This is a genomic window from Haloarcula sp. K1 (assembly GCF_001647155.1).
Taxonomy (GTDB): domain Archaea; phylum Halobacteriota; class Halobacteria; order Halobacteriales; family Haloarculaceae; genus Haloarcula; species Haloarcula hispanica.
The window spans coordinates 1-55,743 of sequence record NZ_LRHL01000007.1; the positions used below are offsets into that span (position 1 = coordinate 1).

56 protein-coding genes are annotated in these 55,743 nt (G+C 62.5%); 28 read left to right on the forward strand and 28 right to left on the reverse strand.

Annotated features, from left to right (window positions below; translation table 11 throughout):
* Positions 1 to 607: 607 nt before the first annotated feature.
* Positions 608 to 904 (reverse strand): translation initiation factor eIF-1A, encoded by a 297-nt coding sequence (locus AV929_RS03290; RefSeq protein ID WP_044951882.1) that lies wholly within the window; start codon positions 902 to 904, stop codon positions 608 to 610.
* A 152-nt stretch (positions 905 to 1,056) separates the two neighbouring features.
* The gene (locus AV929_RS03295) at positions 1,057 to 1,293 is read right to left on the reverse strand and encodes a UPF0058 family protein (RefSeq protein WP_004516302.1); all 237 of its coding nucleotides are present in this window, start codon (positions 1,291 to 1,293) and stop codon (positions 1,057 to 1,059) included.
* A gap of 279 nt (positions 1,294 to 1,572) precedes the next feature.
* On the opposite strand from AV929_RS03295, the gene AV929_RS22205 reads away from it, so the two are divergent.
* The gene (locus AV929_RS22205) at positions 1,573 to 1,749 is read left to right on the forward strand and encodes a hypothetical protein (RefSeq protein ID WP_023843307.1); all 177 of its coding nucleotides are present in this window, start codon (positions 1,573 to 1,575) and stop codon (positions 1,747 to 1,749) included.
* A gap of 65 nt (positions 1,750 to 1,814) precedes the next feature.
* Here AV929_RS22205 and AV929_RS03300 read toward each other — a convergent pair whose 3' ends face one another.
* The 9 genes from AV929_RS03300 to AV929_RS03340 form a co-directional block, all read right to left on the reverse strand.
* Entirely contained in the window at positions 1,815 to 2,570 is a 756-nt protein-coding gene (locus AV929_RS03300) for a hypothetical protein (protein WP_064287440.1), read from the reverse strand.
* A complete protein-coding gene (locus AV929_RS03305; protein ID WP_050007435.1) occupies positions 2,567 to 3,031 on the reverse strand; it encodes a hypothetical protein in 465 nt (154 codons plus the stop codon). The genes AV929_RS03300 and AV929_RS03305 overlap by 4 nt, the downstream gene beginning before the upstream one ends.
* Positions 3,031 to 3,918 carry a hypothetical protein gene (locus AV929_RS03310; protein ID WP_064287441.1) on the reverse strand — a complete coding sequence of 296 codons (888 nt, stop codon included), beginning with the start codon at positions 3,916 to 3,918 and terminating at the stop codon, positions 3,031 to 3,033. Before AV929_RS03310 ends, AV929_RS03305 begins: the two co-directional genes overlap by 1 nt.
* Complete coding sequence (locus tag AV929_RS03315; RefSeq protein WP_014040633.1) at positions 3,912 to 4,484, reverse strand: hypothetical protein; 573 nt, start codon at positions 4,482 to 4,484, stop codon at positions 3,912 to 3,914. The genes AV929_RS03310 and AV929_RS03315 overlap by 7 nt, the downstream gene beginning before the upstream one ends.
* A 2-nt stretch (positions 4,485 to 4,486) precedes the next feature.
* Positions 4,487 to 5,008: a hypothetical protein gene (locus tag AV929_RS03320; RefSeq protein ID WP_044951885.1), complete on the reverse strand. Its 522-nt coding sequence runs from the start codon at positions 5,006 to 5,008 to the stop codon at positions 4,487 to 4,489.
* A gap of 58 nt (positions 5,009 to 5,066) precedes the next feature.
* Positions 5,067 to 7,103, reverse strand: coding sequence for a type II secretion system F family protein (locus tag AV929_RS03325; RefSeq protein ID WP_064287442.1), 2,037 nt, complete (start codon positions 7,101 to 7,103; stop codon positions 5,067 to 5,069).
* Positions 7,100 to 9,592, reverse strand: coding sequence for a type II/IV secretion system ATPase subunit (locus tag AV929_RS03330; protein ID WP_008313377.1), 2,493 nt, complete (start codon positions 9,590 to 9,592; stop codon positions 7,100 to 7,102). The genes AV929_RS03325 and AV929_RS03330 overlap by 4 nt, the downstream gene beginning before the upstream one ends.
* Before the next feature lie 137 nt (positions 9,593 to 9,729).
* Entirely contained in the window at positions 9,730 to 10,875 is a 1,146-nt protein-coding gene (locus AV929_RS03335; RefSeq protein ID WP_014040636.1) for a pyridoxal phosphate-dependent aminotransferase, read from the reverse strand.
* Complete coding sequence (locus tag AV929_RS03340; RefSeq protein ID WP_008313373.1) at positions 10,872 to 11,366, reverse strand: Lrp/AsnC family transcriptional regulator; 495 nt, start codon at positions 11,364 to 11,366, stop codon at positions 10,872 to 10,874. The genes AV929_RS03335 and AV929_RS03340 overlap by 4 nt, the downstream gene beginning before the upstream one ends.
* A gap of 117 nt (positions 11,367 to 11,483) precedes the next feature.
* Between AV929_RS03340 and AV929_RS03345 the strand changes: the two genes are divergently transcribed.
* Together AV929_RS03345 and AV929_RS03350 are read left to right on the forward strand one after the other, a co-directional pair.
* On the forward strand, positions 11,484 to 11,816 hold the full coding sequence (locus AV929_RS03345; protein WP_014040637.1) for a hypothetical protein: 333 nt from the start codon (positions 11,484 to 11,486) through the stop codon (positions 11,814 to 11,816).
* A gap of 75 nt (positions 11,817 to 11,891) precedes the next feature.
* Positions 11,892 to 12,482, forward strand: a complete 591-nt coding sequence (locus tag AV929_RS03350) for a thioredoxin family protein (protein ID WP_014040638.1) — start codon at positions 11,892 to 11,894, stop codon at positions 12,480 to 12,482.
* Between the two features lie 244 nt (positions 12,483 to 12,726).
* On the opposite strand, the gene AV929_RS22210 is transcribed toward AV929_RS03350, so the two are convergent.
* The gene (locus tag AV929_RS22210) at positions 12,727 to 12,885 is read right to left on the reverse strand and encodes a hypothetical protein (protein WP_014040640.1); all 159 of its coding nucleotides are present in this window, start codon (positions 12,883 to 12,885) and stop codon (positions 12,727 to 12,729) included.
* Positions 12,886 to 13,084: 199 nt separating this feature from the next.
* Between AV929_RS22210 and AV929_RS03360 the strand changes: the two genes are divergently transcribed.
* The 4 genes from AV929_RS03360 to AV929_RS03375 all read left to right on the forward strand — a co-directional run bounded on the left by AV929_RS03360 (position 13,085) and on the right by AV929_RS03375 (position 17,300).
* Positions 13,085 to 14,122: a hypothetical protein gene (locus tag AV929_RS03360; RefSeq protein WP_050007437.1), complete on the forward strand. Its 1,038-nt coding sequence runs from the start codon at positions 13,085 to 13,087 to the stop codon at positions 14,120 to 14,122.
* 50 nt (positions 14,123 to 14,172) lie between these two features.
* Positions 14,173 to 14,841: an O-methyltransferase gene (locus tag AV929_RS03365; protein WP_050036695.1), complete on the forward strand. Its 669-nt coding sequence runs from the start codon at positions 14,173 to 14,175 to the stop codon at positions 14,839 to 14,841.
* Between the two features lie 101 nt (positions 14,842 to 14,942).
* A complete protein-coding gene (locus AV929_RS03370; RefSeq protein ID WP_023843310.1) occupies positions 14,943 to 15,545 on the forward strand; it encodes a chemotaxis protein CheC in 603 nt (200 codons plus the stop codon).
* A 102-nt stretch (positions 15,546 to 15,647) separates the two neighbouring features.
* Positions 15,648 to 17,300: a long-chain fatty acid--CoA ligase gene (locus AV929_RS03375; protein WP_050036696.1), complete on the forward strand. Its 1,653-nt coding sequence runs from the start codon at positions 15,648 to 15,650 to the stop codon at positions 17,298 to 17,300.
* A 33-nt stretch (positions 17,301 to 17,333) separates the two neighbouring features.
* Here AV929_RS03375 and AV929_RS03380 read toward each other — a convergent pair whose 3' ends face one another.
* A complete protein-coding gene (locus tag AV929_RS03380; protein WP_050007438.1) occupies positions 17,334 to 18,107 on the reverse strand; it encodes a DUF6517 family protein in 774 nt (257 codons plus the stop codon).
* Positions 18,108 to 18,233: 126 nt separating this feature from the next.
* Between AV929_RS03380 and AV929_RS03385 the strand changes: the two genes are divergently transcribed.
* Positions 18,234 to 19,388 (forward strand): acyl-CoA dehydrogenase family protein, encoded by a 1,155-nt coding sequence (locus AV929_RS03385; protein WP_008313353.1) that lies wholly within the window; start codon positions 18,234 to 18,236, stop codon positions 19,386 to 19,388.
* Positions 19,389 to 20,110: 722 nt separating this feature from the next.
* Here the strand turns inward: AV929_RS03385 and AV929_RS03390 are convergent.
* A complete protein-coding gene (locus tag AV929_RS03390; RefSeq protein WP_008313351.1) occupies positions 20,111 to 21,439 on the reverse strand; it encodes a Cdc6/Cdc18 family protein in 1,329 nt (442 codons plus the stop codon).
* A 618-nt stretch (positions 21,440 to 22,057) separates the two neighbouring features.
* Here AV929_RS03390 and AV929_RS03395 point away from each other — a divergent pair.
* Complete coding sequence (locus tag AV929_RS03395; RefSeq protein WP_064287443.1) at positions 22,058 to 22,855, forward strand: N-acyl homoserine lactonase family protein; 798 nt, start codon at positions 22,058 to 22,060, stop codon at positions 22,853 to 22,855.
* Positions 22,856 to 22,873: 18 nt separating this feature from the next.
* Here AV929_RS03395 and AV929_RS03400 read toward each other — a convergent pair whose 3' ends face one another.
* Positions 22,874 to 23,056: a hypothetical protein gene (locus AV929_RS03400; RefSeq protein WP_064287444.1), complete on the reverse strand. Its 183-nt coding sequence runs from the start codon at positions 23,054 to 23,056 to the stop codon at positions 22,874 to 22,876.
* Between the two features lie 66 nt (positions 23,057 to 23,122).
* Positions 23,123 to 23,842 carry a DICT sensory domain-containing protein gene (locus AV929_RS03405; RefSeq protein WP_064287445.1) on the reverse strand — a complete coding sequence of 240 codons (720 nt, stop codon included), beginning with the start codon at positions 23,840 to 23,842 and terminating at the stop codon, positions 23,123 to 23,125.
* A gap of 267 nt (positions 23,843 to 24,109) precedes the next feature.
* Between AV929_RS03405 and AV929_RS03410 the strand changes: the two genes are divergently transcribed.
* From AV929_RS03410 to AV929_RS03435, 6 genes are all read left to right on the forward strand, one after another.
* On the forward strand, positions 24,110 to 26,008 hold the full coding sequence (locus AV929_RS03410) for a 2-oxoacid:acceptor oxidoreductase subunit alpha (RefSeq protein ID WP_014040648.1): 1,899 nt from the start codon (positions 24,110 to 24,112) through the stop codon (positions 26,006 to 26,008).
* 3 nt (positions 26,009 to 26,011) lie between these two features.
* On the forward strand, positions 26,012 to 26,950 hold the full coding sequence (locus AV929_RS03415; RefSeq protein WP_064287446.1) for a thiamine pyrophosphate-dependent enzyme: 939 nt from the start codon (positions 26,012 to 26,014) through the stop codon (positions 26,948 to 26,950).
* An 85-nt stretch (positions 26,951 to 27,035) separates the two neighbouring features.
* Complete coding sequence (lrpA1, locus tag AV929_RS03420; protein WP_004591923.1) at positions 27,036 to 27,464, forward strand: HTH-type transcriptional regulator LrpA1; 429 nt, start codon at positions 27,036 to 27,038, stop codon at positions 27,462 to 27,464.
* Between the two features lie 35 nt (positions 27,465 to 27,499).
* Positions 27,500 to 29,215: a DHH family phosphoesterase gene (locus AV929_RS03425; protein ID WP_050036698.1), complete on the forward strand. Its 1,716-nt coding sequence runs from the start codon at positions 27,500 to 27,502 to the stop codon at positions 29,213 to 29,215.
* 38 nt (positions 29,216 to 29,253) lie between these two features.
* A complete protein-coding gene (locus tag AV929_RS03430; RefSeq protein WP_044951895.1) occupies positions 29,254 to 30,045 on the forward strand; it encodes a CBS domain-containing protein in 792 nt (263 codons plus the stop codon).
* 75 nt (positions 30,046 to 30,120) lie between these two features.
* Positions 30,121 to 31,824 carry a methylmalonyl-CoA mutase family protein gene (locus AV929_RS03435; RefSeq protein WP_014040652.1) on the forward strand — a complete coding sequence of 568 codons (1,704 nt, stop codon included), beginning with the start codon at positions 30,121 to 30,123 and terminating at the stop codon, positions 31,822 to 31,824.
* Positions 31,825 to 31,899: 75 nt separating this feature from the next.
* On the opposite strand, the gene AV929_RS03440 is transcribed toward AV929_RS03435, so the two are convergent.
* The 5 genes from AV929_RS03440 to AV929_RS03460 form a co-directional block, all read right to left on the reverse strand.
* The gene (locus AV929_RS03440) at positions 31,900 to 33,273 is read right to left on the reverse strand and encodes an HTTM domain-containing protein (RefSeq protein ID WP_064287447.1); all 1,374 of its coding nucleotides are present in this window, start codon (positions 33,271 to 33,273) and stop codon (positions 31,900 to 31,902) included.
* Positions 33,274 to 33,471: 198 nt separating this feature from the next.
* Positions 33,472 to 33,741: a hypothetical protein gene (locus AV929_RS03445; RefSeq protein ID WP_023843313.1), complete on the reverse strand. Its 270-nt coding sequence runs from the start codon at positions 33,739 to 33,741 to the stop codon at positions 33,472 to 33,474.
* 216 nt (positions 33,742 to 33,957) lie between these two features.
* Complete coding sequence (gene ctaD, locus AV929_RS03450; RefSeq protein ID WP_064287448.1) at positions 33,958 to 35,742, reverse strand: cytochrome c oxidase subunit I; 1,785 nt, start codon at positions 35,740 to 35,742, stop codon at positions 33,958 to 33,960.
* A gap of 169 nt (positions 35,743 to 35,911) precedes the next feature.
* Entirely contained in the window at positions 35,912 to 36,163 is a 252-nt protein-coding gene (locus tag AV929_RS03455) for a DUF6684 family protein (protein ID WP_008313331.1), read from the reverse strand.
* Positions 36,164 to 36,226: 63 nt separating this feature from the next.
* The gene (locus AV929_RS03460; protein WP_014040656.1) at positions 36,227 to 36,622 is read right to left on the reverse strand and encodes a hypothetical protein; all 396 of its coding nucleotides are present in this window, start codon (positions 36,620 to 36,622) and stop codon (positions 36,227 to 36,229) included.
* 89 nt (positions 36,623 to 36,711) lie between these two features.
* On the opposite strand from AV929_RS03460, the gene AV929_RS03465 reads away from it, so the two are divergent.
* A complete protein-coding gene (locus AV929_RS03465; RefSeq protein WP_064287449.1) occupies positions 36,712 to 39,249 on the forward strand; it encodes a hypothetical protein in 2,538 nt (845 codons plus the stop codon).
* Between the two features lie 9 nt (positions 39,250 to 39,258).
* Here AV929_RS03465 and AV929_RS03470 read toward each other — a convergent pair whose 3' ends face one another.
* Positions 39,259 to 39,564, reverse strand: coding sequence for a hypothetical protein (locus tag AV929_RS03470; protein ID WP_004516266.1), 306 nt, complete (start codon positions 39,562 to 39,564; stop codon positions 39,259 to 39,261).
* A gap of 178 nt (positions 39,565 to 39,742) precedes the next feature.
* Here AV929_RS03470 and AV929_RS03475 point away from each other — a divergent pair, with 178 nt between their 5' ends.
* The 3 genes from AV929_RS03475 to AV929_RS03485 all read left to right on the forward strand — a co-directional run bounded on the left by AV929_RS03475 (position 39,743) and on the right by AV929_RS03485 (position 42,025).
* The gene (locus AV929_RS03475; protein WP_064287450.1) at positions 39,743 to 41,119 is read left to right on the forward strand and encodes an adenylosuccinate synthase; all 1,377 of its coding nucleotides are present in this window, start codon (positions 39,743 to 39,745) and stop codon (positions 41,117 to 41,119) included.
* 114 nt (positions 41,120 to 41,233) lie between these two features.
* Positions 41,234 to 41,428, forward strand: a complete 195-nt coding sequence (locus AV929_RS03480) for a methytransferase partner Trm112 (protein ID WP_050007441.1) — start codon at positions 41,234 to 41,236, stop codon at positions 41,426 to 41,428.
* Between the two features lie 51 nt (positions 41,429 to 41,479).
* Complete coding sequence (locus AV929_RS03485; protein WP_080510026.1) at positions 41,480 to 42,025, forward strand: hypothetical protein; 546 nt, start codon at positions 41,480 to 41,482, stop codon at positions 42,023 to 42,025.
* Between the two features lie 6 nt (positions 42,026 to 42,031).
* Here the strand turns inward: AV929_RS03485 and AV929_RS03490 are convergent, their stop codons facing one another.
* The 3 genes from AV929_RS03490 to AV929_RS22215 all read right to left on the reverse strand — a co-directional run bounded on the left by AV929_RS03490 (position 42,032) and on the right by AV929_RS22215 (position 44,363).
* A complete protein-coding gene (locus AV929_RS03490) occupies positions 42,032 to 43,108 on the reverse strand; it encodes a DR2241 family protein (protein WP_064287452.1) in 1,077 nt (358 codons plus the stop codon).
* 100 nt (positions 43,109 to 43,208) lie between these two features.
* Positions 43,209 to 44,090: a CbiX/SirB N-terminal domain-containing protein gene (locus tag AV929_RS03495; RefSeq protein WP_064287453.1), complete on the reverse strand. Its 882-nt coding sequence runs from the start codon at positions 44,088 to 44,090 to the stop codon at positions 43,209 to 43,211.
* A gap of 114 nt (positions 44,091 to 44,204) precedes the next feature.
* Positions 44,205 to 44,363: a hypothetical protein gene (locus tag AV929_RS22215; RefSeq protein WP_023843316.1), complete on the reverse strand. Its 159-nt coding sequence runs from the start codon at positions 44,361 to 44,363 to the stop codon at positions 44,205 to 44,207.
* Between the two features lie 218 nt (positions 44,364 to 44,581).
* On the opposite strand from AV929_RS22215, the gene AV929_RS03500 reads away from it, so the two are divergent.
* The 5 genes from AV929_RS03500 (at position 44,582) to corA (ending at position 48,532) form a co-directional block, all read left to right on the forward strand.
* A complete protein-coding gene (locus AV929_RS03500) occupies positions 44,582 to 45,067 on the forward strand; it encodes a hypothetical protein (RefSeq protein ID WP_050007442.1) in 486 nt (161 codons plus the stop codon).
* Positions 45,068 to 45,114: 47 nt separating this feature from the next.
* Positions 45,115 to 46,593, forward strand: coding sequence for a cysteine--tRNA ligase (cysS, locus tag AV929_RS03505; RefSeq protein WP_064287454.1), 1,479 nt, complete (start codon positions 45,115 to 45,117; stop codon positions 46,591 to 46,593).
* Between the two features lie 109 nt (positions 46,594 to 46,702).
* Positions 46,703 to 47,344: a DUF6517 family protein gene (locus AV929_RS03510; protein ID WP_064287455.1), complete on the forward strand. Its 642-nt coding sequence runs from the start codon at positions 46,703 to 46,705 to the stop codon at positions 47,342 to 47,344.
* Positions 47,345 to 47,387: 43 nt separating this feature from the next.
* A complete protein-coding gene (locus AV929_RS22220; protein ID WP_014040668.1) occupies positions 47,388 to 47,558 on the forward strand; it encodes a hypothetical protein in 171 nt (56 codons plus the stop codon).
* Positions 47,555 to 48,532, forward strand: coding sequence for a magnesium/cobalt transporter CorA (gene corA / locus AV929_RS03515; RefSeq protein ID WP_050036706.1), 978 nt, complete (start codon positions 47,555 to 47,557; stop codon positions 48,530 to 48,532). Before AV929_RS22220 ends, corA begins: the two co-directional genes overlap by 4 nt.
* On the opposite strand, the gene AV929_RS03520 is transcribed toward corA, so the two are convergent.
* Together AV929_RS03520 and AV929_RS03525 are read right to left on the reverse strand one after the other, a co-directional pair.
* Positions 48,527 to 49,744, reverse strand: coding sequence for a tripartite tricarboxylate transporter permease (locus AV929_RS03520; RefSeq protein ID WP_191906066.1), 1,218 nt, complete (start codon positions 49,742 to 49,744; stop codon positions 48,527 to 48,529). The genes corA and AV929_RS03520 overlap by 6 nt on opposite strands.
* A gap of 64 nt (positions 49,745 to 49,808) precedes the next feature.
* Positions 49,809 to 50,219 (reverse strand): transcriptional regulator, encoded by a 411-nt coding sequence (locus tag AV929_RS03525; protein WP_014040671.1) that lies wholly within the window; start codon positions 50,217 to 50,219, stop codon positions 49,809 to 49,811.
* Between the two features lie 98 nt (positions 50,220 to 50,317).
* Between AV929_RS03525 and AV929_RS03530 the strand changes: the two genes are divergently transcribed.
* Positions 50,318 to 50,938 (forward strand): hypothetical protein, encoded by a 621-nt coding sequence (locus AV929_RS03530; protein WP_023843318.1) that lies wholly within the window; start codon positions 50,318 to 50,320, stop codon positions 50,936 to 50,938.
* A gap of 21 nt (positions 50,939 to 50,959) precedes the next feature.
* Here the strand turns inward: AV929_RS03530 and AV929_RS22225 are convergent, their stop codons facing one another.
* On the reverse strand, positions 50,960 to 51,118 hold the full coding sequence (locus tag AV929_RS22225; RefSeq protein ID WP_165353755.1) for a hypothetical protein: 159 nt from the start codon (positions 51,116 to 51,118) through the stop codon (positions 50,960 to 50,962).
* Between the two features lie 68 nt (positions 51,119 to 51,186).
* Between AV929_RS22225 and glp the strand changes: the two genes are divergently transcribed.
* The 3 genes from glp (at position 51,187) to AV929_RS03545 (ending at position 55,678) form a co-directional block, all read left to right on the forward strand.
* Positions 51,187 to 52,410, forward strand: a complete 1,224-nt coding sequence (glp, locus tag AV929_RS03535; RefSeq protein ID WP_064287457.1) for a gephyrin-like molybdotransferase Glp — start codon at positions 51,187 to 51,189, stop codon at positions 52,408 to 52,410.
* Complete coding sequence (locus tag AV929_RS03540) at positions 52,407 to 54,287, forward strand: molybdopterin biosynthesis protein (RefSeq protein WP_079980792.1); 1,881 nt, start codon at positions 52,407 to 52,409, stop codon at positions 54,285 to 54,287. Before glp ends, AV929_RS03540 begins: the two co-directional genes overlap by 4 nt.
* A gap of 167 nt (positions 54,288 to 54,454) precedes the next feature.
* Positions 54,455 to 55,678 (forward strand): iron-containing alcohol dehydrogenase family protein, encoded by a 1,224-nt coding sequence (locus AV929_RS03545; protein WP_064287459.1) that lies wholly within the window; start codon positions 54,455 to 54,457, stop codon positions 55,676 to 55,678.
* Positions 55,679 to 55,743: the final 65 nt, after the last annotated feature.

The following is a 55,743-nucleotide window of genomic DNA, read 5'->3' on the forward strand; positions in this document are numbered from 1 at the left end:
GGAAGTGGTTGCACTCCGTCGGAAGCTAACACACTGGTTCCTACACCAGTGTTGACTACTGCATGGGTCCGTGGGCTCACATCAGATTCCATCTTGACGGCGGACCGCAGGGGTGGAATCCTCATGGGGTGGATCTCGCCGGCCCCAAAGGGGAAGGCGAGATCCTCTCGTAGCTCAAGCCGACCCAGGTGGCCGACCGAGCGTGTCGACCCGGGCTCGCTGCCCGGTGCGACCTTCGCATTAGTTCAGAAGACGGGGGAACATATAAATGAATCGTCTCACACCCGCCCTGTGTAGAACACACACGACGCATACGTAACGTGATGGCGTGACACGCATAACCGCAAGACGGCATCCGGGTGTCGGTGATCCAACGTGTATTCGTTCTCAGATTCTGACATGCGGTTCAGTGACCGAGTTCCAGCCAGCCATTATATATCAATTGGGAGTAGTAGGAACTCGACGGTAGACAACTGTAGTGTGCCGAGAGCTAAGAGCAAGGGTCGGAACACTCGACAAGCAAGCAGTCAGACCAGGGACAATCGCTGGTCACAGCAGAGAACTATCTCACTGTCGTCGTGAACCAGGACGCGGTACAGTGGTAAAATTAGGCGGTCAGCGAGTCGATGTGGCCTTCGGCACGGAGCTGGTCAGCGTCTTGCCCCTTGTAGCGCCATTCGATGTTGGCCTTCTCGTCTTGCCAGTCCCATGGTTCGGCGAGAACGATGTCGTCCTCGTTAATCCAGGTTCGGAACTTCATCCGGCCCGGAATCCGTCCGAGTCGGGTTTCGCCGTCCTCACAGCGAATGCGGACGTGGTTCCCACCAAGGTGCTCTGTTACCACTGCAAACATCTCGTCGTTTGTAGGCATGCGGAGATTCCGCCGCCCTGAATCGTCGCTCACAATATAAATACAGTGTCCTCCCGTATAAGTCGTTTGAGAGGCGAGATAGCGTGTACCATGCGCCCGACATAGCGGCCGTGCCACGGCAGGAGCTTGCCGATAGCTACTGGGAATAGTGAACGGTGAGAACGAACTGACGACAGGACGTCGATTCAGTCGGCAGTCAGCGCCTGTGGTTCGTCGGCTTCCTCGGCCATCGCATCCGTCAGTCCGGAAGCGAGCGCAAACACTGCTTCCTTGTGGTCAGTCTTCGATTTGTGGATCGATGTCGGTTTGACACCGAGATCAGCGTACAGATCGTGCTCGACGCTCGTGTCCGCTTCGTGCTCGTAGTGGTGTTGTACCTGCGCGAGAAGGCTGTGAAGGTGAATGAGTTCTTGCTTCTTCATTAGTGTCCAATCTTATGGAGTGGAGGGTAATAGTACTACCTTGCCAACGACTCACATGTCGCTACCGTTCGGATACGACTCCTCCCAATCTCAGATGCAAAGATAGAGCCGTTTACCGGCATATGAGCACCTGTATCACGATTTTCGTCTACGGATCGTAATATTCTGTTTTCCTACCCTAATATCGAACAAAACAGAGAGTTGCCACTATGTAACTCTCCCTTCATTAACGGCTAAAGAGAATTGAGGAGGCTACTGACTTGCGAAGCGCTCTCAATCATGAAAGACCACGACAATGTATTAGTATTCGAACACTTCATACCTGCTGAACACGTACCTATGGCCGTAATGAACTGGAAGCACCCACGAGACAAGACTGCGGCTATGGCGAAACAAGAAGAAGCAAACAGCGGGACGGAGTGGTCATTCATCGCAGCGCTGATGACTGCTGCATAACGGTTTTCTCACCGTCCAGAACTGAGTCCTACAGCGACGGGTCTATGCACCGCAGACAGAGGCCGTTAGGTGACAGTACGGATATCGACCGTCGTATTGTGGACGACAGCGCGGCTGACACCAGTACACTGGTAGGTGTGTGGTTCCGAGTGGCCCGACCAGTTCGACAGTTCCTGCTCGAACAGGCGGTGCCATGCATCCGGATATGCAGTCTCCGAGACGTTGATCGAGACGGTTGTCGCGGACGGTGACTTGCCAGCCTGTGGCGAAATAAGCGTCTTGTTCTGGATAGCGGTCTCGATTGTGACGCGGTTCGACGACGAGAAATCCGTCTCTCCGTCGAGGGAAAGGGCAGAGATGTATACACTGTCACTTCCGGGGCTACACCGGAAGCGGGGTTTCCGTGAAACGACCAGCCCCTCCTGCTGGACCCGGTACACTGCACCGCTGGTGTAGACGATATCAGTCCCCGAATCAGTCTCCCGAACGAACGCTCCGGTCGAAATATTCGTTGACTGCCCGTCGACAGTTACGTTAAGCGTCGACGGTCGGATGGAGAGTCCGTGACCCTGGAGTTTCATACTCGTGGTCCGTCGTGGAGCGTTGCCCTGAATGTGGTCGCCCGTGGTTTCCGCGAACCCGACCATCGACGTTTCTGCGACATCGGTTGTCGCCCCCTGTTGGATTGCATCGAACGCCCCAAGCCCACCAAGCGTCACCAGCCCAATCCCAGTAATGATGATGCTGAACGTGAGCGTAAACGCGAGCAGGTCGGACACGCCACGGTCGTGACCGCTTTGGCTTGACAGCGGCGAAGTCATCCGCGAGTCACCTCCATACAGCCGGCTGTCTGGTTGTACGATACAGCCAGGGGCCCACTGGAGACGACAGACGGGCAGACATTAGTTTCGTTCTCGAAGCGGACGACAGCATACCGATTCAGTCCTGATGCGTTCACGTACACACGCGTGCGCGGAGTATCAGGAGAAACCTCGACGTTGTACGACTGATCAGCGATGCGCTCGGGATACATCGCACGGAACGATACTGTCGAGTTGAGCGTGTCGGTGTCGAACGCATCTAAGCGGATCAGGTCGCGCGCGATACCATCGCCGACGTTCTCCAGAGCTTCTTCAGTCACTCGCTCACGCTGTGAGTCTACCATCTGGCTCCCGCCGATGAGGAGGCCGGTCACCAGCAGCGACGTGATACCGATAGTGAGTGCCTGCGTGACCGCCGGCGAGACGCCGCGGCTGTCAAACAGGAAACGGGCGAGGTTCATCAGTCGTCGACCTCCACCAGTACTGTTCGATTGTAGCTCGCAGACGGTGTGTCGTAAGTCATGTCGATGGCAGGGACGACTGGATAGTTGACACGAGCAACTGGAGCGGCATAGTTCGAGGACGGGAACGTCCCGACTGCCGCAAACTGGTACCGCCCTTCGGCCTTATTTCCGTTCTTTATTTCAATTGAGTACGGGGGGTCAAGGCTGTGATAGCTATCGAAAGAACTGCTGTTACTTCCGACAGTGCATGACCCAGCGACAAGGTCAACGTTGACGTCTCCGTTGCCGTGACACTGCGTTTTGCCGTCGACCGTGACGTTGTTTCCACTATCAATTGTACTCGGCTCAACTGACAGTTTCATGTCCTCAGAACCGTTTCGAATGACGACAGTGAAGGTATTCATCGAGCCGCCGACGACATCCGCAGTGAGATTGAACACCGCAACGCGAGAGACGTCATTCGCAACTAGCCAGTCGTTCTGCGGCCCGCCCGATGGGTCTGGACGTTGGAACTTGGAGGACGTGCCCGTCTGATTGACTTCGGTACCAAGCGACGCCGACTCGTTCAGCGTCGCGTTGAGATAGGTTCCGCCGCTGCTTGCGACGACCCGGTTGTGCGTTCGCGTGTAGTTCCGAAGCGCGTACTCGTATCGCTCCTCGAATCCATCGAGGCCATCGCCACGCGCTTGGGCCGCGAGTTGTCCGAGGTCGCGCTCGACAGAGGCTTCGCGGTCAGCCGTGCGCTCGATGGTATCCGCACTTCCGGTAGTCGTGATACCGTCAGTGACCGCGAGACTGTGAGCAAACAGAACCGTGCTGAACACGACGATAGCGACAGCAATACCACCGACCAACAGCAGTTGTCCGCGCTCGTTGGCTACCATACGACCAGACGCACCTCCACGACGTTGTAGACGATAGAGTCGGGCTCCGCGTCGGGAGCGAAATACCCGTCGACGGTCGAGAGGGGCGGTCCGGTCCCGCTGCAGTCGCCGATTCGAGCGGGCATATCGTCGGTCAGCGTCACCGTTTCGGTCGCGACGGCTGCGTCGGCTGGCCGGTCAGCAACGTTTGCGTCTGTTTCCTGCGAGACGATGGTAGTCTGGCGCGCGTCCGAATCCGAGTCCCAGTAACTGAAGTATAGATTGTACTGGTCGCCCTGACGGTCGAAGGTCTGGTTCAACATCATCTCGAACTCGGTGGAACTGCCAGTCTGATTGCCGTTGAGTGTCGGCGTTCCGACGCTGTAACACGCCGTCGCGTTGTGCAGCGCACCGGTTTCTGCCGCCAGTGATAGCGTATCGCTCGCACGACTCTCCAGTTCTGCTGTCCGCTGCTGGGAACCCGTCTGGAACGGGCCAGTGTCGACTGCCGACAGGCCGTAGACGGTCGCCGTCACAACGACGATGGCCGCGAGAACGCCTTCCAGCGTATAGGCTTGGCCACGCATCGTTACCACACCCTCACGACGAGCCAGCAGACCGGGTCGCACTGGCCGGTCGCGTTGGTCAGTTTCACCACGCGAGACGTCGTTGCGACGTTGTCTCTGTCGGCGACATCGGGCCCCCAAGCGAGCCGCTGGTCGTGGTCATCAACTGCCGGGTCCCGTGTCCCTGCTTTGAGCGATGACGCGTTGACCACCGTTACGTTCACCCGCGGGTTCACGCGGCGCTCCGTCGCGACGTCGAGTCCGGCTTTCTCCTTGAGACCGCTGAGATCTGTGTCCGCGTTGAGGGACGCATTGATCCCACCGCTCGTGTTGTAGCGAATGAGGTTCCGCGTCCCGTCGACGGAGTAGTTTTCGACGAGGTACGTCCCCGCCCTGTCCGCAATTGGTTGGTTACGCTGTACGTCTGGGGATTCGTACACGCCGACCGCACTTCCCTGTACGAAGGCCAATACCCCGATTATCGTCACGAGCAGGACGCTCACCCCTACGGCGAAGTCCTGCGGTGTTTGTGCTCTTGTATCCATGTCCCACACACCCTATTTTCTGTCTGATACGTCCGCTGTCGAACCGCGAGTGGGGCCGCTATCCCACGGCGATCCACACCACCAGTGCAATCGTCGACAGGACGACTGCGAACTTTACGCCGGCGACGAGCTTCACTTCCCGAATGTAGCCGGCGATAAACGACGACAGCAGTGCCTGCAGCGTCACCGCGTGGAAGAACAGCATCGACAGCAGTTCCGTGTCGACACTGCCACCGAACCCACCGCCGGGCGCGCTCGAACTGCTTGACCCGGAGGCCTGCGTCGCCAGCCCCGACATCACATCGAGGAACTGTGTCTTTAGCAGCGCCATCACGCCCAAAAGCGTCAGGTAGGTCATCAGGATGATGACCGTCTGCATCCGCGTCCGGGATTTGCGCTCCCGCTCGATGTCGTCCTGGTTCTCCGAGGCCTGAGCGGCCGTCGAGAGTACGTCCTGAATCTGGCTGGAGGCCTCCTGTGCCTCCGCGATAAGCTTGACCGTCCGGGCCAGTCGTGGGACGTTGTACTTGTTGTTAAATTCCCGGAGCGCGTCTTTCAGGCTCGTTCCGTAGTTGACCTTTGCGTGGATGGTCTCGAACTCCTCGGAGAGCTTTCCAGAGGACGTCTCGGAGACCACCTTGACCGACTCCAGCAGCGTCATCCCGGTGTCGTTGGCCGACGCGAGCTTCCGGAGGTTCTCCGAGAGTTTCCCGATTATCGCCTTCCGCGAGCGCTGATTCCACTCGTAGAAGATCATCAACGGGATGAAGTTGAGGTACATCGGGACGTACACCCAGAAGAACGTCGAGCGGACCGGGACGGCGATCATCCCATCCAGCGATAACGGAGCCCAGCCGATGACAATAGCCGCGACGATGGCGAGAATCGACAGCGGGACCGTCAGCCACAGCACCAACAGCGGATGGTCACGGAAGAACAGGTCAGGCCGTTTGAGAATGCCGAGAAGTTCGTAAGTCCCTTCCCGGCTCTTGATCCGGTCGAAGACGCTGTAGGTGCCCGTGTAACTCTCGATGAGCCCGAGGTTGAACACGCCGACACCTTCGTCGACGACGAGTTCCTTCTCGCCGGGACTCGAACGCAGATAGCCGTCCCCGATGGAGTCCTGCGTGACAGTCGAGACGAGGACGAGAAAGCCCAGACCCGTCAGGGGAATCAGCCCGTACACGGTGCCGTAGATGAGCGACTTCTGGGCGTTCCCCATCATCGACATGATGACCAGAATGATGATGAGAAGCAGCGGGAACAGCGAGAGCGTCATGTACATCTCGCCGAACAGTTCCAGCGTCTCCAGCATCTTCTCCTGTTCCTGCCGGGCGGTTCGCATGTGCTTTTCCTTCTGGTCTTCGAGGAAGGAAGTCATGTCCCCGCCGGAGTTGATAATAGAGAGCATGTCCGTCAGGAACTGCGACAGTTCGTCCGACGGAGTCTGCAGCGCCTGGTTCCGGACAGCGGTCCGGTAGTCGGTATCGAAATACTCCGTCTCCAGTACGATAGACTGGAACTCCTTTGCGACCTCACCGTACGTGTCTTCAGCCTTCCCCATCGACTGCAGAATTTCGAGTTGATTGAGCCCGCCCACGGACAGCGCATACATGAACGAGATCGAGTCGGACAACAAGACGTTGATTTCGCGCTCGCGCGCGCTCGCACGGAAATACGGAATCGAGACAAGCGAGCCAAAGCCGATACCGAACCCGATGGCGCCGAAGACGAAGCCGGTCACGATGACGAGGAAGGGGAGTTTCAGCACGGCCAGAATCTCTGAGACGCTCTCAGACACCGGAATCCCGATGAGCGTCGGCGCTTCCCCACCGGCAAACAGCAACTGGACCAGCAGATAGCCGAGGAACGTGCCGACGAGCCACAGTGCAAGGCCCGCAATGACACCGACCGCGAGCGCGCGTGCGAGGAACATCTCGACGTTGTCGGCCATCCGGGCCTCCGCGAGTTTGTTCTCGACGCTGTTGACGAAGTCGCCCTCGTCGTCGAACACCATCTGGTACGCCGGGTAGAACGTGTCACCGAGGGCACCGCCGCTGCCCACCTGTTGCTGGCTCGGTGTGTCCAGGCTCATTCGCTATCTGCCTCCGCCCCGGCCTTCGGAACGAACTGGCCGAAGTCGATGCTGTCTTCGTCAGCGCTTTCCTCGGAATCGTCCATCAGCGCCGAGACGATGTCCGGCGTTTCACGGCTCTTGTACGTGTTGAACAGCGGCTGTGCGTTGTCGAGCACCTGCTTTGTCTCCTCGACCATTTCCGGCGGCGCGTCCGGCCGGGGCACCATCTCCTCTTTTTCCGGGTCGATATCGATCTTGACAGATTCCATCTCCCGGAGGTCCTCGAGCGACAGTTCGAGCTGGTCGTTGGCGATGAGCGTGAGAATGGTGTCGGGGTCGTTGATGAACGCCTGGATGGTCGCCGCGACCTGCGTGTAGGTGTTCAGCCCCTTCTCGATGAGGTATGCGAGGACGACCTTGCGCTTGAACAGTTCCTCGTCGAGTTTATCCTGGGTCCACCCGCGGTCGAACTTGATCTCTTCGAGTGTGTTCGAGTTCCCCATCTGGATGTACTCGTCCGTCTCGGCGCGCCACTCGTACACGTCCCGGACGTTGATCTCGTCGTTCTCGGCGGAGTACTCGTTGATTTCGGTCAGGGACTTGTTCCGGCGGACCTTGTTGCCATCGACCCGCGTCTGGGTCTGAATCGACACGAGGTCGAGCGCTGTAAACAGCGTTTTCGAGACGTTGATAGGTTCGGTCGTGAACCGCTTGATGACCTCGCCGACGGAGTCGGCGTGGAACGTGGTGTAGGTGGTGTGGCCGGTCGACATGACCTGAAACAGCGTCCGGCCTTCCTCGCCACGGATCTCACCCATGACGATGTAGTCAGGGCGCTGACGGAGTGCGGCCTCAAGCAGGTCGAACTCGTCGACGTCGCCCTTGTCGTCCTCACCGAAGGAGGGGCGCGTGACGCTTGCCACCCAGTTCCGCTGGGGTAGCTCAACCTCGCGCGTGTCCTCGATAGAGACGATCTTGGAGTTCGACGGGATGAACAGCGAGACGGCGTTCAGGCTCGTCGTCTTCCCCGAGGCAGTACCGCCGGCGAAGATCAGGCTCTTGTTGTTCTCGATACAGAGCCAGAGGAACGCCATCTCGTCCAGCGAGAAGGTGTTCCAGTTGATGAGGTCGATCGGGGTAAAGGGCACGTCCTTGAACTGCCGGATGGTGTAGTTCGTCCCGTGGTCGGACACTTCCCGGCCCAGCGTCAACTGGGCACGCGACCCGTCCGGCAGCGTCGCGTCGACCTGGGGCTGGCGCTTCGAGATACCCTTCCCGGAACGCTGGGCGAGTTTCACGACGAAGTCGTCGAGTTCCCCCTCGCCGTGTTCGACGTTCGAAATGATCTGCTCGTAGTCGGTGTGATAGACGAACACCCGGGAGTTGTACCCGTCACAGGAGATGTCCTCCACGTTGATGTCGTGTTTGACGCCGTCGATGCGGGCGTAGCCGACGAAGTCCCGCTTGAGCATGTACAGCAGCTTCTCGACCTGATACTCGTTTAGCTTCGGGTCGTCGTCTTCGAGGATAGCCGGCTCAGGCCGTGTCGAAATGCCGGAAAGTTGGCCCGTGGTTTCACTTTGTGTTTCCTCGTCCAGTCCGAACAGTTCCTTGACCTGCCCGAGAACGCTTTCTTCACCGCTACTGGAGACTGTGCCGTTGTAGAGGTCGTACCGCGAGAGGAGTTGTTCGGCCTCCCGCTGGATGACCTGTGCTCGGTCGGCGTCGGTCCCCTGGACGATGACATCGTCCTCGGAGTACTTGATCGCGGTCTTGAGCTTGCCCGAGAGGAACTCTCGGAGGTCGATCTCGATATCGGTGAGATACGGCTCGATGACGTAGTACTTCTTCTCGTTCTCTTTCCGTGAGTGGAAGATGATGACGCAGGCGTAGGGCTTGTTGACCCAGTACCGTTCTAGTTCGTTGAAGTGAGATTTCTTCGACTGGGGAACGGCTTTTTCGAGGTCGTAACGGTTGACGACGGTTGTATGGCCGTCTCGTGTCGAGAAGAACTCGTCTTCGTCCAGTTCCGGATTCACGTCGACGGTGTTTTCGTCGACGTACTCGTGCAGTTCACTGGCGATGTCTTCGGCGGCGGACAGCTTGTTTTCCGTGTGTTCGGGATCGAAGTTCAGATACTCACTTTCGTCGAAAGGGATGACTTCGCCGTCACTGTCACGGGGGAGACTGCCGTCCTCGTAATAGTACTCCTGTTTGAAATGCTCCCATGTGTAGATGTCTTTCGCGACTGGTGTCGTGGTTGGGTCGAGATACTCCTCGAACGGCGCTTGCAGTGTTTTACCGGCACTTGCCGCGTCTTCGAGACGCTGACTGAGTTCTCTCGGCTCGAAGCCGAGGTACACGCTCCGGTCGAACCGCCCCCCATCGTGTACCTCCCGCCGGAGATCGTCCCATGTGTATTCGCCGACCCGTACAGGCTCGTCAGTCAGGTTCCCCCCACCGTTGACCTGATCCGACTCACCTCCCCCAGTATCATCGATAGCCATTGTTATTCATCTCCAGTTAGGCAGGAAAAAACTTTATCCCCACCAAATGTCGATGAAAAAGAAGTTCCGGTTGTTCGTATCACGGTCTCCTTACGGTAGTAAGTGGACCATACTGAATGTTTCGCCGAGATTAATTGTCAATTAAGGAACGATTCGATCCGGGCCATCGCTTCTTTGAGATCGTCGAGACCGGTTGCGTACGACACTCGCAGGTGGCCCGACCCGCCTTCCCCGAAGGCGGTTCCGGGCACGACCGCGACCCGCTTTTCCTGAAGGAGACTTTCGGCGAACTCGCCGGCATCGTCCCAGGGACATTCCGGGAACGCGTAGAACGCCCCGGCCGCCGGGAAGCAGTCCAGGCCCATCTCTTCGAAGCGGGTGAGGACGTACTTCCGTCTGCGGTCGTACTGGGCGGCCATGTCCGTAACCTCGTCGCGGCAGTTGTCGAGGGCCTCGATAGCGGCGTGCTGGGCCGTCGTCGGGGCCGAGAGCATCGAGTACTGATGGATGCGGTTCATCGCCTCGATGGCCTCCGGCGGGGCCATCGCGTACCCCAGTCTGAACCCCGTCATCGCGAACGCCTTCGAGAAGCCGTTGAACACGACGGTCCGCTCGCGCATCCCGGGGAGGGTAGCGATAGACGTGTGGTCGTGTTCGTACGTGAGATCGGCGTAGATCTCGTCGGCGAACACGAGGAGGTCGTTTTCACGACAGAACGCCGCGACAGACGCCATCTCCTCGGCCGTCATCGTCGCACCGGTGGGGTTGTTCGGATAGCAGTACACGAGCGCGTCGGCCTCGGCCGCGCCGGACGATTCCAGCACCTCTCGGGTGAGTTTGAACTCGTCTTCCGCGCGTGTCGGAACGTCGATAACGTCGATCCCGGCGAACGTCGCGCCGGGGACGTACGAGACGTAGCAGGGCTGGGCGATAGCGATGGAATCGCCGGGGTTTAGCAGCGCCCGGAAGGCGAGGTCGAGCCCCTCGCTCGCGCCCGCCGTGACGAGGATTTCCTCGTCGGGGTCGTACTGGAGATTGTGCGTCGCCGCCTCGTAGTCCGCGATGCGTTCCCGGAGTTCCCGCTTCCCGCGGTTGGCGGTGTACGAGGTCTGGCCGCGTTCGAGCGACGCGATAGCGGCTTCGCGGGCGGCCCACGGGGCCGAGAAGTCCGGTTCCCCGACCCCGAGCGAGATGATGTCGTCCATCTCCTCGGCCAGTTCGAAGAACCGCCTGATACCCGAGGGCGGCACGCTGTCGACTCTGTCCGCTGCTTCGAATGTCATGGTGAGACGGACAGGCGGTCGTCGTCGTCGTGGTCGTCGAACTCCATCCCCTGCTCCTTGTACGACTCCATGATGTAGTGGGTTACCGTCTGCGTGATCTCGGGAATCGGCGCGATTTTGTCGCTGATGAAATGCGACACTTCGCGCATCGAATCGCCCTCGACCTCCAGGTCGAAGTCGTAGTCACCGCTGACGAGGCGAAGCGAGGTCACTTCCGGAAACTTCGCGATCCGGTCGGAGATGTCGTCGTAGCTGGTCTCACGGTCCAGCGTGACGTTGAGTTCGACGGTGGCGCGAACGCGCTCCTCGTCGGTCTCGACGGCGTTCCAGTCGACGACTGCCCCGTAGCCGCGGATAACACCTGCCTCCTCGAACTCCTCGATAGCCTCGGCTACCTCGCTCTCGGAGTAATCAGTCAACCGAGCGATGTCCTCGGTCGTGTAGCGAGCGTTCTCCCGTAGCAGGTCGAGTATCTCGCGGCGACTGCTCATACAGTGCCAGGAGAGTGACGCGGACAAAAGCCTTGCTCAATAGTGAGAGAGCGTCACACCATTCGGTCGGAAATACACCAGACAGTTTTAATATCTCTGACGGTTAGGTGTCGACTAATGTTCGAAGAGGGTGGCCAGCGGGCTGGTTCTGACACGGGATGGGCACACATCTCGAACCACGACAAGGCGGCGACAGTTATTGACACGATACTCCGCCTCGATGCGGACGAAACGTATACGAAAACGGCCTTGAGCGAGGCAGCCGGTGTGCCGCTGAAGACGCTGTACCTCGACGGGACGCTCGAAGAACTGGTGACGGTCGGATTACTGGAAAAACACGAGGCGGAGGGGAAAGAGACGCTGTTCTCCGTTGACGACGGGAGCGCCGCGTTCGAGGCAGCGAAAGCCTTCGATACTGCGGCAGCGACGTCGGAAGAAGCGGACAGTTGACCAAAAAGCGGTCGTTTCGGAAGTCAGTGTAGCGCGTCCATGGACTTTTAGCGGCGACAGTCGTAGTAGGGAGCGATGGTTTCACTCGATTCGGAGTCCGACGTGCTCGGGCGTGGGGACGAAGCACCGCCGTTCGAACTCCCGGGAGCGGACGGGGCGACGTACTCACTGTCGGATTTCGCGGACAAGGACGCACTACTGGTCGTATTCACCTGCAATCACTGTCCGTACGCGAAAGCGAAGATTGACGAGCTAAACCGGCTCGCGACGGAGTATGACGACCTCGCTGTCGTCGGGATCAATGCCAACGACCCCGAGGAGTACCCCGACGACTCCTTCGAGCGGATGCAGGAACTCGTCGAGCGCGGCGAGATACAGTACGACGCGTATCTGTTCGACGAGACCCAGGAGGTCGCGGCCGCGTACGGCGCCCGCTGTACCCCCGATCCGTTCCTGTTTCACAACGACGGCGGGACGTTCAAACTGGCGTATCACGGCCGCCTCGACGACGCGCCGAACCCGGACGACGAACCCAGCGAGCGGGAGATGGCCGCACACGTCGAAACGTTGCTCGATGGCGACCAGATTACAGCCGCTGAAAAACCGTCCAGAGGCTGTTCGATAAAGTGGAAGCCCGGCAACGAACCGGCGTACTGGGACGCCTGATCGGGGCGGCCCAGCGTGAGCAGTGCCTTCGAGACGAGTGCGTCGCCCGGAGTGAATCGGTGATCCAGAAGACGTGTTTCAAGCAAGACACTCCTAGCTACGGCCATTTTTATGCAGTGGTGGGACAGCCGTCAGCATATATCATCAAGAAGCTCACCCACGACGTGGAGACGGTCGTCGGCAAGGTGCTTGAAGATCGATCGACCGAGGCTGCCTTCTGGCACCCAGACCGTAGAGCCCGTCGTTAGATTTCGTCCAGCGACTCGAACCCGCTCCAGCACTCACAGTCGAGGTCGTCGATAGACGTGACCTCGTCCGGAAGCGAACTTATCGGCATCCCGTCGTCAAACTCATCACACTCCTCGATGTGGATAGAAAAGTCGCTACTCGACATGATTGGCATAGTAAGTAATACGCCGTAGTACTGCAAAAATCCTCGGAATCGAGACTGTCCGGGACACGCCCTGAGACCCGCTCACATAGAGGGGGGCCGATCCGGACAGTGCCTCATTTTCGAGCGGTTCCTGATTGAATGTTACCCTATATCAAGGGAACGCTTATTTGTTGATGGGTTTATGGTTCCTGATACGATACAGTACGCAATGAACTCCGGGAGTGGGACAGTGGACCAGCCTCTGAGCGAGGCCGCGTCCGTATTGGTACTGGCACGCGGTTCGAGCGACGCCGAACGAGAGGGGTGTGCCGGATTCCTGACTGAACAGGGAGTCAGTGACTCGAAGGCCATCTGTGTCACAGTGTCTGAGTCCCCCGATTCCCGCCTCTCGCTGTGGCAGCAGCACCTCGACGACGAGATGCCGGAAGAGGCGATTATCGTCGACGCCGGCAGCGAGTTACCGGCTAACTCGCAGGCAGCGGCGTCTGGCGCATTTCCCTCATTGACGCTTGATACCCTTCCCTCGACAGTGGAGCCGATAGACATCGGAGCGGCCGTCTCTCGCCATCTCGGCCGACTGGAACAGGCAGATGCACCGCTGCTTCTGTGCCTGCATTCGCTTACTGGACTGCTTGAGTCCTGGGAACGTGACCGCGTCATCGCGCTGGTGACCGCGTTGAACCGACAATGTGCCGAGATGGACGTCTCCGGCCACCACCACATGGACCCGGAGGCCCATACGGAGGAGACAATCGAGATGTTTCGGCCGCTGTATGACGTCGTGTACGAGTACCTCCCGGACCACGGCTGGACCGTCACAGCATCGAAAGACGCGGAGGAGATGCCGACGTTTCGGGACACCGTCGCCCCACCCGGTGGCGTCAAGAAGGGCGACCCGGAAGAGCCCGAAACGATTCCGATACCATACTCGTTTGACCAGGTTCTGGAGTTGATCTCCGCCCCGCGGCGACGCAGTCTCCTGTATCACCTGAAAGACCGGTCGGACGCCGAGGTCCCACTGGACGACCTCGTCGACCGCGTCTACGAACGCGAGAAGGCCATCCCGGCCAGAGCGACCCCCAAATCACGCGACGAAGTGGGCGTGTCGCTGGCACACAATCACCTGCCGCGGCTGGACGACCTCGGAATTCTCTCGTACGAGACAGCGGCCAACACCGTCGAGTACTACCCCAATCCCGCGCTGGAGTCGGTCATCCAGTACGTCGAGCGCCTCGAACTCGGCTAATTCCGGTCCCGACCCACTCATTTATGTCGTCCCTACCGGCATAGCCCGGTATGGACGAAACCCCGCTCCCCGATGTCACAGAGCAATTCGCCCGTACGATAGCGCCGGCCAGCGATCCGGTCATAGAGGAGATGGACGCCAAAGCCGACCGGGAAGGGTTCCCGACGGTCGGTCCCGCAGTCGGTGGCTGGCTTCGCCTCGTCGCCCGGATGGTCGACGCCGACCGTATCTTCGAGTTCGGCTCCGGCTTCGGGTACTCCGCGTACTGGATGGCCCCCGCGGTGTCCGACGACGGGCAGATCGTCCTGACGGAGATTGACGCCGACGAACTGGAGGAAGCCCGAGAGTTCCTCGACCGCGGCGGGTTCACCGACCGGGCCGCTTTCGAGCACGGGGACGCAATCGAAACCGTTGAGAACTACGACGGCCCCTTCGACGTGGTGCTCGTCGACAACGAGAAACACCGCTATGCGGAAGCATTTGAGGCTGTCCGCCGGAAAGTGCCGGTCGGTGGGGCGGTGGTCGCCGACAATATGATCGAGGCCGGGCCGCTGGAGTTCGAGGAAGTACAGGCGTTGCTGGACGGCGGCGACATCGACGCCAACGAAACGAGTCGCGGCATCGCCACCTATCTCGAACGCGTCGGCGACGACCCGGCGTTTGAGACCGGATTGCTGCCGCTCGGCGAGGGCGTCGCTGTGAGCGTCCGCGTGGAGTGAGTAAAGCGGTATCAACACGCTCCGATTCTCGCCGACGAAAATGCGGGTGCATAGCTTATGTATGAGGACACACAACTCAGCGGCAACGCTGGTCCTAACGAATGAGTCTGATGATAGATATTCGGAAGCTCGGGTTGTTCAATCAGATGGCTAAAGAGGGCGGTAACACCGTTGCGAACCACCTCAGCCAGATGACAGGGATGGAGACGGAGATGGAGATCACGAAGATCAACTTCATCGATATCCCCGATATCAAAACGCACGTCGGCGACGAGAAGCAGATCGGTATCAGTATCGAAATGGTGGAAAAGCCCCACGGGCACATCCTGTTCCTGTTCAACGCCGCCAGTGCGAAGGACCTCGCCACTGGGATGATCGGCGATATGGGGGAAACGGACCCCAATGCCGACGGCTTCACCGACATGGAGCGCTCGGCGATTCAGGAGATCGGCAACATCATGACCAGCGGCTTCATCGATGGCTGGGCGAACGTCCTCGATACGACCATCGACATCTCTACGCCGAACTTCACGTTCGGCCCCGGGAGTGGGATGGTGGACCAGCTCGTCGGCGACCGGGACAACGAGATGGCGCTGATGTTCGATTCCCGCGTCCACGCGCTGGAGTCTAACATCAACGTGAAAGTGTACACGTTTCCGGAACTGGAAGAGCTGGTCGACCTGATGCAGGAAATCGAAGTGTAAGCAGACGTGTGCGAACGGGGCGGCGAGCACTGCGGATGAACTCCTTTTCCCTCATGAAAGATTTAGCAGTGTTTCTTGTATCGTGAGCCCCTGCATCATGATATGCCAGGAGGCAGCCCGCAAACTCTACGACCGTTCCTGTGGCGTGCAGAAACACTGTATCCGGACACGGAAGTCGTCTCTCGTACCCACGAAGGCATCGTCCGTCACGACTACGCCGAATACGCCGAACGGACGGCGCAGCTAGCGAACGCGATCGAGGAAGCCGGCTACGGCGACGGCGAACGGCTCGGGACGTTCTGCTGGAACCACAGCCGGCACTTCGAGACATACTTCGGGGTACCGGGAACCGGTGCGCAGCTACACACTATCAATCCGCTCCTGCCAGACGAACACATCCAGTACATCGTCAACGACGCACAGGACGAACTCATTTTCGTCGACGAATCGCTCCTGCCGAAACTCGAAGGTGCCGCCACCGATGACCCCGAGTCCTTCGAAACGGTCGAGCAGTTCATCGTGATGAGCGAGTCCGTCCCCGAGACGGACCTCGATGCCGTCGCCTACGAGTCGTTCATCGCCGACCAGCCGACGGAGTACGACTGGCCAGAACTGGAAGAAGAGCGGCCCGCAGGCCTCTGTTACACCTCCGGGACGACCGGACGACCGAAAGGTGTCGAGTACACCCAGCAGATGCTGTGGAGCCACACGATGGCGATCCAGTCGCCACAGGGGATTCCACTCGACGACGACGACGTCATGATGCCCGTCGTCCCGATGTTCCACGTCAACGCGTGGGGACTCCCGTTTTCGGCAACTGCGGGCGGGGCCAAGCACGTCTACCCCGGCCCACAGCCGGAACCGGCGGACCTCGCGAAGCTCATCGAAGAGGAGGACGTCACCGTCACCGCCGGCGTCCCGACCGTCTGGCTGGGGCTGATGGAGTACATCAAGGAAAACGACGTCGACCTCTCGTCGCTCGAACGGCTCATCGTCGGCGGAAGCGCTGCGCCCGAAGCGATGATCCGGTTCTTCGACGACCGCGACGTGGAACTCGTCCACGCCTGGGGGATGACCGAGACGGCCCCGGTGGGTGCGGTGGCGTCCCTGCGGAGCGACCTGGAGGACGCCGACTACCAGACGCAACTGGACAAGCGGGCGAAGCAGGGACTCATCGCACCCGGGCTGGAGTTCCGTGTCATCGACGACAACGGCAACGAGGTCCCGCACAACGGGGAGGACTTCGGCGAACTCCACATCCGCGGGCCGTGGGTGACGACGGAGTACTTCAAGCGGCCGGAAGCGAACGAACAGGAGTTCGAGGACGGCTATCTGAAGACCGGTGACGTGGTGTCCGTCGACGAGGACGGCTACATCAAGATCGTCGACCGGGCGAAAGACGTCATCAAGAGCGGCGGGGAGTGGATCTCCTCGCTCGAACTGGAAAACGAACTGATCGCCCACGACGACGTGAACGAAGCGGCAGTCATCGGTGTCCCGCACGAGCGCTGGCAGGAACGCCCACTTGCGATGATCGTTCCGACGGCCGATGCCGACGAGGAGACGCTTGGTGATGAACTCCGTGAGTACATCCTCGAGTCCTACCCCAAGTGGTGGGTCCCGGACAACTTCGTCACCATCGACGAGGTTCCGAAGACGGCAACCGGAAAGTTCGACAAAAAGTCGCTCCGTGACGAGTACGCCGACGAATCGCTCGTCGAAGGTCGCGTCCCTGACGACGCCGCGCCGGAATAGGGGAGTTGGCGCGTTTTCAGCCGCTCAGTAGCGTTACTGGACGCCAGTGACGAGATTCCGGACTTCGGTCCGATAGGTTTCGGGCTGGAGTCCGAGGTCGACATCGACGGTGACCGTGATGCCGTCGCTCAGGTCGTTTTCAACGACCTGTTCGAAGTTCTGTGCCGGGTACGCGCCCCCGGAAATGACGACGAAGTCGCCGTGGTGCCAGACGGCGAACATCGCCGAGATGTCGATGTCGCTGGCCGGTATCTCGACGGCCTCGTTCTCGGTCACGTCGAACGAAATTCCCTCGAAGGGGTACACGGCGGACAGTTCGACCGTCTCGGCTGTCTCGCCGGTGTCGATATCGATTGTTCCCTCGCCGGTTTTCTCGATATCGGTCAACCCCTGGGCTTCCATCTGCTGTTCGAAGCTGTCGCGGGCGTTCGTTCTGACTTCTGCCAGCAGTTCCTTGCGGCCCACGCCAGCCGGGAGATTGTCAAGATTCGGGCTGAAGTCGACGCGGGTGGCGAAAAACACGGAGAGCGCAGTCTGGACCTGATCGAGGGTACGACTGGCGACGCGTTCCTGTAGCTGTTCGTCGACGTACTGGACCGTACTTGAGACGGCCTCGACCGAAACCGGGCCGTAGCTCCGGTCGAACACTGTTTCCGAGGACTGGTCCGTTCGCGTCCAGCCGCCGTCTTCGAGGCGCTGTTTCGGAACGTCCGGTGGCGGTGCCTCGGCCGCGGCCAGAAACGAACACCCCGCAAGCCCGGCGGTTCCGAGGGTGGCTCCGGCAAGCAGGTAGTCTCGACGGTTCATGCCCGAGGAAGGCTACAGCCATGGAAAAGCGTGCTGGCCGATTATCAGGAGTTTCCGGGAAACAACTATGGCGGTGTTTTGCAGAGTTCCACGGAGTATATCAGTACACAAACCATGATAATTCCCATGGATCTGCTATCCGAGAAACTCGTTCCGGAGCACGCACGCGAGGTCAAGGAAGAGGCTCGGGAGTTCGCTGCGGAGCACATCGAACCAGTCGCCGGTGAGTACTACGCGTCCGGGGAGTATCCCTGGGATGTGCTTGAAGCAGCCAGGGAGGCCGGCCTCGTCGCACAGGATATCGGTGAGGAGTGGGGCGGGAGCGGCTACGACCTCCAACAGATGCTTGCGATGGCAGAGGAGCTGTACAAAGCCGACGCAGGAATCGCGCTGACGATCCAGCTCGCCAGCTTCGGGGCAGAGATCGTCGAGGATCACGGCGCAGACTGGCAGAAAGAGGAGTTCCTCGAGCCCGTCGCCACCGGCGACCAGCTTACCGGCCTCGCCGTCTCCGAGCCAGAGACGGGGAGCGACCTCGCCGGGATGACGACAGCCGCCGAGAAGGACGGCGACGAGTGGGTGCTCAACGGCGAAAAGTACTGGATCGGCAACGGCGTCGAGGCCGACTGGGTGACGCTGTACGCCAAGACCGGTGACGACCCGAACGACCGCTACGGGAACTACTCGATGTTTATCGTCCCGACGGACGCCGACGGCTACCACGCCGAACACATCCCCGAGAAGATGGGCTTCCGGGCGTCCAAGCAGGCTCACATCGTGCTCGACGACTGCCGGATTCCGGAGGAGAACCTGATCGGCGTCGAAGGAGCCGGCTTCTACATGCTCGCCGAGTTCTTCAATCACGGCCGCGTCGTCGTCGGCGGACACGGCATCGGTCTCGCCGCCGCGGCCATCGAGGAGGCCTGGGAGTTCGTCCACGACCGCGAGGCCTTCGGCAAGACCGTCGACGAGTTCCAGGCGGTCCAGCACAAACTGGCCGATATGCAACTCGGTCTCCAGTCCGCCCGAACGCTCACCTGGCACGCGGCCGAACGCGTCGCTAACCAGGAGAACGCCGGTTACTGGGCCGCATTGGCAAAGACTAACGCGACCGAAGCCGCTATGGACTGTGCGGAGAAAGGAATGCAACTACACGGGGGCCGGTCGGTGCTGACGGAGAACCGCATCTCTCGCGTTTACCGCGACGTGCGCATTCCGGTCATCTACGAAGGGGCCAACGACATCCAGCGGAACCTCATCTACAAGCAAGCCCCGATGTAACGGAGAGGGCTCAGTCGATCACTGTCGATTGGTTGATTGCGTCGCAAACGACGTATTTTTCGCTGGAACACCACCCTACGAGTGTTCTGACAGCCCTATACAAACGATCCGACACCACCCTACAAGTGTTCTATCACCACCCTGCAAGTGTTTCCAGTACGACTACAACTGGACCAGAACAGTGGACAGGTGTTCACACCCCACCCTGCAAGTGTTCGCACGGGGGTATGCGTCGTGCGGGGGTGCGCGAGCGTCTGAGATTCCCGAAAACACCACCCTGCAAGTGTTTTTGAGACGTTGTTCGGAGTTCCGATGCGCCACTCTAACACCACCGTGCAAGTGTTTCCCGCACTGGGAGAGACAGACGAGAGCCCACGGGAACACCACCCTGCAAGTGTTCAGGAAAGCCCATTTTGAGCGGTTTTCCCGGCGAATCGGTGTTGACACCACCCTGCAAGTGTTTTCGAAACGGAATACCGGGAGGCTGTGGTGGAAACGGACGGACACACCGGTCTGCAAGTGTTCTACACACTGCAGTGGAGGGTAACTGCCACATAATCGCTCGGTAGCACTCCGGGTTCACGGTCTACTGTTGGCACACACACACCACCCTGCAACTGTTCTGGACTGTACAATAGAGGGACTGCCACTGAACACACACACACCACCGTGCAAGTGTTCTGCCATGTGAGTCGGTGGGGGGAGGGGAGCAAATACGCTGGCTACGTGAACTGCCAGAGGTTCTGTTGCTCGTCGTCGGTCGTGTCCGGTGCCTCAAACTCGGTGGCCTCGTCTTCCAGATAGTGTTCGAGTATCCCGTTGACGTTGCTCGGCACGGCATCGCTGTAGGACGACTGGAGCGCGGCGTTGATGATATCGGTCGCGTCGTCGGTGACCTCGTAGATGTACTTGCGCCCACCCTTGCGACCGAGGTTGCGTTCGGCCGAGCGGACTAGCCCTTGCATGGAAAGCTGGTCGAGGAACTCGTAGATCTTGCGTTCGGATTTCACGCGGCGGCCACTCGACTCCGCAATCGAGGAGTAGAGGTTGTAAATCCGCTTTGTCGACGCCTCGTGTTTCGGTTCGATGAGCGCAAGCGTCGTCGCGAGGTACGTCAGCGCCTGCTGTGAACTCAGGTCGTGCTCGAAGTAATCCAGCAGTTCGTCGGTTTCGATAGTGTCTGTCGCCCGTCGCGTATGTGCTTCTGTCACACCGTCCGCGCCCTCCATCCGCGCGTACTCTCCGGCCTTTTCGAGGATTCGGAGTCCCTGCCGAACGTCGCCCCGTTCCTGCGCCGAGAAGGCCGCCGCCAGCGGGACGACATCTTCGCCGAGCACGTCCTCTCGGAACGCAATGTCGGCGTAGTAGCCGAGAATGTCTCGGAGTTCCGTTGCGTCGTACGGACCGAACTTGATCTCTCGCTCCCCGAGCGTCGATTTCACTTTGGGTTCCAGCACGTCGACGAACTTGAGGTCGTTCGAAATCCCGATGAGTCCGACCTTCGCATCGGTGATCGGCGTGTTCTCGTTCGCTTCGGCCCGCGGCAGTTCATACAGGAAGTCGTTCCGCGCGTCCGCTGGAATGTTGTCGATCTCGTCCAGGATGATGAGGACGTTCCCACCCACGGCTTCGATCTCCTCGTAGAGGAACTCGAAGACGCTGTCAGTGCTGTAGCCGCTCTCGGGGAGTTGGTTCTCCGGATCTCGGAACTCGTTGACGAGTGTGTTGACCAGGGCGTACGCCGACCGGTAGTTCCGGCAGTTTATCGGACCGACAACGGTGAGTGGGATGTCCTCGGCCTCGGCCTTCTCTTCGAGTTTGTCCCGTACCCACTTCGTAACGGCAGTCTTTCCGACCCCCGTTGGGCCGTAGACGAAGACGTTGTTGGGGTCGTGGCCGACGATGACGTCCTGAAGCGCGTTGATGTAGAACTCGATCTCCTCGTCGCGGTGAAAGATCGTATCCGGCGTGAACGTGTCTTTTTTCAGCGGTTGCTTTCGTTCGAAGATCGCGTCAGTCCCATCGAACGGGTTCTCGTTCACGTCGACCATCGTACGCCACCTTTTGAGTGACTCTATATAAAACCAGTGACCACCGTACAAGTGTTTCAAGTGTTTTCACGCCGAACAGTCACACACCACCCTGCAAGTGTTTCTTCGATCCCTCTGGAAAACAGCCACGAGCAGTCTGCTGCACCGACCCTTCATCTAGAACACTTGAGTCCTGCGATTCTCGACTGTCTCGTTCTGGACCGTATCTAGAACTAGTAGCACTATTATATATTTTATGGTAAAGGCAATAAAATCATATTCACCATCGAACGTCCACCTCCATAGAATTCAAGCTACAAGTGCTTCAGAGCACTCATATCTGCATATACGAATAGTCTTCTGATCATGTACTCTCAGTAGAATCGAACAATCTGCCATTTCTTTAAGTATGCAGAGGGAGCCTCCCCCTCCCCACCCCCACCCCTGGAAACACCGAGAACACTTGCAGGGTGGTGTGTGTGGGTCCCGCTTTTCCACCGACATTTCGGTATAAAAGTACTCAGCGTCGATACGGCATGAAACCCCTGCCATAGCGAACGGTTGGTCATATAGCGAGCTAGCCCGTCACCCGCGGCGCACGGCACCGCTCTTTACTTTCTGACAGCCCGTAGACACCGTATGGACGACCTTACAGTGACGTTCGTCGACCGGGGCCGCGTACAGGCTGATCGAAACTTCGTCGTCGACGGCCACAGCGTCGCGACGGCCTCGGACCGCGACCCGGAACACGAGTACGAAACGTACGTCGTGTGGAACCTCATCGTAGAGACGCCCGAGATGACTATCCTCTGGGACACTGGCTCGCATCCGGAGGCCGGCGACGGGTACTGGCCGACGCCGCTGTATGAGGCGTTCGCACACGTTGACGCCGAGGAGCACGCCCTGCCGGCGGATCTCGAAGATGCGGGCTACAGCATCGACGACATCGATGCCGTCGTGATGAGCCATCTGCATCTGGACCACGCTGGCGGCTTGCACAACTTCGCGGGAACAGACGTCCCGATCTACGTCCACCGAGAGGAACTCCCGTACGCGTACTACAGCGCCAATACGGACGACGGCTCTATCGCCTACCTCGCCAGCGACTTCGACCGGGACCTGAACTGGGAGATCGTCCACGGCGACAGCTATCATCTCACCGATGGGGTCGAACTGTTGCACCTTCCCGGCCACACGCCCGGACTCATGGGCGCGTTCATCGACCGCCCGGCACGGCCGCTCCTCGTCGTCGGCGACGAAGCGTACGTCGAGGCGAACTACGCGGGCCAGTCGATGGCGACGAGCCTCCTGTGGAACAACGGCGCGTGGAAGGAGAGCCTAGAGCGGTGCCGCGACCGACAGCGGGCGACGGGGGCTGAAGTGCTGCTCGGCCACGACCTCGCGGTGTTCGAAGACGTGTCCGGGGCTGCGGACTGATTCGATATCAGCGTGAGATTAGTCCGACATAACGACAAGCGTTCGGCGCTCCCTGTCGTCGGTCGCCACGACCCATCGGTCTTCGTGGCGCTCGATGACTGCCCACACGCCGAAAAACAGGTGCAACTCCAGTTCGAGACCGTTGACGCGCTCTCCGGTCTCCTCGATGCGGAACTCTCTAGACTCGGTCACGGTCGGCATCTCAAGAGCGAATGTCGGCCGACGGCGAGCCGTGGTAATGACCGCGCTGGCCGGTTCGAACGCGGCTCACTGTTCGAGATAGCCGTAGGTCTCCTCCAGATAGTCGATGATCCAGTCGACCGTCGACTCGTCGTAGGTCCAGAAGCCGTAGAACTCGCGTGGCTCGCGCTCCTCGGCCAGCAAGGCGCACTTCTGGGTCGGGTCACCGCCGCCGTCGAACACGACGAACCACGAGTCGGCGATCTCGTCCGACCGTTCCAGATGCAGCGAGAACGTGCTGTACTCGGGTGGCTCGACGTCAGGGACGGCATAGGCGTGAACGTCCACGTCGGTCTCACCCAGCCGTTCGTAGAGGTCGAGTTCGCCCTGAAGCGTAGACAGTGTCTGGAAGCCGGCGTGCAGCGTTCCCTGTCCCACACGCCACGCGCGGTCCTCGATCTCGCGGGACGCGGCCGTCATCCGCTGGATAGACCACGAGGTGAACATCGTCTCGTCGAGGTGGTCGAGAATCGACGCGTACGGGCTGTCGTCCCGCGTGATGTACTGACGGCCTTCGTCAAGCGAGTCGGTAAACGAATTGAGACTCGCGGCCGCGATGACCGCTTCGTCCTCGCTGAGAGTGATAAACTCGCCCGGGCGTCCGCTCTCAGTCTGCTCGGTCTGAACGTGGACGTTGCGGTCCGCGAAGCGCTCGCGCAGGTCTTCAGCCGCTGTCGGCCCGGCGTTGAAGACAGTCAGCGTCTTCTGATGGTCCTCGACGCCAGCGATGAGTTCCGTTAACGACATCCTCGACTATACATCGGTAGTCACTGTGTTAGTCGTTGCGGGAGGAAGTTGCATGGCTTACTATTGCTGGCTGACACCTGTCTCCCAGACGGATATCTCGCCCCTGTGAACGTGTCCCACAGCGACGGACTTCAATTTCGAAAACGGCAATCTGAGGTACCTGAGCCGAAAGATAACGATTAATGAGTGGTGATGTAGTGGAAAATCTTTAGTCATGGCCCCCCAACGGGATGATACGGCACCAGAGCTGGGGCCGAGGATTTCACCATGACAGACAACGAACTAATCTGGCGAATCGCCGGTGGTTCCGGTGACGGAATCGACTCGACAAGCCAGAACTTCGCGAAGGCCTTGATGTGGTCGGGGCTGAACGTGTTCACACACCGCCATTACCCGTCGCGTATCCGCGGCGGCCACACGTACGTGGAAGTACGTGCGAAAGACGAGCCAGTACAGTCCCGCGGGGACGGCTACAACTTCCTGCTGGCCCTGGGTGACTCCTTCGCCCGGAACCCGCAGGAAGAGGCCTACTACGGCAAAGAGGAGCTGAAACCGCTGTACGAGAACTTCGACGACCTCCGCGAGGGCGGCGTCCTCCTCTACGACGAGGGACTGCTCGACGAGGAAGACGTCGACGAGATCGGTCTCGAAGAGGCCGCCGAGGAGAACAACTGGCACGTCGTCCCGATGGACCTCCGCGGCATCGCCAAGGAGCACGGCCGCGAGATCATGCGGAACACGGCCGGTATCGGCGCGACCGCGGCCATTCTCGACATCAGCACCGACGAGTTCGAGAAGCTCATCAAACAGAACATGAGTGGCGACATGCAGGAGGCGAACCTCAACGTCCTGCACGACGCCTACGAAGCCGCAAGCGAACTCGATATCGATCACGACATCGAGGTCCCCGAGGGCTCCCACGACGAGGAGCAGGTCATCCTCTCGGGCTCGAACGCCATCTCCTACGGCGCAATCGACGAGGGCTGTCGCTTCATCTCGGGCTACCCCATGACTCCGTGGACCGACGTGTTCACGATCATGTCACAGCACCTGCCCTCGTTCGGTGGGATCTCCGAACAGGTCGAAGACGAGATCGCGGCCGCCGCGCTGGCCCTCGGTGCGTCTCACGCCGGCGTGAAAGCCATGTCCGGGTCATCCGGCGGTGGCTTCGCGCTGATGTCCGAACCGCTCGGACTGGCGGAGATGACCGAGACGCCTATCGTGCTCGTCGAAGCGATGCGGGCCGGCCCCTCGACGGGGATGCCGACCAAGCCCGAGCAGGCGGACCTCGAACACGTCCTGTACACGTCACAGGGCGACTCCGCCCGCGTCGTGTTCGCGCCGGCGAACATCCGCGAGTGCTACACGCAGACCCGCTCGGCGTTCCGCATCGCCTACGAGTACCAGATCCCGGCTATCGTCATCTACGACCAGAAGATCCAGGGCGAACTCCGGAACCTCCCGGCCAGCCACTTCGACGAGGAACCGAACGCCGATCCCGGCTCGGTCCTCACCGAAGAGGAGATTCAGGACGCCGCACACCACTCCTCCGGGAAGTTCCAGCGCTTCCTCCACGAACCCGAGGACGGCTCGAACGTCAGCCCGCGCTCCGTGCCGGGCCAGAAGGACGGCCGCTTCCTCGCGACGGGCAACGAGCACAACCCATCGGGCCACATCAGCGAGGACCCCGAGAACCGTATCGCCCAGATGAACCGTCGGCTCAACAAGCTCGACGACATCCGTGCTGATCTGGACGAAAACACGTCCCACCAGACCTACCACGGACCCGACGAGGCCGACTACGGCATCCTCGTGTGGGGCAGCCAGCAGGGGACCGTCTTCGAGGCCGTCGACAGACTCAACGAGAACGGCCATTCCGTGAAGGCGCTTGGCGTCTCCGACATGGCTCCGTACCCGAAGGAGGAGGTCTCCGAGTGGCTCGAATCGGTCGACGAGGCGCTCGTCGTCGAGATGAACGCCACGGCCCAGTTCCGCGGCCTGACTCAGAAGGAACTCGGCAAGTACGGCGACAAGATGTCGAGCCTCCTCAAGTACAACGGCAACCCATTCGAGCCCGCCGAGATCGTCGACGGGTTCGAGTCCAGCATCGACGGCGAGGAACTCGCCGCGAGCAACATGAAGTACGTCCCCGCGGCAGGTGACTAACCAATGAGTGCATTCTCAGCAATCAACGAAGAACGCGAGATCGAGCGCGACGAGTTCACACCCGGCATCGAACCCCAGGCGACCTGGTGTCCGGGCTGTGGTGACTTCGGCGTCCTCAAGGCGCTCAAGCAGGCCATGCCGGAAGTCGGCAAGAATCCCGACGAAGTCGCGCTGTTTACCGGCATCGGCTGTTCCGGGAAGCTCAACAGCTACTTCAACAGCTACGGCTTCCACACCATCCACGGCCGCTCGCTGCCCGTCGCCCGGGCCGCGAAGCTCGCCAACCCCAACCTCGAAGTCATCGCGGCCGGCGGGGACGGCGACGGCTACGGTATTGGTGGGAACCACACCATCCACACGGCCCGTGAGAACCACGACATCACGTACATCGTGTTCAACAACGAGATCTTCGGGCTGACCAAGGGCCAGACGTCGCCCACGTCGCCGAAGGGCCACAAGTCCAAGACACAGCCCCACGGCTCGGCGAAGTCGCCGATCCGCCCCCTGTCCCAGCAGCTCAACGCCGGTGCGACCTACATCGCCCGGACCGCGGCTGTCAACCCGAACCAGGCGAAAGAGATCATCGCCGAGGCCATCGAACACGACGGATTCGCGCACATCGACTTCCTGACCCAGTGTCCGACCTGGAACAAGGACGCGAAACACTACGTCCCGTACACGGACGTCCAGCAGTCCGACGAGTTCGACTTCGACGTCTCGGACCGCGCGGAAGCCGCCGAGATGATGCGAAAGACCGAGGAGCGTCTGTACGAGGGCGAAGTGCTCACCGGTCGGATGTACATCGAAGACGAGCGCCCCTCCTACGGCGAGGAGAAGCGCCAGATCGGCGAGATGCCCGACGAACCGCTCGCAGAGCGGTACTTCGACGAGGACGCGGAGTGGGAACGGACCTACGACAACCTCCTCGAACACCACAAGTAAGGTCCGCTGCCGGACTGCAGATACCCTCTCGAACGTGGGTTTCTGGTTCGGAAGATATTTTTTCATGCACCGAAAAGATTACTCTATGAGTGCCGAGTCCACGGAGCGTCGAATCCTGTCGGTCCTTGAAGAGGACGCACAGGCCTCGTACGCAGAAATCGCGGAGCGAGCCGACGTATCGAAGCCCACAGTCCGGAAATACATTCAGAAACTCGAAGAGGAGGGCGTCATCGTCGGCTACTCCGCCGATGTCGACCCGAAGAAGCTGGCAGGCCAGTCGATTGCCCTTGTCGGCATCGACATCGCGAGCGATTGCTACGTCGAGGCCACGCGGAACCTCAAAGAGATTCCGGAGATGGAAGAACTGTACACGTCAAGCGGTGACCACATGCTGATGGCGGAGGTCCGAGCGATGGACGGCGACTCGCTGGCGGATGTCATCGAAGACAAGATTCTCGCCCTCGACGGCGTTACCGCCGCACATCCGTCGTTTCTCCAGGAACGGCTGAAGTAACGGGTTTTTAGACGCTCCAGCGCTGACTGCACGGTATGCTTTCTCGGCTGGTGCTCGGACTCGGGCCGACGGCCGCGGACCTTCTCGACGCGATTAGCGACGACCGCGGCGACCTGGCAGTCGTGACCCAGGACGAGCACCGTGCTGAAACGCTCCGGGCGGACGGTATCAACGTACTCGAAGCCGACCAGACTGATCCATCTGTTCTCGCCGATCTCGACGTTCACCCCGAGAGCGTCATCATCGCCAGCGAGGACCCCGAGCAGAATGCCGACGCGGCGACGGCCGCACGTGACTGCTTTCCCGACGTGTTCCTCCTCGCCTACGCCGGCCGCGGCGCGACGGCAGACCAGCGCGACCGACTCGACAGCGTGGCGGACCGGCTGGTTACGCCGGAGTCTGTCGTTACCGACTACGTCACCCAGTCGGTCGGCGACGAAGGAACGCGGGCCAGACAGCTCCATCAGGTACTGCGGGACATCGACGACCACCTCGCCGTCGTCACGCACGACAACCCCGACCCGGACGCGATTGCCAGCGCTGTCGCCCTCGGGGCGCTCGCTGAACGGGCCGATTGCGAGGTGACGATCTGTTACTACGGAGAGATTTCTCATCAGGAGAACCGGGCGTTCGTCAACCTCCTCGATTTCGACCTCCGGAACTTGGATGCTGACTCCCCGGACGAACTGGACGCGTTCGACGCGTTCGCGCTGGTCGACCACTCCAGAGCCGGTGTCAACGACCAGCTCCCACCGGAGACCCCCATCGACATCGTCATCGACCACCACCCGCCGCGCGTCCCGATCGAAGCCCGATTCGTCGATCTCCGGAGCGGCGTCGGGGCGACGAGTACGTTACTGGTCGACTATCTCCAGCGGTTCAACATCGACATTCCGACCCCAATCGCGACGGGCCTGCTGTTCGGCATCCAGGTCGACACGAAGGACTTCCGCCGGGAGGTCGCCGCCGCGGACTTCGAGGCCGCCGCGCATCTCGTGACGAACGCCGACATGGCGACGCTCCAGCGCATCGAAGACCCGAGCGTGAGCCCGGAGACGCTGTCGGTCATCGGCCGCGCGATCGCGAACCGCGAACAGGAGGGCTCGGTGCTTCTGACCGGCGTTGGCGAGATAACCGACCGTGACGCGCTCGCGCAGGCGGCCGACAGGCTGCTCGACCTCGAAGGCGTGCAGGCGACGATGGTGTACGGCGTCGTCGACGGGACGATCTACGCCTCTGCACGGGCTCGCGGGGCGGACATCGACCTCGGCGAGGCGCTGCGGGACGCCTTCGGACAGATCGGGTCCGCGGGCGGTCACGCCGATATGGCGGGCGCACAGATCGACCTGGGGATGATCACCGTCGACGAGCGCGAGGAGTCGCTGGAGGAGATCGTCCGCTCTATCGTCTCTGACCGGTTTCTCGACGCTATCCAGTCGCGGTCCCACCGGCTGCTCGGGCGCGTCTACGCACGCGCTGACTACGACGTGGCCGCGTTCACGGAGTCGACGGCGCTCAGACGGGACAGCGGAGACACCATCACGACGCCTGGAGACACGCCTGCAGGGTCGAGCGACGACACCGCAACGGACTGGAACAGCGATGTGCTGTTTCTGGAAGACGGCGACGAAGACGGAGGCGACGAGTCAGAACAGGCGGACGACGCGGCTGAGCCGCCGGACGACGAGTCAGAACAGGCGGACGACAGCCCGGAGACGCTCGTCGAACCCGACGACAGCGAGCCGCCGTAGGCGAGCCTTTTTTGCCGTCGGTCGAGAACATCGCGCCGATGGAGGAATCGAGTCGACCGACGGTCGGAGACTACATGACACGCGAGGTTGCCACCGTCGAACTCGACGACACTGTCGGGGAGGTCGCCCGACGGATCGCCGACAACGACCACTTCAGCGGGTTCCCGGTGACGGACGGCCGCCGCGTCGAAGGGTTCGTCAGCGCGCGCGACCTGTTGCTCGCGGAAGACCACGAGCCGATGTTCCGTGTGATGACCGACGACATCCTCGTGGCGCACCCGGACATGGCCGTTCAGGACGCGGCACGCGTCATCCTGCGGTCGGGCATCCAGAAACTTCCGGTCGTCGACGACGCCGGCCACCTCGTCGGCATCATCTCGAACGCCGACGTGATCCGCTCACAGATCGAACGGGCGACCCCGGGCAAGGTGGACAAGCTCGGCCGGACGCTGGAGAACATCCACGGTATCACGACACACGAAGGCCGACGGGAGGTGGAGCTCGACGACCTGACGCCGACACAGACGACGGTGTACGCCGACGAACTCGAAGGCCGGGTGTACGAACTGGAACGCGGGCTGGCGGAACCGCTCGTCGTCATCGACAACGGCGGGGACCTCCTGCTGGCTGACGGCCACCACCGCGTGAAAGCCGCCGCGCGGCTCGATATCGACGAAATGGACGCCTACGTCATCGTTCTCGACGAGACGGTCGAACTGGGGATGGCCGAGACGGCCGCAGACTCCGACCTGGAGTCGATCGACGATATCGAGGTCGTCGACTACGCGCACCATCCGCTCGTGCAGACGACGGAGCGGCTCCAGAATTAGTCCTCGACGGTGTGATTGACGGTAGCGTCCCACTTTGCCCGAACCTTCTTACTAAATCATGACATACACCGGAGTATGTTCGACGAGTCGGACCTCCAGCGCATCCGCGAGCAGAAAGACGAGTGGGAAGCCGAGACACTGGACCCCGTACTGGACGCCTACGGCGAACGCAAAGAGCAGTTCGCGACGGTCTCAAACCTCGACGTAGACCGGCTGTACACGCCGCTCGACGTGGACGACGTCGATTACGAGGAAGATATCGGCTTCCCCGGCGAGGAGCCGTTCACACGCGGTGTCTATCCGACGATGTATCGCGGCCGGCAGTGGACCATGCGGCAGTTCGCGGGCTTTGGGACCGCCGACGAGACCAACGAGCGATTCCACTATCTCATCGACGAGGGCCAGACCGGGCTCTCGACGGCTTTTGACATGCCGACGCTGATGGGGATCGACTCCGACGACGTGATGGCCGACGGCGAAGTCGGCAAGGAGGGCGTCGCCGTCGACACGCTGGCGGACATGGAGCGGTTGTTCGACGGCATCGACCTCGGTGAGGTGTCGACCTCCTTCACGATCAACCCCAGCGCCCCCGTCATCTACGCGATGTACATCGCGCTGGCCGACCAGCAGGGCGTCCCGCGCGAGGAGATCCGCGGAACCCTACAGAACGATATGTTCAAGGAGTTCATCGCACAGAAGGAGTGGGTCATTCCGCCGGAGCCGTCGCTGAAACTCGTCACCGACACCATCGAGTTCGCCAGTCAGGAGACGCCGAAGTTCAAGCCTATATCCGTATCGGGGTATCACATCCGGGAGGCCGGTTCGACAGCCGTACAGGAACTCGCGTTCACGCTCGCGGACGGTTTCGCCTACGTCGAAGACTGTCTGAACCGCGGGCTTGAGGTCGACGAGTTCGCACCACAGCTCTCCTTTTTCTTCAATTCGCACAACTCCATGTTCGAGGAAATCGCGAAGTTCCGTGCGGCCCGGCGCATCTACGCCCGCGTGATGGACGACTGGTACGACGCGGAGGCTGACGCGAGCAAGCAACTGAAGTTCCACACCCAGACCGCCGGGCAGTCACTGACAGCCCAGCAACCGCTGAACAACATCGTCCGCGTGACGATTCAGGCCCTCGCAGGTGTGCTGGGCGGAACCCAGAGCCTACACACCAACAGCTTCGACGAAGCGCTGGCGCTCCCATCGGAGCAGGCCGTTCGCGTCGCCCTCCGGACACAGCAGATCATCGCGGAGGAGTCGGGAGCCGCCGATATCGTCGACCCGATGGGCGGCAGTTTCGCCATCGAGTCGTTGACCGACGAGGTCGAGGAGAAGGCGATGGCCTACATCAACCACATCAGGGACGAACTCGGCGACGGCTCGGTCCGCGACGGCGTCATTCAGGGGATTCAGGACGGCTACTTCCAGCGTGAGATTCAGGACGCCGCCTACGAGTACCAGCAGCGTGTCGAGAGCGAGGAAGAAGTCATGGTCGGGGTTAACAAGTACACCGTCGAGGAAGACACCGAACCCGAGATTCTCACCGTCGACGAGGACGTACAGGAACGCCAGCGGGACAAGCTTGCGACGGCCAAGGCAGAGCGCGATGACGCGGCCGTGGAGGCGGCGCTCGACGAACTGCAGCAAGTAATCACCAACGGTGGGAACGTCATGCCCGTCATCATCGACGCGGTGAAAGCCTACGCGACGATGGGCGAGATCATGGCCGTCTTCGAGGCAGAGTACGGGAGCTATCAGGAAACGGCCAGCGTCGCCTGACTGGACAGAGCGTACGCTCAATCGTCGCTTGAAGAACTGTTTTCGAGGTGCAACCAACTTCCATCATCACCCGCATCAGGCACACTGATACGACCCGAGCCGTTCCTGGTCGACAGATTCGGACCCGTTCAGGTTGGTCGACTCGGTCAGGACAATCAACTCCACGCGTTCCATCGCGTCGTCGTGGCCTTGATTCCACCGGGAACACAGATACGTTGCGAGCGACTGTCGAAGACTGGGTTCGTGACGGGCTGTCCCGAGGAACTTCTTCCAGCGCTGGTTCGGAAACCGGTCTGACACCTCTGGCGGCCGGGAGAGAGTGACCGGCTCCCCGGTAAGCGCGTCGACCCGATTCCCGGACTCCAGGGGTGCCGGGGCCGCGTACCACCACGTTTCCTGTGGCGGGTCTGGCGCGAACATATACCAGCTCCGGTCCTCGATTCTGTCCGGCGTACCTGTCGGTGCGGCGACGAAGCCGACTGCGATAGCGTTGAGAACGACAATGGCGACGATCCCGAGCGCCGCTAGCGAAGCCGTCGTCGTAGGGAACCAGATCTGTGGCCCTGTCGTTGAATCCGGCCACCGCGGGCGCAACGCTTCGATTGCGTCGGGCCAGCGGTCTGCGAGCGCGTCCCAAAACGGCGTCGGCAAAAATAGGACCAGTCCGAGAATCGAAACGAGCGGAAACACACCCAGGAGAAACGAGAGTGCCATGCAGATGTGGGCGGTGACGAACGCCGCGACCAGTCCCGTCCGATACCGGCCGGTCCAGATGAGCAACAACGGAGACCCGACGAGCAAGGTGAGCCAGAGCCAGTTCCCCAGGACCAGCACCGGGTCCCAGCCCGCAACCACGTCACCAAGCCGGACAGTGAGGTGGTCGAGCTGGAACGCGTACTGCACCGCAGTCCCTTGGTGCCAGTACGTACCACGAAGCTTCATGAGGCCGTTCGTCACGTACACGGCAAGCACTTGGAGGAGGATTCCTGCAGTGCCGGCGGTGGCGACCCGTGTCGAGGCGGACGCCGGCGCCCCATCTTCCCAGGCACAGCCGAGCGGGAGCAGGAGACTCCAGAACAGCAGCCGGCGAAACAGCGTATCGCCGGCGTTGAGGACGACAGGGTTCCGGAGCTGTATCGATACGAGCAGGACGAACGCGACGCCCGCGCTCAGGCGAGGGTGGTAGCCGACCACCAGCGCCAGTCCTGCGAGCGCCGTCAGTCCGAGGGCCACCAGCGGGAGCCAGACGGCCCCCGAGAAAGCGAGCGGCGACACGTCTCCCAGAACCGGATACAGTTCAGCCAGTGTCGAGCGCGGGAGCGCGCCGCTATCGGTGTAGAACGCAACGATGTCCGACCACCGCAGAGTGATGTCGGCGAGGAGACACAGCCCGAGCGCCGCTCTGAACGCTGCGAGCGCACGTCGGTCGATAGCGATCCTGCGGACCAACCACTGACGGAGGGGAAATTCGGGGCGCATCTGTAGGGAGGGCGGCGAGACACCGGCTTGTCGTCAAGCAGGCGACTAGCAGCCGATTTTCTGTCGGCTTAAAATAAACTAACGGAATCAGGCTATCAGAAAGCTGAAGCGTACACAGCGGTACGAGGAACTGGTTCACACGGCCAGATATACTGCAGCAACGGACACTCAGGAACTGGCCGCGTCGTCGATTCGCTCGGAGACGTACACGACGAGGCCAAGCAACACGCCGAGGACGATGCCGATGGTAACGAACCCGTAGATAGCGACGCCGAACGGCGTTGGCGGCAGCGCAATCACACCGAACAGTTCCGGTTCGAGGTCCTCCGGTCGGATGCTGCCAAGAACGAATCCCATTACACCCGCGAGAACGACAATAGCAACGTACAGACGAAGGACGATTTGCTGCCCGGACCTGGCCTCGGCTGGCTCGCTCATGTGTGAACAACGGCTCGAAGACGATTAGCCTTTTTCACTTCCACGCCGTAGCTATCCTATGTCACAGAAGGAACTGTTGTTTCTCGTCCTGACCGGAATCGCGCTCATGATGTTCGTGACGGCCATGGTACTCGTCTCCGGCGCGAGCTAACAGGCACTGTCAGTTCGGGCGTGGCTGCGAACGACAAAAAGTAGACGAAAACAGAATTCGGCCGCTTACGAGTCGTCTTGTTCTTCCTGGCCGCCGTCAGCGAGCAGCGACGGGTCCTTCTCCGGTGCTTCGGCTTCGAGTTGCTCGTCGAACCACTGGAACTCACGGTCTAGCATGCCGTCGCGTTCGAGGTTCCACGGGTCGCCGTCCTCGACTTTCGGGCCTTCGAGCCAGGACTGGACGATGTTCCAGACGAAGAACAGCTGGCCGATGAACAGGATGAGTGCGCCCACCGTCGCCACCTGGTGGAAGGTGCTGACCTGCGTCAGCGGCGCGATAGCGCCATCAAACTGGTAGGTGGCGTACCGGCGCGGCATCCCCAGATAGCCGAGCGCGAGCATCGCGAAGAACGTGATGTTGGTCCCGACCATCGAGAACCAGAAGTGCGCCTTCCCGAGCGTGCGCTGGTACATCCGCCCGGTGAATATCGGGAACCAGTAGTAGATGCCGGCGAAGGCCGCGAAGCCGATGGCACCCATCACGATGTAGTGGAAGTGTCCGACGACGTAGTAGGTGTCGTGCAGAATCAGGTCGACGGGAATGGAGGCGAGGAACACGCCAGTCACACCGCCGATGATGAAGTTCGAGACGAAGCCGATACAGAACAGCATCGGCGTCGTCAGGCGCAGGCGGCCGTTCCACATCGTCGTGATCCAGTTGAACGTCTTGACTGCGCTCGGTATCGCGATAGCCAACGAGACAGCCATGAATGAGGCCCGGAGCCGCGGGTCCATACCCGTCGAGAACATGTGGTGGGCCCAGACGCCAAAGGAGAGGACCCCGATGGCGAGCGTCGAGTAGACGACGAACTTGAAGCCGAACAGTTTTCGGCCGGAGAACTTCGGCAGGATGAGGCTGACCAGTCCCATCGGCGGCAGGACGAGGATGTACACCTCGGGGTGGCCGAAGAACCAGAACAGGTGCTGCCACAGCAGCGGGCCGCCACCCTCGACGGCGAAGAACGTCGTCGAGAGGTTCCGGTCCAGGAGGAGCATGACGATGGCGCTCCCCAGCAGCGGGAACGCGAACAGGATGAGCGCGGACTGGGTGAGGATCGTCCACGAGAAGATGTCGAGGTTCGCCCAGTTGACCTCCTCGTTGCGCTCCGTGAAGATGGTCGCGATGAAGTTGATCGCCCCCATCGTCGCTGCAACGCCCGAGAGGTGCAGTCCCAGCAGCATCAGGTCGACGCCGGGGTTCGCCTGCTCGACCGACAGCGGCGTGTACATCGTCCAAGCCGTACGAGCCGGCTCGATCATGTTCTCGGTTACCGGCGCGAGGAAGAATCCGGCCCAGATAAGCAGGGCCGCCGGCGGAAGCAGCCAGAACGCGATGGCGTTGATACGCGGGAATGCCATGTCGTCAGCCCCGATGAGCAGGGGGATGAAGTAGTTCGCGAACGCCGCGATGATGGGCGTCCCGAACAGGAACAGCATCGTGATGCCGTGACTCGTCAGGATGGAGTTGTAGGCGTTGTTGCCGAGGATGGCCCCGGCGGGCGTGACGAGCTGGAGGCGGATGAGCATCGCCATGATGCCGCCCACGGCGAATGCGATGACCGCGTACACCCCGTACAACAGACCGATGTCTTTGTGGTCGACGGTTGTTAGCCAGCGAATGATACCTGCGGGTTTCTCACGGTTGATGACCGCTGCCTCGTCACCCGTGACGGCCCCGCCACCCGCGAGCGGCGTATACGAACGCCAGTTCTCGACACGGGTGAGAAGCGCGGCGACGCCGACGAGGAGGACGGCCATCAGCCCCGTCAGCACAATATCTCCTGCTACCATAGTCGTCCTTCAGGACTGGGACATTATCAAAGGGTCGATTCCTGCAGCAACGATCATAAAACACGGCTTCCATCCGGCGGTGAAACCGCAGAAAGGAGGGACCACCTCGCACTGTCATCCGGTGGCGACCGCGGTCGGCCTTCGAAACGGTTTGTCTGGAACTGTCAGATCAGTCTTCGTGGCCGAGTTCGCCGCTCTCCTTCTCAGCGTTCTCGACGGCCTTCCCCGCGTAGTAGGTCAGGACAGCGAGCAGCAGGAACATCGAGATGATCAGTGCGAACTGCATTCCGGAGAAGACGGGATCCGTTCCGAATGCCGGGAACGCGGCGAACGCGACGATGAAGAAGAGGAGGATCCCGAGCGGGATAACGTTCACAGTGAGGTCGAGCAGGGTGTCTTTTTCGAACCCGAACAGTGCCATGCCTGTCCGTTAGAACAGGTCGGTAAATAGAGTGTTGGTTTCCGAACCGGGCGGGTACCCGTCTCAGGCCGCGGTCTGTTCCATTATCGAGGCGACGCCACCCATCGCGATCATCACGGTGCCCGCCGCGGCGACGGCCACCAGCCGAGTGAGGAGTGGCCCGGTCCCGACGTTCGAGAGCGCGATATCGGCGACCGGGACCTGCCAGAGCGCAAACGCGGCGGCGAGGACGATAAGAACCACTCCCACGCCCAGCAGGGTCGGCCACGGCCGTTCCACGTACCCGGACTCCGTGAGGATACCGGCGATACTGCCGCCGAACAGTATCAGTCCGAAGACGGCTACCGGAAAGAGTCCGACGAACACGCCGATCTCTGACAGTGCTAATCCCAGTGCGACGAACAGCGGCCACGGGCTCGCAGTCGGATACTGGTCGCTTAGTCCCGGCTCCTCTGCCATACACGCACTTACACTCGAATCGACATATGTCCATCGGACCGCGCCCGTGGGCACAAACTATTTGTCTGCCATCCGGCTTGGTGGGAGTAATGAGTACACGCACGGTCGAACGGGTCGACGGCTGGGAGTCGGTTCCGTTCGACGGCGGGTTCGCGGGCCTGCAAGACCTCGCCGGGCAGGAGTTCTCCGGCGCGGTCATCACGGGTCCGACGCGCCTGTTCATGTTGAACGGGACCGTCGTCGGCGTCCTCGACGGCACTATCGAGGACTTCGAGGACGCGTCGGGAACAGCCAAGCGATCACCCCACGAGGCCTTGCCCCTGCTTGCAGTGATGCAGGAGCGGGCCGACGAGGTGAAAGCGCAATACTACACCGAAGACACCGCGCTTGCAGACGTCGATCAGACCCTGTCGAGCGGCAACTTTACGGGCTTTATCGAACTTTCAGAAAACGTCCTCTCGGGGGACTACTACACTGTCTACCACCAGGGCCGCTCGATGAGCGTGGCGTGGGTCGGGAACTCAGACAATCTCATCACCGACGACGAGGCGTTCGAGACGGCCAACGACGAGGTCGGCATCTACGAGGTCATGCCGGTCGACATCGAGCCGATCGAGATTCCGGAACCGCCGGAATCCGCGGCGGACGAGCAGTCAGCGGACCCGGCGGCCGCCGGCGTCGATCCGCTCGACGCTGGCGACGAGACGGCTGTCGCCGACGTACCCACCGACGAGGGTGCAGTGGATAGCACGCCGACAGAGACGGCAGCACCGGACGAACCGACACCACAGGACGACGCCAGCGATGAACTGGCGGACCCATCCCCGGACCCCGTCGGAGATACCGAAGCCGGTGGAACCGACGAGGCTGAACAGGCCCAGACCGCAGCAGAGTCGACACCGGACCGCGGCCCTGCAAGCAGCGGCCCGCCGGGGTCGAAAGCCGCCGGCGCGACTCCGGGCCGGTCCCGCCGCAGTTCCGAGTCGGACGAGCAATCGAGCGTGGACGAGAAGCCGAATGCGGACAGCCGGTCAGACAGCGGAGCGACCGACCGGGCGGCGACAGATACTGACACCGCGACACGGACGGAACCCGACAACGACGCCGTCGAACGGGAGACCAGAGTGCGTGAGACTGCCGGGGAGACCGAACCGAAACGCCCGGCGACGGACCCGTCACAAACGCAGGAATCCCAGCAGGCGAGTGCTCGGAACGCCCCGGCACAGAGCGACCAGACGGCTTCGACGGACCGTCGCGCCGAACCGACCGACGCGAAACCGAACCAGAGCACCGAGTCACGGCCGTCCAAGGCACAAACCGGGACTGGAGCGGCAACGTCGACGCCGGACGCCGGTTCTGGCGGGTCAACCACGGACCTGGAGACGCGCTCGGTCCCGTCGCTGGACCCGAACAAATCCGGGGGTGCTCGGGAAAGCATGACAACCAGCGTGTCCCCCACCCAGACGCCACCGAAAGGTGGGCAACAGGCATCGACCCCGCGACGTGACCAGCCAGCACAGGACGACTCGGCACCGTCGACCGAATCCAGTGTGCAGGGACCAGCACCGGCACAGGAGAGCCGTAGCACACCTGCGAAAGACCCACAGCCGGCCGAGACGCCCAAGACCCAGCCTTCGACAGAGGACCAGCGCCAGTCGCCTGCCGACGAAGAGCCGACACCGCACGAGCAGGAGCGCGTCGCGGAACTGGAGTCCGAACTGGAACAGCGGGCCGAGACGGTGTCGGAACTCGAATCCGAACTCACAGATCTGGAAGCCACGAACCAGGAACTCCGGGACGAGCGCGACCGCCTGGAGTCGGAGCTAGCCGACGCACGGGCCGAGATCGACCGGCTGGAGGAGCAACTCGACGAGCAGGACGACACCGCTGCGGGTGGCACCCGGCTCAGCGTCGGCGAGGCGATAAACGGGACGAACCTCTTCGTCAGGTACGACTCGAAGGGCAAAGCGACGCTGGAGGAAGCCAAGGACGGCGAGGCGAGTCGCGAGGAAGTCGAGGCGAACCTCAGGCTGGAGTACCACACGCAGTTCGAGGCCGAGGGCGCCACGGTCAACGGGACGCCCTTCGAGGAGTTCCTCGAAGACAGCATCCAGTACCGCTTCGTCAACTGGCTCATCCGGAACCTCCTCTACGAGATTCGGGACACCGGCCACGCGGGAGCGATGAAGGACCTCTACGAGGGCCTTCCGGCTATCGACCGCGCCGAACTGAACGGCAACGTCACGGTGACCTACACGGAGGACGGCCAGGAGAACCGCTCGCAGGAGCGGTTCGACGTCGTCGTCCGCGACCGGATGGGGAACCCGCTGGTCGTCGCCAACATCAACGACTCGCGTGAGCCGGCCTCCGAGGGCCAGATGTCGGACCTCATCCGGAACGCCGAGCGGGTCGGCAACGCCTCCGGATCGCTTGCGTCGGCGTTTCTCGTCACGAGCAGCTTCTTCGAGCCGGGGGCGCTCGAAACCGCCGAAGAAGCCACTTCCAGTGGGCTGTTCAACCGCGATAAGCGGAAGAGCTTCGTGAACCTCTCGCGCAAGGAGGGCTTTCACCTCTGTCTGTTAGAAGCGAGAAACCAGGAGTTCCACCTGGCGGTCCCGGAACTCTGAGAAAGAAGCTTAGCCTTCGATTTCGGCCGCGTCTTCGATCTTCATACCTTCGAGCTTGTCGATGATTTCGTCGACCTTCTCGTCTAAGTCGTCGACGAACTCACCGGTCTGTTCGGTCGTGATCGCACCCTGGCTGGAGGGCTCGATGAGGTTCTCCTCTTCGAGAACGCGCAGGGAGTACCGCACCTTGTGGTGCGGGTAGCCGGTTTCGTTGGACATCTTCACGATACCGATAGGCTCGTTCTCGATAACCATGCGAAGCACCTGCAAGTGGCGCTCTAGCATGTCAACTTCCTTTTCAAGCCTGTCTATCATGGCAATTGTTAACTTGTGTTTGCGGTATTTAAAGGTTCTCCCTCGGATAATCGCTACAACGTTGATACGTTCGAACAGGGGTGTCTTAAAACCGTCGTAACGGTTCACATGGGTACTGCTCACGAGCGTGAGTTCCGGACCGTAATCTGTTTATCACGGTGGATGGAAGGTGCGTGCGATGACCGTAACCATCGTCGGCTCACAGCTCGGCGACGAAGGGAAGGGCGGCATCGTCGACCTGTACGGCGACGACGTGGACGTCGTCGCGCGCTATCAGGGCGGCGACAACGCCGGCCACACCGTCGTCCACGAGGGCGAGGAGTACAAGCTCTCGCTGGTTCCGAGCGGAGCCATCCGCGGCAAGGTCGGCGTCCTCGGCAACGGGTGCGTCGTCAATCCGCGAACGCTGTTCGACGAGATAGACACGCTCCAGGAACGCGGCCTCGACCCGGACGTTCGAATCGCCGAACGAGCACACGTCATTCTCCCGTTCCACCGCGTGCTCGACGGTATCGAGGAGGAACTAAAAAGCGAAACGGATGACGAAGTCGGGACAACGGGCCGCGGTATCGGCCCGACCTACGAGGACAAGGCCGGCCGGCGCGGCGTTCGCGTCGGCGACCTGCTTGACCCGGACGTGCTCCGGGAGCGCCTCGAATACGTCGTCCCGCAGAAGCGGGCCGTCGTCGAGGACGTGTACGACCTCGATGTCGACGAACTTGACGACCCGGACGCCTTCGACGTGGACGCCATCTTCGAGGAGTTCCGCGAGTTCGGCCGTCGCTTCGAGGCCGAGGACATGACCGTCAACGCTGGGGCCTTCCTCAGCGCGACCATCGACGAGGGCCAGAACGTCATGCTGGAGGGCGCACAGGGGACCATCATAGACATCGACCACGGGAACTACCCCTACGTCACGTCATCGAACCCGACGGCCGGCGGCGCGGCGACCGGGACCGGACTCAGTCCCGGTGTCGTCGGCGACGGCGAAGTCATCGGGATCGTGAAGGCATACCTCACCCGTGTCGGAAGTGGCCCGCTGCCGACCGAACTCGGCGGCGTCGTCGGCGACACACCCGGCTACGACGAGCAAGGCGAAGGCGAGAACGAGGAGCTGGCGAACTACATCCGCGAGGAAGGCGGCGAGTACGGGACCGTTACCGGCCGCCCGCGACGTGTCGGTTGGCTCGACCTGCCGATGTTGCGCCACTCCACGCGCGTATCCGGCTTCACCGGCATCGCCATCAACCACCTCGACGTGCTCGCCGGCCTCGACGAAGTGAAAGTCGGTCACACGTACACGCTCGACGGCGAGGAACTGGCGTCGATGCCCGCGACGACCGAGCAGTGGAAGCGCTGTGAAGCCAACTTCAAGTCCTTCGACGGCTGGCCCGAGGTCGACTGGGCGGACGCCGCCGAGGAGGGGTACGACGCACTCCCCGAGAACGCGAAGGCCTACGTCGAATACATCGAATCCGAACTCGACACGCCGGCCTACGCCATCGGCGTCGGCCCCGGTCGCGGCGAAACCATCGTTCGCGAACAGCCGTTTTAACTGGCCTTCCTGTCGGGTTCGACGTTTGAACGCTCACTTGCGTTTGCCCAGCGACGTGGTAGCACTCACTGGGAGAGCGGCAGACTTTTGCGACCGCCGGTCTTGGCTGGACGTATGAAAGAGGACCTGATGGAAATCATTTGCTGCCCTCTGGACAAGCACGACCTCGACCTCGAAGTGACGGAGCGCGACGACGGCGAAATCCTGTCGGGCAAACTCGTCTGCACCGAGTGCGGCGAGACGTTCCCCATCGAGGACGGCATTCCGAACCTGCTCCCGCCGGATATGCGCGACGAGGCACCGGCCTGAACCTTTTTTTCCTCGCCCCGCGGAGTCACGTCCGTGCCTGACTCCCTGCCCGTGCACCTCAACCGGACGGACATCCACAGTCTGGAGGTTCCAAACGAGTTCGACGCGACAGGGAGTTTCGACGTACGATTAGTCAATCACGGCGAGGCCCTGCACGTCCATCTCCACCTCGACGACTCGCTCTCCTCCGTCGCATCGCTCGACGCCACGAACCACCACGTACGGGCCGAAACCGACCGACTGGTCAGGATAACTGTCGACGGTGACGGCCCGGTCCGCGGCAAGCTAAAGGTCGTGACGGGGTACGGCGCCGAGACCCGGTACATCGACATCTACATCCCGGAAGGCGGGACCGAGAACGAACCGGTCATCGTCGACGACGAGCTGTCGAAGCCACAGCCGAAATCGGCGACGGAATCGGAACCCGGGCTCGAAGACCTGTCCGCGGGACCGATACTGGCGGCTGGCGGTTTCACGGTCCTGATTGCGGGTCTCATCACGCTGGTACTCACCGAGAGCCTGCTGTTGACCGCTGTCGCAGTCCTCGCAGTCACAATCCTGTTGGGACTCCTGTCCGTCGCCGTTCGCTCGTCCTGACAGGGCTTACTGTTCCGTCTCGACGCCGCCGAGGTTCCCCTCATCGTCGAACAGCTTCGCGCGCAGGAACCGCGCCCGGTACCGGTTGGCTCCCTCGTAGATGTCCGCCTCGCGGATGTCCTCGGCCTCGCCGTCGGCGACGGCATCGATGATGGCCTCGACCTGCTCTTTTTCGCTGGGCGTGAGTTCGAACTCGTAGGTCTGGCTCGTCTCGCCTTCGAGTTTCGTCCACTGGCGTGCGCCGGCGATGACGAGCGAACAGGGTTCGCGGCAGGGGAACTCACCCGACCCGCCGTCGACGCCGAGGTCCGTCTCCTCGTCGTACTGCCACTCCCGGCGCTTGAGACACTGGGAGTCGTCACAGCAGGCCTCGGCTACCCAGTTGACGTGTTCGTAGCCGTCGCCGCGATCCCAGGTCTTGACGACGCCGTAGATTCCCGTCTGGCGGTCGACGGTGTCCCGCCAGTGGTTCACGTCGAGTTCGCCCTCCAGCTCGCGGTGCCAGTTCGCAATGGTCGCCGGGTAGAACGCGTCGACAGTCGTGACGAACTCGCCCGCCGAGAGGGCCGGGAACGCCCAGCCCGTCTGGAGCGACGGCGCGGTCTTGAGCGGACGGTAGCCGCCGTCGTCGTCGTGTTTCGCTATCTCGCGTGCATCGAGCGGGTCGTCATGCGTGTCGAGTGCGCTCGTCCCGACGTCGGCGTCGGCGCGGTGGCGAACACTGTAGGCCCGTTCCCCGTCGGAGAGCGTGACGGTCAGATGGAGTTCGCCCCAGGTCGCGGACACCCCGTCGGCGAGCGCGTCGTAGCGCTCGGCCACGTCCCGTTGCTCTGCCCCTTCGAGCCAGCGGAGGAACGCCCAGCGGTCCGCCTTCTGGGGCGCTGTGGCGTGCCAGAAATACCAGTTTCGGACGTACGGTGACTCCGCCGCCACCGTCCGGAGCGTCTCCTCGTCGATACCACTGTGGTCCACGTCCGGCGTCTGGAACGTGTACCCGTCGCTCTCGTGGGCCACATGGAGGTCGTCGAAGGCGATGCCATCGGGGGCAGTTGCCACCAGCGCGTCCACGTACTCGCCGTCCATACGGGAAAACGGAACTCAGTCGGCAAAAGTCGGCTGGTTCCGGCCAGCCAGCAGTGTCAGTCGGTCTGTGTTCCGGTACAAAGCGGCAGGCGCTGAGCGGTCAGTCGCCGGTCGCGGGCTTCGCGCCGCCGGTCTCCTCGCGCACCTGTTCGATTGCGCTGCTCACGTCGGCCCCCGCGTCAGCGGCCCGTTCGAGCACCACGTCAGCCATCAGCGGCTCCGTCCCGACCGCGCCGGCGTACCAGATATCGTGGCCCTCGACAGTGGTCGGCACGTCGTAGCCCGTCCGGTAGTCGTCGGTCAGGCCCATGTCCTCGGGGATATCCTCCTGGGTGTGGAAGCCGTCGGCGATGAACAGCGGCACGACGACAATGTCGTCGCTCTCGAAGTAGTCCGCGACATCATCGACCTCGGGGTCCTCGTCCATGAACAGCGACTGCACCTCATCAAAGCGGTCCCGCTCGCGGATGCGGTCAGCGTGGTACTGGATGGCCTTCGCGGAGTTCTCGTTGCGCTCCGTGCCGTGGCCGACGACTGCGAGTCCGAACCCGTCGCCGACGTCGGGGTCACCGGTGACGGACTCGGCCCGCTGGACGATGACGTCGCTCATCGAGTCGTGTGTCCCGACCGGGCCGCAGTAGTGGACCGTCTGGTCCGTGTCCTCGGCGGCCAGCGTCGCGTTGGTTGCGCTCGTCCCGTCGGAGTCCCACAGCTCGGGGTCCCAGTCCTCCAGGCGGAACTCTCGGGGGATGACTTGCTCGGTGAAGTAGCCCTCCGAGATGAACAGCGGAACCAGATACACCTCGTCGGCGTCGACGGTCCGCAGCGCCTCCCGGAACGACGGTTCCTCCTTCCAAAAGGATTCACGGACCTCGCTAAACGCGCCGGTCGCCCGAATCGTGTCCGCGTGGTCGTAGGTGGGCGTACTCGACTCGGCGTTCAGGTGAGAGCCGTGGGCCGCGATAACGAGCGCTTCGTCCATATCCACCGGTTGGTGCGAGCCGTCCTTAGGGCCTTCGTTGGCCTGCCCGGATAGCCGGCAGGCTGTTCAACGTTGAACGCCGAAAGTGTGTACTTGCCGACCGATTCCACTCGGTCACAGCCCGAACAGGAGGACGTAGAACAACACCCCAGCGGCTGCCAGCAGTGCGGCGTGTCCCAGCGCGCCAGCAGCGACGACGATGCCACCGATGACTCGTTCCGCCGGTTCCAGGGGCTGTCCGAACACTTGCCGTTCGCGTTGTGCAATAGCCATTGTCCTTCCCTCATGTAGAGAGACGGCTTCCTGTGGCACAATCCCCTCTGACTGTTCTCAGTCGCTGGGAGTGGTCCCGAAGTTCTGCGGGTCCAGCGCGCCCGTTTACCGTTCATCACAGGACGGCGAGGCCCCTCGGTAGCGAGCGGCCCCGTGGAACCGCGTTCGCTCGCGCCTGATAGAACGACTTTTGCCCACGCCGCCCGTGGCCGACGCCAATGTCACTCGCAGCCGCGACCAGGGATGCCGTTCGCGAGCGGCCGTTTCTCTACGACGCACTCCGGGCGGGCATCGTCAACTACACGGCCGCCGCACGTACGCTCGACATCGACGGCGAGGAGGAAGCCGTCGCGACTGCGCTCCGTCGGTTCGCCGAGGAACTGCCCACCGACCCGCCACACGACAGCGACGCCAGGGTCTCGATGCAGAGCGGGCTTGGCCGGGTCGAGTCCCCCGATGCTGAGTCGGCCGCCGTCCTCACAGTCGGCGACGCCGCCTTCGCCGATGGCGCCGGGTCGCTGACTGGCATCGTCGCCACCGGTGACCTCTCGGCGGCGGCGCTGGCCGAGGTGCTGGGACGCCTGCGAGCGACCGATATCTCGACCGAGGCCGCCGGCGTCACCGACGACGCGCTCGTCGTGGTAGTGAGCCGCCGCGCGGGACCGGACGCGCTCCGAGTGGTCGAAGCGACTGTACAGGGGTGAGCCGCCTTCCGACGGCTTAAAGCGGGCGGCCCCAGTTTGCCCCGATAATGACGCTTCGTGTGACGAACACGTTGACCGGTGAGAAAGAGCCCTTCGAGCCGCGCGACCCCGACTCCGTGCTGTTGTACTACTGTGGGTTGACGACCTCCGACCCACCCCACCTCGGGCACGCGCGCGGCTGGGTCCATGTCGACGTGATGGCCCGATGGCTCGACCACCTGGGCTATGACGTCCACCACGTCGAGAACTTCACCGACGTCAACGAGAAGATCGTCGCCCGCGTCGGCGAGGACGGCGACAGCGAGGAGAGCGTGGCCCGCCACTACGTCGGGCAGGTCATCGACGATATGCGCTCGCTCAACCTCGGCCGCGCGGAGGTGTACCCCCGCGTCTCCGAACACGTCCCGGAGATTATCGACCTCGTTGAGCGACTCATCGAGCAGGGCCACGCCTACGAAGCCAACGGCTCTGTCTACTTCGACGTGACCAGCTTCGAGGACTACGGCAAGCTCTCGAACCAGTCCGTCGACGACATCGAGTCCCAGGGCGAAGACACCGAAGGGGAGAAACGCCACCCGGCCGACTTCGCGCTCTGGAAGGCCGGCGGCGTCGACCCGGAGGACATCGCCGAACATCAGCACCCCGAGGCCGCACCCGCCGAAGAGGCCTGCCAGACAGCACAAACCTGGGACTCCCCATGGGGCGAGGGGCGACCCGGCTGGCACATCGAGTGCTCGGCGATGTCCATGACCCACCTCGACGAGTCTATCGACATCCACGTCGGCGGGCAGGATCTCGTCTTCCCCCACCACGAGAACGAGGTGGCCCAGAGCGAGGCCGCGACCGGAAAGCAGTTCGCGAAGTACTGGCTCCACGTCCGCCTGCTTGAAACCGAGGAGGAGAAGATGTCCTCCTCGCTTGGCAACTACTTCACCGTCGCCGATGCCGTCGAGGAGTTCGGCTCCGACGTGCTTCGGACCTTCCTGCTGTCGACGGCCTACACCTCGCGGGCGACCTACAGCGACGAGACCATCTCGGAGGCTGAAGAGCGCTGGGACCGCCTCTCTCGCGGCTACGAGCGAGCGGCCGAGGCCTGCGACGGCGTGGACGCCTACGCGAAGGTAACCGACGAGACGCTTCGTGACGCTGTCGCAGACGCCCGCTCGGCGTTCGAGGCCGCGATGAACGACGACTTCAACACGCGGGAGGCGATGACCGCGCTGCTCGACCTGACGGCCGCAGTGAACTCCCACCTGGATGCCCACGAGCAACGGGACTACCAGGGGCTCCGCCGCGCTGTCGAAACGTTCGAGGAACTCGGCGGCGGCATCCTCGGGCTGGCGTTCGGCGACGACGACAGCGGCGACGTGTCGCTTGCCGGCGACGTGGTCGATCTGGTTCTGGACATCCGCGAGCAGGAACGAGAGGCCGGTAACTACGAACGCGCCGACGAACTCCGGGACGAACTGGAAGCGCTCGGCGTCGAGGTGCAGGACACCGACGACGGGCCGACCTACCGGCTCTGAAAGGAGACAACAGACCGGCTCTGGAACGGTTATCGGCGGTGTTTTGTACCTCATCCGACAGCTTGAACGGCCATGTACTTTATATACTGGACACAGTGTAGGAACAACAATGCGAAAGGGCATCCTCACGCTTCTCGTCGGGTTACTCGTCGTCTCGTCGGGCTGTGTCGGCCTGATAACCGGGGAGACGGTCGAGTTCGACTCCGCACCGGCGTCAGTCGGCGACAGTGCGCTCGAAGAGACCGGCTACGAGCAGTCGATGGCTGACGAACAGACCATCGAGCGGACGGTCACCGTCGCCGGGCAGGAGCGAACCATCCGCGTCACGAACCACGTCCGACAGTACGACCGTGGCATCGACCTCGGACCGCTCGGTGAGGTCAACGCCGGCCGGTTCATTGTCTTCTCGACGCCCAGCGCCAGCGTCGCGGGGAAGTCGCTGAACCCGGCCGCCAGCTGGTCCAACGAACGCCTCGTCGAGGAAGTCGCCAGCCGGAACGACCAGATAAACGATGTCCAGTTCGAACGCAACCGCTCGGTGGAGGCACTGGGCGAGTCCCGTGAGGTGGCCGTGTTCTCCGGAACGACGAGCATCGAGGGTCAGGAAGTCGACGTCCTGATCCACCTCACGAGCTTCGAGCACGAGGGCGACGTGGTCGTCGCCGTCGCCGTCTACCCGGAACGGATCGACGACCGCGAAGGGCCACGCGTCGATACGCTGCTCGGCGGCCTCTCGCACTCGGGCAACTGACTTCGGGGACACTGTTTTCTTTCGGGCCAGTGATGACGGAGGCATGAATCGGCTGTTTGTCGCCGGTGCGGTGCTCACGCTCGTCGGCATCGCCGGCTACGTCGTCGGGACGAGCGTCGCCTACCCTGGCCGGTCTGCGTCAGTGACGGCGGTCATGGTCGGCCTGACGGTGGCGGCCGTCGGCCACGCCACGCCGACGGAGGACACACCGTGATCTCCGCAGTGGTGTACGCCGACGGACAGGCGATGGAGTACGAGGACCTGGCGGCAGCCCGAACGGCCGTCGGGACGACGTGGGTTCACGTCACCGACGCGACACCCGAAGAAATCGACGCCGTCAGTTCCGCCTTCGATCTCCACTCGCTGGCTATCGAGGACATCAAGACCGACGTCCGGGCGAACGTCCAGGAGTTCAACGCCTACACGTTCGCGCTCGTCAAGTCCGCGTCGCTCACGCCCGGCGATACGACGTTCGACAAGGAGGTGACAACGACGCCGCTTGGCCTGTTCATCGGCCCCGACTGGGTCGTCACGCTGTCGACGGGAGCCGTCCCGTCCATCCAGCGCGTGATGGACGCCGTCGGCCGCGGGGACGAGCGACTCCTCCACCGCGGCCCGGATTTCACGGCCTACCGGGTCATCGACGTCATCGTCGACGCGTACTTCGACCTGCTGGACGAGATCGAGACCGATATCGAACAGATCGAGGAGGAAGTGACCATCTCCACCGATATCGAGACGCTGGAACGGATCAACGACGTTCGGCGCGACCTGCTGTCCTTCCGCAAACAGGTCTGGCCGGCGCGGGAGGCGATCGGCGTGCTCGCCCGCGGCGACCCCAAACAAATCCAGCCACAGACGGAGAAGTATTTCCGGGACGTGTACGACCACCTGGTCCAGATAGTGGACCTGACCGAGACGTACCGCGACTTGGTGGCGGGGGCGCGGGATATCTACCTGAACACGGTGTCCCAGTCGACCAACGAGGTAATGAAGATGCTCACCGTCGTCGCGACCATCTTCATTCCGCTGACCTTCGTGGTCGGCATCTACGGGATGAACTTCGCCGATAGCCCGTACAACATGCCGGAACTGGGCTGGGCGTTCGGCTACCCCGCGGTGATGATCGGGATGGTGATCGTCGTCGCCGTCTTGCTCGCCCATTTCCGCCAGCGGGGCTACCTATAACGCCAGCGGGACGAGCAACACCCCCATCAGGGTCGCCCGCCGAGCCCCGAACTTCGGGGGCAAGTGGCCGACTGCGGTCGCGGCCCCGAACGCACCCACGCCGACCAGCCCCGCGAAGAGCGCGGAGAGACAGATCAGGACCGCAATCACGGACAGCGAGAGGTATGTCGGGTCCAGTCGACCGACAATCCGGAGGTAGCGGTCGCCCAGCGTCGGGACGAGTATCGCGCCGGCGACGGCAGCGATGGCGACCGCGGCGAGCAGTGCCGGGAGCACCAACGGGACTTCGGCCCGATCGAGCGCGACGAGAACGCCGGTTCGGGGCGTTCCCAACGAGATGAGCGCGAACAGCGCAAAGACAGCCGTCGCCGTGTTGACGCCGCTCGTCGTGACGATGAACGCTCGCGGCCCCTGGTCGGAGACCAGGCCCAGCGCCAGCGTCGCTGCGATAGCGCTGGAGACGCCCGGAATGTAGCCGACAGCGCCACCACAGAGCGTCCCGATACCGGCGAGAACGCCGACCGTTCGTCGCGGCGTCGTCACCGTCGCGTCGGCCTGTGGCGGGACGCCGTCCCCCTCGATAGCGGCCAGGAGCACCGGCGCGCCGAACAGTCCCGAAAACAGCGGGACCAGCACGTCCGACACAGGCAACGCTCCGGTTACCGGCGCATCGAGCAGGCCGATTCCGAGCAGACCGCTGGCGGCCAGGGAACACGCCGCGCCGACCTGCTGGTGGCGGCCGTGCTCCGTGACCACGAGCAGGACGGCGACCCCCGCGAGAAGCACCGACAACCACGGCCGGAGCAGCGGATACGCTCGCTCCATCAGCAGGGTAAGCGGAACTGCCAGCGGGACGGCAAACACCACGGCCAGCCCGCTCCCCAGCGCAGACAGGCGAAGCGCCTCCCGGCCGCGGCCCTCGATGACCAGCTGGTGGCTCGGCAGTGCGCTGGCTGCCATCGCCGGGTCCGGCACGCCAAGCGCCAGCGCCGGAATTACGTCGAGGAAGGTGTGTGTCACGCCGGCCGAAAGCATCGCGACGCCGACGTACAGCCGCGGGCCGGGCAGGCTGCTCGCCGCGGCGGCGAGCAAGAGCGCGAACGTGTTGGCGTGCAGCCCCGGGATGAGGCCGCTGAGCGTTCCCAGCCCGACTCCCGTTCCGACCGCAGCGAGTAATGCGAGCGTCGCTGCCGGGTCGGCGGCGGGAGCCATGGACTGCATACCGGGGCGTGGCCCCGTTCCCGTACTTGAACCTCCGTGCCGGCCGCGTGCCCACTCACTCCGCCGAACTGTCGTACATGTCGTCGAAGGCCTGTTCGCCACGGATGAGCTCGTCGACGCCGTCGGTGAGCGTCACCTCGCCGAAGACAGTCGCACTGTAGTATGTGTAGAGTCCATCTTGGCCGCGGTCCGTCCGCTGGCGCTTCTCGACGAGGCCGGCGTCGACGAGCGTGTTGAGGTGATAGTGGAGCGTACTGTCATCGACAGTTAACATGTCATCCAGTTCCGTCGGACTCATCTCCCCACCGTGGACGAGGCGGTAGAGGATTTCGTACCGAATCCGGTTGCCGACCGCAGCGTGCATATCAAGGTACTCCTCAAGACTGAGAACGCTGTCGTCGGGCAGCAGGTCGGCCGGGTCCTCCGGCGGCTCCCCGTCCACCGCTCGCGAATGGTCCGTCGACATCTCAATTATGTGTACGGACGGCTCATATTTAGCTGTTCTCAAGCCAATGAATACTGAAAATACCTACTTTTATAATATAGTGGCAGATTGGTGTCACTATGGCGACGGAAATAACACGGGAGCGGATTATGGACCAGGTCGGGGATGTTCGGTACGACCGGTTCCTGTTCTATCTGATGGGGCCCTACAAGTCGTTCAATCTCAACTACGTTCTTAGCGAGTCCGAGCGAGCCGATATCGATATCGGCGACCTGCCTGGCCCACTCCGGCGACTGTTTCAGAACAAAGCTGAAATCGATGAGGCGAAAGCACTGTTGCGGCGGGTACAGGGGGCGCTCCGGGCCGACCCGGGCTTCAACGCTTTTCTGGCGCTTGATGTCGACATTGACACTGACGACGTGGACGCGGCGACACAGAGTATCGAGTTTGCGCGATGCAGCAATGCCACCGCGTTCGTGTTGCCGTTTCTCGGACACAACTTCGGCGTTGGTGAGGAGGCCGGCAGTATCCTCGAACGGCTCGCGGACACGCACGGTGATCGGATGGTGTTCATCCATGAGGACGACGTGACGAGTGCGATGATTCGGTCGGCGTCGGTGCGCTGGGACTTGCGAATCGAAACGTACGAAACCGAATCAGAACTCGTCGACACGTTGCGTCGGTTCGCCGGTGGTGTCATGCATCGGGAGCGTCGGGGTGACCTCAACCGCCTCGACTGACCGAGCTGGGGACGGTGATACTCACCTCTCCACGGCGTGGTGCGGCCCGACCGGCCCGTGTTCGGGGCAGGTCCCGGCGATAGGTGTGGCGTTGAGACAGCAGTGCCGGCTGTCGGTCGCGACTAGCCCCGTCGAGAGTTCGCTCCCGCAGAGACGACAGCGGAGGGTCGACTCACTCACACCTACGCTACTGTCACTACCCTCCTGAACCTGGCGAGCTTTTTGGTGTGCCGGCCATTCGTACCCACATGAGCAACGAGTCCCGAAAGTCGGCCGGGTTCAAGGACCGAACGCCGGTGACGGCGGCCAGGGAGACGCTGCTTGACGCAGTGTCCCCACACGAGCGGACGGAGCGCGTCCCGCTGCGCGACGCCGACGAGCGCGTCGTCGCGAGGGAAATCACTGCCGAGCGCGCGGTGCCACACTACCGCCGCGCGGCGATGGACGGCTTCGCCGTCAGGGCCGAGGACACGTTCGGCGCGAGCCAGCGGTCGCCGGCATCGCTCCGGGTCGATGAGGCGGTGACAACGGGAACAGCGGCTCGCGTCCACACGGGGAGCGAACTCCCCGAGGGTGCCGACGCCGTCGTGATGGTCGAGGAGACCGAGGTGGCCGGCGACACCGTCACGGTGTTCGACGCGGTCGCGGGCGGCGAGAACGTCGCGCCGGTCGGCGAGGACGTGGCGGAAGGGCAGACCCTCTACGAGGCAGGCCACAGGCTCCGTCCGTCGGACCTCGGCCTGCTGAAATCCGTCGGTAACGACACCATCGAGGTGTACGAGCAGCCAACCGTCAGCGTGATTCCGACCGGGGAGGAACTGGTGCAGGACGACCCCGCGCCGGGCGAGGTCATCGAGACGAACGGCCAGACCGTCACCCAGTACGTCGAACGCTGGGGCGGCACAGCGACTTACCGCGATATCGTCACCGACGACGTGGACGCGCTCCGGGCGGCCATCAGCGACGACCTCGACCACGACATCGTGGTGACGACCGGCGGGTCCTCCGTCGGCGAGCGGGACCTGCTCCCGGAGGTCGTCGATGGAATCGGCGAGGTGCTGGTCCACGGCGTCGCGCTGAAGCCGGGCCATCCAGTCGCGCTGGGCGTGGTCGAGGAGACGCCGATTCTGATGCTCCCGGGCTATCCGGTCGCCTGTATCGTCAACGCCGTCCAGTTCCTCCGGCCGGCGCTCCGACAGGCCGGCCACCTCCCGTCGACAGCGCCGCCGACCACCGAGGCCGAGCTGACACGAAAGATAGCCAGTGAACCGGGGACCCGAACCTACGCCCGGGTGGAACTGCACGACGAGGGCGTGGACGAGCAAACGACCGCGACGCCGACGCGGGCCAGCGGCTCGGGCGTCCTCTCGAGCGTCGCGCTCGCCGACGGCTGGGTCGTCGTGCCGGAGTCCGTCGAGGGGTACGACGCCGGCGACACCGTGACTGTCGAAGACTGGGAGTGGTCGCAGTGAGCGACCGCCGCGAGTTCCGCGACCTGGCGTCGCCCGAGGAGGCCCACGAGGTCGTCGCGGACCTCGACATCGACCCTGCCCCGGAGACGGTCCCACTGGCAGATGCCAGGGACCGTGTTCTCGCAGAGCGAGTCGACGCCGACATCGACGTGCCGGGGTTCGACCGCGCGAGCATGGACGGCTACGCCGTACACGCCAGGGACACCTTCGGCGCTGACGAGGCCGACCCGGTGACGCTTTCAGTCGCCGGCGAAGTTCACGCGGGCGAGGAGCCCGACGTGACGGTCGAGTCGGGGTCGGTCGCCGAGATCTCCACTGGCGCGGTGATGCCGCCCGGCGCGGATGCCGTCGTGATGGTCGAGCGAACGACCGAGACAGCCGACGGCGTCGAGATACGCACATCCGTCGCGCCCGGTGACAACGTGATGCTTGCCGGCGCGGACATCGCGGCCGGGGCACGCGCCCTCGGACCTGGAACGCGCATCACGCCGCGGGAAATCGGACTCCTGTCGGCGCTAGGCCTCGACGAGGTCCCGGTGCGTGGTCGTCCCAAGGTCGGCATCCTCTCGACCGGTGACGAGCTCGTCCGGCCCGGGGATCCCCTCGACAGCGCCGCCGGCCAGATATACGACGTGAACAGCTACACGCTCGCCGGCGCTGTCTCGGAGGCCGGCGGCGATCCGGTGATGTACCCCCACGCCGGCGACGACTACGCGGAGATGGAGCGGTTGCTCCACGAGGCGGCCGACGAGTGCGACCTCGTTCTCTCGTCGGGGTCGACCAGCGCGAGTGCCGTGGACGTCATCTACCGCGTGATCGAGGAACGCGGCGAACTCAGGCTCCACGGCGTCGCCGTCAAGCCCGGCAAGCCGATGCTCGTCGGCACTATCGGCGACTCGGCGTACGTCGGCTTGCCCGGGTACCCGGTGTCGGCGCTGACCATCTTCCAGACGTTCGTCGCGCCGGCGGTCCGGGACGCCGCCGGGCGGGACCCGCCACAGACAGCGACGGTCTCGGGCACGATGGCGGTCCAGGAACGCTACGGCGAGGGGCGCAGACGCCTCATGCCGGCCGGCCTGGTCGAGGACGAGACGGGGTCGCTGCTGGTCTATCCCGTCGACAAGGGCAGCGGCGCGACGACGAGCCTCGTCGACGCCGACGGCTTCGTGGACGTGCCGCCGGGGACAGACTACCTTGCTGAGGGGGAGGCAGTCGACGTGACGCTGTTCTCCCCGGCGGTCAGACCGCCGACGCTTCTCGGCATGGGCGAGGACGACCCCCTCCTCTCGCGCTTGCTTGACACCGTTTCCCGCCCGCGGTATCTCCCGCTCGGCTCCACCGAGGGGCTCCGCCGCCTCGACAACGGCGTGCCCGATATTGCCGTCGTCGCGGGTCCGACCAGCAGCGACCACGAAGCGACCGACATCGGGGGATGGCAGCGTGAGTGGGGACTGGTCGTCAGTCCTGATACCGATGTGTCCGACCTGGGCGACCTCGTCGACGGCGACTACCGCTTCGTCAACCGCGACAGCGCTTCTGGACTGCGGCGGAGCTTCGACGACGCGGTCGACGCACTTGGCGAGGAACGGGGTGTCGGCCGCGCCGAACTCATCGATGCTATCGACGGCTACGAACTCACGACGAAGGCACACGAAAGCCCCGCTCGGAAGGTGCTTGCAAGCGACGCGGACGCGGGCCTCGGCCTCCGTGCTACGGCGGCGAAACTCGACCTCGGATTCGTCTCGCTGGGAACGGAATCGGTTCGGGTACTCGTGAACCCGGACCGACGGGAGAAAGACAGTATCGGTTCGCTCGCCGAGGTGCTTTCCGACCTCGGCGCACTGACTGACGGGATGGCCGGCATGGAGCCACAGTAGACGGAGCCGGTCTGAGCACGGGAATCCTGCCGAGAATACGCTACGGTTTTACCACGGACAGACGACGTGACCACGCTTGCAGACGACCCGAACGCTCGACCTGTGGCGACCGACGGCGCTGACGACCTGAAGGGCTAAAGACGAGCGGGGCCGAGTGAGTCACAGCAATGCCCGACACACCGCTTGCCGCCGACCTCAACGCCCCGTTCCGGTTCGAGTACGACCCTGCGACGCTGCGGTACGGCCCCGATGCCGTTCGGTCGCTTGACACGGAGCTAGACGCACAGGGCGACGACCGCGCGCTGGTCGTCTGTGGCGCTACCGTCGGTGAGACGCCGGCTGTGATGGACCCCGTTCGAGAGGGGCTCGGTGACCGGCTGGCCGGCGTCTTCGCGGAAACGACGCCTGCCAAGCGGCTCGGTACCGCTTACGACGGGCTCGAACGCTTCCGCGAGGTCGATGCCGACTGTCTCGTGGCCGTCGGCGGCGGGAGCAGCCTCGACGTGGCGAAAATCATCAGTATCCTCGCGGCAACCGACCGTGATCCGGCCGCTGTCGGTCAGGCGTTCGTCGATTCCGGAACGATAGCCGTCCCCGAAACGGAGCTGCCGCCGATTGTGGCTGTCCCGACGACACTGGCCGGCGCTGACCTCTCTATCGTGGCGGGAGTCACAGCCGTGCCCGATACTTGCCCTGTGGACGAACCGACCAGCGGCGGTGTCGGCGATCCGAAACTGATGCCCGCAGCCGTCTGTTACGACCCCGAACTGATCGCGACGACGCCCCGGTCGGTCCTCGCGGCGTCGGCGATGAACGGCTTCGACAAAGGTATCGAGACGCTGTACGCGGCTAATTCAACCCCGATAACTGACGCCACAGCGTCGCGCGGTCTCGGTCTTCTCACAGACGGACTGCTCGCACTCGGTAACGGTGACGACGACCCGTGGGTGTATCAGTCGCTCACCCGGGGCATCATGCTCGTCCAGTACGGCATCTCGCGGGCCGATGGGACGACGCTCTCGCTGATCCACGCCTTCGGCCACGGACTAACCCGGACCTACGAGGTCCAGCAGGGCGCGGCCCACGCGGTTATCGCTCCACACGCCCTCTCGTACCTGTTCGAGCAGGTCGACGGCCGGCGGTCACTACTCGCCGATGCTCTCGGTGTCGGTGAGGCCTCTGACCCCGCTGCTGCGGTCGTCGACCGGGTCAATGACGTGGTGACGACGCTGGGACTGCCGACACGACTCCGGGATGTTGACGGCCCCGACCGCGAGGCGTTCCCCGAAGTTGCTGACGCCGTCCTCGAAGACGCCTTCATGGCGAACGTCCCGTCAGAACTGGAACCCACACGAAAAGACATCGTCAGCGTGTTAGAGTCGGCCTGGTAGTGCCTTGCTCGGAGACGGGCAAAACAGCATACCGCGCGCCATCGGCGCGCGGTTTCACGTCTCGC

What these genes read in the sequence shown, in the direction of transcription:
- ctaD (WP_064287448.1), bottom strand. Translation starts at nt 35,742, where the DNA reads ATGGTAGCAGGAGATATTGTGCTGACGGGGCTGATGGCCGTCCTCCTC.
- AV929_RS22215 (WP_023843316.1), bottom strand. Translation starts at nt 44,363, where the DNA reads ATGGCTATTGCACAACGCGAACGGCAAGTGTTCGGACAGCCCCTGGAA.
- AV929_RS03310 (WP_064287441.1), bottom strand. Translation starts at nt 3,918, where the DNA reads ATGGTAGCCAACGAGCGCGGACAACTGCTGTTGGTCGGTGGTATTGCT.
- AV929_RS03455 (WP_008313331.1), bottom strand. Translation starts at nt 36,163, where the DNA reads ATGGCACTGTTCGGGTTCGAAAAAGACACCCTGCTCGACCTCACTGTG.
- AV929_RS03300 (WP_064287440.1), bottom strand. Translation starts at nt 2,570, where the DNA reads ATGACTTCGCCGCTGTCAAGCCAAAGCGGTCACGACCGTGGCGTGTCC.
- AV929_RS03380 (WP_050007438.1), bottom strand. Translation starts at nt 18,107, where the DNA reads ATGAACCGTCGAGACTACCTGCTTGCCGGAGCCACCCTCGGAACCGCC.
- AV929_RS03510 (WP_064287455.1), top strand. Translation starts at nt 46,703, where the DNA reads ATGCGAAAGGGCATCCTCACGCTTCTCGTCGGGTTACTCGTCGTCTCG.
- AV929_RS03385 (WP_008313353.1), top strand. Translation starts at nt 18,234, where the DNA reads ATGGATCTGCTATCCGAGAAACTCGTTCCGGAGCACGCACGCGAGGTC.
- AV929_RS03400 (WP_064287444.1), bottom strand. Translation starts at nt 23,056, where the DNA reads ATGCCGACCGTGACCGAGTCTAGAGAGTTCCGCATCGAGGAGACCGGA.
- AV929_RS03395 (WP_064287443.1), top strand. Translation starts at nt 22,058, where the DNA reads ATGGACGACCTTACAGTGACGTTCGTCGACCGGGGCCGCGTACAGGCT.
- AV929_RS03480 (WP_050007441.1), top strand. Translation starts at nt 41,234, where the DNA reads ATGAAAGAGGACCTGATGGAAATCATTTGCTGCCCTCTGGACAAGCAC.
- AV929_RS03315 (WP_014040633.1), bottom strand. Translation starts at nt 4,484, where the DNA reads ATGCGTGGCCAAGCCTATACGCTGGAAGGCGTTCTCGCGGCCATCGTC.
- AV929_RS03345 (WP_014040637.1), top strand. Translation starts at nt 11,484, where the DNA reads ATGTTCGAAGAGGGTGGCCAGCGGGCTGGTTCTGACACGGGATGGGCA.
- AV929_RS03475 (WP_064287450.1), top strand. Translation starts at nt 39,743, where the DNA reads ATGACCGTAACCATCGTCGGCTCACAGCTCGGCGACGAAGGGAAGGGC.
- AV929_RS22210 (WP_014040640.1), bottom strand. Translation starts at nt 12,885, where the DNA reads ATGCCAATCATGTCGAGTAGCGACTTTTCTATCCACATCGAGGAGTGT.
- glp (WP_064287457.1), top strand. Translation starts at nt 51,187, where the DNA reads ATGAGCAACGAGTCCCGAAAGTCGGCCGGGTTCAAGGACCGAACGCCG.
- AV929_RS03360 (WP_050007437.1), top strand. Translation starts at nt 13,085, where the DNA reads ATGAACTCCGGGAGTGGGACAGTGGACCAGCCTCTGAGCGAGGCCGCG.
- AV929_RS03415 (WP_064287446.1), top strand. Translation starts at nt 26,012, where the DNA reads ATGAGTGCATTCTCAGCAATCAACGAAGAACGCGAGATCGAGCGCGAC.
- AV929_RS22205 (WP_023843307.1), top strand. Translation starts at nt 1,573, where the DNA reads ATGAAAGACCACGACAATGTATTAGTATTCGAACACTTCATACCTGCT.
- AV929_RS03460 (WP_014040656.1), bottom strand. Translation starts at nt 36,622, where the DNA reads ATGGCAGAGGAGCCGGGACTAAGCGACCAGTATCCGACTGCGAGCCCG.
- AV929_RS03375 (WP_050036696.1), top strand. Translation starts at nt 15,648, where the DNA reads ATGCCAGGAGGCAGCCCGCAAACTCTACGACCGTTCCTGTGGCGTGCA.
- AV929_RS03545 (WP_064287459.1), top strand. Translation starts at nt 54,455, where the DNA reads ATGCCCGACACACCGCTTGCCGCCGACCTCAACGCCCCGTTCCGGTTC.
- AV929_RS03390 (WP_008313351.1), bottom strand. Translation starts at nt 21,439, where the DNA reads ATGGTCGACGTGAACGAGAACCCGTTCGATGGGACTGACGCGATCTTC.
- AV929_RS03490 (WP_064287452.1), bottom strand. Translation starts at nt 43,108, where the DNA reads ATGGACGGCGAGTACGTGGACGCGCTGGTGGCAACTGCCCCCGATGGC.
- AV929_RS03445 (WP_023843313.1), bottom strand. Translation starts at nt 33,741, where the DNA reads ATGAGCGAGCCAGCCGAGGCCAGGTCCGGGCAGCAAATCGTCCTTCGT.
- AV929_RS03430 (WP_044951895.1), top strand. Translation starts at nt 29,254, where the DNA reads ATGGAGGAATCGAGTCGACCGACGGTCGGAGACTACATGACACGCGAG.
- AV929_RS03365 (WP_050036695.1), top strand. Translation starts at nt 14,173, where the DNA reads ATGGACGAAACCCCGCTCCCCGATGTCACAGAGCAATTCGCCCGTACG.
- lrpA1 (WP_004591923.1), top strand. Translation starts at nt 27,036, where the DNA reads ATGAGTGCCGAGTCCACGGAGCGTCGAATCCTGTCGGTCCTTGAAGAG.
- AV929_RS03330 (WP_008313377.1), bottom strand. Translation starts at nt 9,592, where the DNA reads ATGGCTATCGATGATACTGGGGGAGGTGAGTCGGATCAGGTCAACGGT.
- AV929_RS03530 (WP_023843318.1), top strand. Translation starts at nt 50,318, where the DNA reads ATGGCGACGGAAATAACACGGGAGCGGATTATGGACCAGGTCGGGGAT.
- AV929_RS03405 (WP_064287445.1), bottom strand. Translation starts at nt 23,842, where the DNA reads ATGTCGTTAACGGAACTCATCGCTGGCGTCGAGGACCATCAGAAGACG.
- AV929_RS03465 (WP_064287449.1), top strand. Translation starts at nt 36,712, where the DNA reads ATGAGTACACGCACGGTCGAACGGGTCGACGGCTGGGAGTCGGTTCCG.
- AV929_RS03370 (WP_023843310.1), top strand. Translation starts at nt 14,943, where the DNA reads ATGAGTCTGATGATAGATATTCGGAAGCTCGGGTTGTTCAATCAGATG.
- AV929_RS03495 (WP_064287453.1), bottom strand. Translation starts at nt 44,090, where the DNA reads ATGGACGAAGCGCTCGTTATCGCGGCCCACGGCTCTCACCTGAACGCC.
- AV929_RS03425 (WP_050036698.1), top strand. Translation starts at nt 27,500, where the DNA reads ATGCTTTCTCGGCTGGTGCTCGGACTCGGGCCGACGGCCGCGGACCTT.
- cysS (WP_064287454.1), top strand. Translation starts at nt 45,115, where the DNA reads ATGACGCTTCGTGTGACGAACACGTTGACCGGTGAGAAAGAGCCCTTC.
- AV929_RS03325 (WP_064287442.1), bottom strand. Translation starts at nt 7,103, where the DNA reads ATGAGCCTGGACACACCGAGCCAGCAACAGGTGGGCAGCGGCGGTGCC.
- AV929_RS03410 (WP_014040648.1), top strand. Translation starts at nt 24,110, where the DNA reads ATGACAGACAACGAACTAATCTGGCGAATCGCCGGTGGTTCCGGTGAC.
- AV929_RS03295 (WP_004516302.1), bottom strand. Translation starts at nt 1,293, where the DNA reads ATGAAGAAGCAAGAACTCATTCACCTTCACAGCCTTCTCGCGCAGGTA.
- AV929_RS03435 (WP_014040652.1), top strand. Translation starts at nt 30,121, where the DNA reads ATGTTCGACGAGTCGGACCTCCAGCGCATCCGCGAGCAGAAAGACGAG.
- AV929_RS03335 (WP_014040636.1), bottom strand. Translation starts at nt 10,875, where the DNA reads ATGACATTCGAAGCAGCGGACAGAGTCGACAGCGTGCCGCCCTCGGGT.
- AV929_RS03500 (WP_050007442.1), top strand. Translation starts at nt 44,582, where the DNA reads ATGTCACTCGCAGCCGCGACCAGGGATGCCGTTCGCGAGCGGCCGTTT.
- AV929_RS03520 (WP_191906066.1), bottom strand. Translation starts at nt 49,744, where the DNA reads ATGGCTCCCGCCGCCGACCCGGCAGCGACGCTCGCATTACTCGCTGCG.
- AV929_RS03350 (WP_014040638.1), top strand. Translation starts at nt 11,892, where the DNA reads ATGGTTTCACTCGATTCGGAGTCCGACGTGCTCGGGCGTGGGGACGAA.
- AV929_RS22220 (WP_014040668.1), top strand. Translation starts at nt 47,388, where the DNA reads ATGAATCGGCTGTTTGTCGCCGGTGCGGTGCTCACGCTCGTCGGCATC.
- AV929_RS03320 (WP_044951885.1), bottom strand. Translation starts at nt 5,008, where the DNA reads ATGGATACAAGAGCACAAACACCGCAGGACTTCGCCGTAGGGGTGAGC.
- AV929_RS03525 (WP_014040671.1), bottom strand. Translation starts at nt 50,219, where the DNA reads ATGTCGACGGACCATTCGCGAGCGGTGGACGGGGAGCCGCCGGAGGAC.
- AV929_RS03340 (WP_008313373.1), bottom strand. Translation starts at nt 11,366, where the DNA reads ATGAGCAGTCGCCGCGAGATACTCGACCTGCTACGGGAGAACGCTCGC.
- AV929_RS03470 (WP_004516266.1), bottom strand. Translation starts at nt 39,564, where the DNA reads ATGATAGACAGGCTTGAAAAGGAAGTTGACATGCTAGAGCGCCACTTG.
- AV929_RS03305 (WP_050007435.1), bottom strand. Translation starts at nt 3,031, where the DNA reads ATGAACCTCGCCCGTTTCCTGTTTGACAGCCGCGGCGTCTCGCCGGCG.